Origin of the sequence: Citrobacter sp. TBCS-14, from assembly GCF_005280805.1 — a bacterium.
Classification (GTDB): Bacteria; Pseudomonadota; Gammaproteobacteria; order Enterobacterales; family Enterobacteriaceae; genus Citrobacter; species Citrobacter gillenii.
In genome coordinates this window covers 113,406-171,076 of record NZ_SZWM01000185.1, presented here as the reverse complement: position 1 = coordinate 171,076, position 57,671 = coordinate 113,406, and the positions used below count along the sequence as shown (strand labels likewise).

46 protein-coding genes (1 of these 46 only partly in view) are annotated in these 57,671 nt (G+C 52.6%); 29 read left to right on the top strand and 17 right to left on the bottom strand.

Features of this window, described 5'->3' with window-relative positions:
• The first annotated feature begins 94 nt into the window (after positions 1-94).
• The 10 genes from cmk (at position 95) to FDX22_RS09460 (ending at position 11,561) form a co-directional block, all read left to right on the top strand.
• Entirely contained in the window at positions 95-778 is a 684-nt protein-coding gene (gene cmk / locus FDX22_RS09505; RefSeq protein WP_045441261.1) for a (d)CMP kinase, read from the top strand.
• A gap of 113 nt (positions 779-891) precedes the next feature.
• Complete coding sequence (gene rpsA, locus FDX22_RS09500) at positions 892-2,565, top strand: 30S ribosomal protein S1 (RefSeq protein ID WP_096757679.1); 1,674 nt, start codon at positions 892-894, stop codon at positions 2,563-2,565.
• A gap of 159 nt (positions 2,566-2,724) precedes the next feature.
• Complete coding sequence (gene ihfB / locus FDX22_RS09495) at positions 2,725-3,009, top strand: integration host factor subunit beta (RefSeq protein WP_003035780.1); 285 nt, start codon at positions 2,725-2,727, stop codon at positions 3,007-3,009.
• Between the two features lie 206 nt (positions 3,010-3,215).
• The gene (locus FDX22_RS09490; protein WP_146717104.1) at positions 3,216-5,480 is read left to right on the top strand and encodes a ComEC family protein; all 2,265 of its coding nucleotides are present in this window, start codon (positions 3,216-3,218) and stop codon (positions 5,478-5,480) included.
• Positions 5,481-5,516: 36 nt separating this feature from the next.
• On the top strand, positions 5,517-7,265 hold the full coding sequence (msbA, locus tag FDX22_RS09485; protein WP_146717103.1) for a lipid A ABC transporter ATP-binding protein/permease MsbA: 1,749 nt from the start codon (positions 5,517-5,519) through the stop codon (positions 7,263-7,265).
• On the top strand, positions 7,262-8,239 hold the full coding sequence (lpxK, locus tag FDX22_RS09480) for a tetraacyldisaccharide 4'-kinase (RefSeq protein WP_146717102.1): 978 nt from the start codon (positions 7,262-7,264) through the stop codon (positions 8,237-8,239). The genes msbA and lpxK overlap by 4 nt, the downstream gene beginning before the upstream one ends.
• Before the next feature lie 41 nt (positions 8,240-8,280).
• A complete protein-coding gene (locus tag FDX22_RS09475; protein WP_146717101.1) occupies positions 8,281-9,513 on the top strand; it encodes a winged helix-turn-helix domain-containing protein in 1,233 nt (410 codons plus the stop codon).
• A 51-nt stretch (positions 9,514-9,564) separates the two neighbouring features.
• The gene (gene ycaR / locus FDX22_RS09470) at positions 9,565-9,747 is read left to right on the top strand and encodes a protein YcaR (protein ID WP_096757674.1); all 183 of its coding nucleotides are present in this window, start codon (positions 9,565-9,567) and stop codon (positions 9,745-9,747) included.
• On the top strand, positions 9,744-10,490 hold the full coding sequence (kdsB, locus tag FDX22_RS09465) for a 3-deoxy-manno-octulosonate cytidylyltransferase (protein WP_117341716.1): 747 nt from the start codon (positions 9,744-9,746) through the stop codon (positions 10,488-10,490). The genes ycaR and kdsB overlap by 4 nt, the downstream gene beginning before the upstream one ends.
• 177 nt (positions 10,491-10,667) lie before the next feature.
• Positions 10,668-11,561, top strand: coding sequence for a YcbJ family phosphotransferase (locus FDX22_RS09460; RefSeq protein ID WP_096757672.1), 894 nt, complete (start codon positions 10,668-10,670; stop codon positions 11,559-11,561).
• Here FDX22_RS09460 and elyC read toward each other — a convergent pair.
• The gene (gene elyC / locus FDX22_RS09455; protein ID WP_146717100.1) at positions 11,538-12,317 is read right to left on the bottom strand and encodes an envelope biogenesis factor ElyC; all 780 of its coding nucleotides are present in this window, start codon (positions 12,315-12,317) and stop codon (positions 11,538-11,540) included. The two genes, FDX22_RS09460 and elyC, sit on opposite strands and share 24 nt — an antisense overlap.
• Before the next feature lie 135 nt (positions 12,318-12,452).
• Here elyC and cmoM point away from each other — a divergent pair, with 135 nt between their 5' ends.
• The 7 genes from cmoM (at position 12,453) to FDX22_RS09420 (ending at position 23,115) form a co-directional block, all read left to right on the top strand.
• Complete coding sequence (gene cmoM, locus FDX22_RS09450) at positions 12,453-13,232, top strand: tRNA uridine 5-oxyacetic acid(34) methyltransferase CmoM (protein ID WP_146717099.1); 780 nt, start codon at positions 12,453-12,455, stop codon at positions 13,230-13,232.
• A 3-nt stretch (positions 13,233-13,235) separates the two neighbouring features.
• The gene (gene mukF / locus FDX22_RS09445) at positions 13,236-14,558 is read left to right on the top strand and encodes a chromosome partition protein MukF (protein WP_096757668.1); all 1,323 of its coding nucleotides are present in this window, start codon (positions 13,236-13,238) and stop codon (positions 14,556-14,558) included.
• Entirely contained in the window at positions 14,539-15,243 is a 705-nt protein-coding gene (gene mukE, locus FDX22_RS09440; RefSeq protein WP_096757667.1) for a chromosome partition protein MukE, read from the top strand. Before mukF ends, mukE begins: the two co-directional genes overlap by 20 nt.
• Positions 15,243-19,703, top strand: coding sequence for a chromosome partition protein MukB (gene mukB, locus FDX22_RS09435; protein ID WP_146717098.1), 4,461 nt, complete (start codon positions 15,243-15,245; stop codon positions 19,701-19,703). The genes mukE and mukB overlap by 1 nt, the downstream gene beginning before the upstream one ends.
• A 259-nt stretch (positions 19,704-19,962) precedes the next feature.
• Positions 19,963-21,714, top strand: a complete 1,752-nt coding sequence (gene ldtD / locus FDX22_RS09430) for a L,D-transpeptidase (RefSeq protein ID WP_137362380.1) — start codon at positions 19,963-19,965, stop codon at positions 21,712-21,714.
• A 177-nt stretch (positions 21,715-21,891) separates the two neighbouring features.
• Positions 21,892-22,440, top strand: coding sequence for a YcbK family protein (locus FDX22_RS09425; RefSeq protein WP_096757664.1), 549 nt, complete (start codon positions 21,892-21,894; stop codon positions 22,438-22,440).
• Positions 22,441-22,467: 27 nt separating this feature from the next.
• Positions 22,468-23,115 (top strand): MBL fold metallo-hydrolase, encoded by a 648-nt coding sequence (locus FDX22_RS09420; RefSeq protein ID WP_096757663.1) that lies wholly within the window; start codon positions 22,468-22,470, stop codon positions 23,113-23,115.
• A gap of 89 nt (positions 23,116-23,204) precedes the next feature.
• On the opposite strand, the gene aspC is transcribed toward FDX22_RS09420, so the two are convergent.
• The 4 genes from aspC to pncB form a co-directional block, all read right to left on the bottom strand.
• Positions 23,205-24,395 (bottom strand): aspartate transaminase, encoded by a 1,191-nt coding sequence (gene aspC / locus FDX22_RS09415; RefSeq protein WP_146717097.1) that lies wholly within the window; start codon positions 24,393-24,395, stop codon positions 23,205-23,207.
• A gap of 183 nt (positions 24,396-24,578) precedes the next feature.
• Positions 24,579-25,661, bottom strand: coding sequence for a porin OmpF (ompF, locus tag FDX22_RS09410; protein ID WP_115258933.1), 1,083 nt, complete (start codon positions 25,659-25,661; stop codon positions 24,579-24,581).
• 616 nt (positions 25,662-26,277) lie between these two features.
• The gene (gene asnS / locus FDX22_RS09405; protein WP_117341721.1) at positions 26,278-27,678 is read right to left on the bottom strand and encodes an asparagine--tRNA ligase; all 1,401 of its coding nucleotides are present in this window, start codon (positions 27,676-27,678) and stop codon (positions 26,278-26,280) included.
• Positions 27,679-27,845: 167 nt separating this feature from the next.
• Complete coding sequence (gene pncB / locus FDX22_RS09400; protein WP_146717096.1) at positions 27,846-29,048, bottom strand: nicotinate phosphoribosyltransferase; 1,203 nt, start codon at positions 29,046-29,048, stop codon at positions 27,846-27,848.
• Between the two features lie 265 nt (positions 29,049-29,313).
• Here pncB and pepN point away from each other — a divergent pair, with 265 nt between their 5' ends.
• Positions 29,314-31,926, top strand: a complete 2,613-nt coding sequence (gene pepN / locus FDX22_RS09395; protein WP_146717095.1) for an aminopeptidase N — start codon at positions 29,314-29,316, stop codon at positions 31,924-31,926.
• A 104-nt stretch (positions 31,927-32,030) separates the two neighbouring features.
• Here pepN and ssuB read toward each other — a convergent pair whose 3' ends face one another.
• Genes ssuB through ssuE form a run of 5 tightly spaced genes read right to left on the bottom strand, consistent with a single transcriptional unit; the run spans position 32,031 to position 36,282 of the window.
• On the bottom strand, positions 32,031-32,798 hold the full coding sequence (ssuB, locus tag FDX22_RS09390; protein WP_137362382.1) for an aliphatic sulfonates ABC transporter ATP-binding protein: 768 nt from the start codon (positions 32,796-32,798) through the stop codon (positions 32,031-32,033).
• On the bottom strand, positions 32,795-33,586 hold the full coding sequence (gene ssuC / locus FDX22_RS09385; RefSeq protein ID WP_137362383.1) for an aliphatic sulfonate ABC transporter permease SsuC: 792 nt from the start codon (positions 33,584-33,586) through the stop codon (positions 32,795-32,797). Before ssuC ends, ssuB begins: the two co-directional genes overlap by 4 nt.
• Before the next feature lie 11 nt (positions 33,587-33,597).
• Positions 33,598-34,743 (bottom strand): FMNH2-dependent alkanesulfonate monooxygenase, encoded by a 1,146-nt coding sequence (ssuD, locus tag FDX22_RS09380; protein WP_146717094.1) that lies wholly within the window; start codon positions 34,741-34,743, stop codon positions 33,598-33,600.
• Positions 34,740-35,714: a sulfonate ABC transporter substrate-binding protein gene (locus FDX22_RS09375; RefSeq protein WP_146717093.1), complete on the bottom strand. Its 975-nt coding sequence runs from the start codon at positions 35,712-35,714 to the stop codon at positions 34,740-34,742. Before FDX22_RS09375 ends, ssuD begins: the two co-directional genes overlap by 4 nt.
• Positions 35,707-36,282: an NADPH-dependent FMN reductase gene (gene ssuE / locus FDX22_RS09370; protein ID WP_146717092.1), complete on the bottom strand. Its 576-nt coding sequence runs from the start codon at positions 36,280-36,282 to the stop codon at positions 35,707-35,709. Before ssuE ends, FDX22_RS09375 begins: the two co-directional genes overlap by 8 nt.
• A gap of 243 nt (positions 36,283-36,525) precedes the next feature.
• On the opposite strand from ssuE, the gene pyrD reads away from it, so the two are divergent.
• Together pyrD and zapC are read left to right on the top strand one after the other, a co-directional pair.
• Complete coding sequence (gene pyrD / locus FDX22_RS09360; protein ID WP_146717091.1) at positions 36,526-37,536, top strand: quinone-dependent dihydroorotate dehydrogenase; 1,011 nt, start codon at positions 36,526-36,528, stop codon at positions 37,534-37,536.
• Positions 37,537-37,701: 165 nt separating this feature from the next.
• Positions 37,702-38,244: a cell division protein ZapC gene (gene zapC, locus FDX22_RS09355; RefSeq protein ID WP_117341729.1), complete on the top strand. Its 543-nt coding sequence runs from the start codon at positions 37,702-37,704 to the stop codon at positions 38,242-38,244.
• Here zapC and FDX22_RS09350 read toward each other — a convergent pair.
• On the bottom strand, positions 38,241-39,350 hold the full coding sequence (locus FDX22_RS09350; RefSeq protein ID WP_115258922.1) for a YcbX family protein: 1,110 nt from the start codon (positions 39,348-39,350) through the stop codon (positions 38,241-38,243). The two genes, zapC and FDX22_RS09350, sit on opposite strands and share 4 nt — an antisense overlap.
• 98 nt (positions 39,351-39,448) lie before the next feature.
• Here FDX22_RS09350 and rlmKL point away from each other — a divergent pair, with 98 nt between their 5' ends.
• The 6 genes from rlmKL (at position 39,449) to rmf (ending at position 47,374) form a co-directional block, all read left to right on the top strand.
• Positions 39,449-41,557 carry a bifunctional 23S rRNA (guanine(2069)-N(7))-methyltransferase RlmK/23S rRNA (guanine(2445)-N(2))-methyltransferase RlmL gene (rlmKL, locus tag FDX22_RS09345; RefSeq protein WP_146717090.1) on the top strand — a complete coding sequence of 703 codons (2,109 nt, stop codon included), beginning with the start codon at positions 39,449-39,451 and terminating at the stop codon, positions 41,555-41,557.
• A 12-nt stretch (positions 41,558-41,569) separates the two neighbouring features.
• Positions 41,570-43,477 (top strand): ABC transporter ATP-binding protein, encoded by a 1,908-nt coding sequence (locus FDX22_RS09340; protein ID WP_096757647.1) that lies wholly within the window; start codon positions 41,570-41,572, stop codon positions 43,475-43,477.
• Between the two features lie 14 nt (positions 43,478-43,491).
• Positions 43,492-44,745 (top strand): membrane integrity-associated transporter subunit PqiA, encoded by a 1,254-nt coding sequence (gene pqiA / locus FDX22_RS09335; RefSeq protein WP_096757646.1) that lies wholly within the window; start codon positions 43,492-43,494, stop codon positions 44,743-44,745.
• 4 nt (positions 44,746-44,749) lie between these two features.
• Positions 44,750-46,390, top strand: a complete 1,641-nt coding sequence (gene pqiB, locus FDX22_RS09330; RefSeq protein ID WP_117341732.1) for an intermembrane transport protein PqiB — start codon at positions 44,750-44,752, stop codon at positions 46,388-46,390.
• Positions 46,387-46,950 (top strand): membrane integrity-associated transporter subunit PqiC, encoded by a 564-nt coding sequence (gene pqiC, locus FDX22_RS09325; RefSeq protein ID WP_146717089.1) that lies wholly within the window; start codon positions 46,387-46,389, stop codon positions 46,948-46,950. The genes pqiB and pqiC overlap by 4 nt, the downstream gene beginning before the upstream one ends.
• A 256-nt stretch (positions 46,951-47,206) precedes the next feature.
• On the top strand, positions 47,207-47,374 hold the full coding sequence (gene rmf / locus FDX22_RS09320) for a ribosome modulation factor (protein ID WP_003035871.1): 168 nt from the start codon (positions 47,207-47,209) through the stop codon (positions 47,372-47,374).
• Between the two features lie 85 nt (positions 47,375-47,459).
• Here the strand turns inward: rmf and fabA are convergent, their stop codons facing one another.
• Positions 47,460-47,978, bottom strand: coding sequence for a bifunctional 3-hydroxydecanoyl-ACP dehydratase/trans-2-decenoyl-ACP isomerase (gene fabA / locus FDX22_RS09315; protein WP_003035875.1), 519 nt, complete (start codon positions 47,976-47,978; stop codon positions 47,460-47,462).
• Positions 47,979-48,046: 68 nt separating this feature from the next.
• Complete coding sequence (locus FDX22_RS09310; RefSeq protein ID WP_137362388.1) at positions 48,047-49,807, bottom strand: Lon protease family protein; 1,761 nt, start codon at positions 49,805-49,807, stop codon at positions 48,047-48,049.
• 185 nt (positions 49,808-49,992) lie between these two features.
• Here FDX22_RS09310 and matP point away from each other — a divergent pair, with 185 nt between their 5' ends.
• Positions 49,993-50,445 carry a macrodomain Ter protein MatP gene (gene matP / locus FDX22_RS09305; protein ID WP_096757641.1) on the top strand — a complete coding sequence of 151 codons (453 nt, stop codon included), beginning with the start codon at positions 49,993-49,995 and terminating at the stop codon, positions 50,443-50,445.
• Between the two features lie 98 nt (positions 50,446-50,543).
• Here matP and ompA read toward each other — a convergent pair whose 3' ends face one another.
• A complete protein-coding gene (ompA, locus tag FDX22_RS09300; RefSeq protein WP_115259970.1) occupies positions 50,544-51,602 on the bottom strand; it encodes a porin OmpA in 1,059 nt (352 codons plus the stop codon).
• Positions 51,603-51,957: 355 nt separating this feature from the next.
• Positions 51,958-52,467, bottom strand: a complete 510-nt coding sequence (gene sulA / locus FDX22_RS09295) for an SOS-induced cell division inhibitor SulA (RefSeq protein WP_096757640.1) — start codon at positions 52,465-52,467, stop codon at positions 51,958-51,960.
• Between the two features lie 216 nt (positions 52,468-52,683).
• On the opposite strand from sulA, the gene FDX22_RS09290 reads away from it, so the two are divergent.
• The gene (locus FDX22_RS09290) at positions 52,684-53,298 is read left to right on the top strand and encodes a TfoX/Sxy family DNA transformation protein (protein WP_115258917.1); all 615 of its coding nucleotides are present in this window, start codon (positions 52,684-52,686) and stop codon (positions 53,296-53,298) included.
• Here the strand turns inward: FDX22_RS09290 and yccS are convergent.
• Both yccS and FDX22_RS09280 read right to left on the bottom strand, forming a co-directional pair.
• Positions 53,276-55,429: a YccS family putative transporter gene (gene yccS, locus FDX22_RS09285; RefSeq protein WP_096759437.1), complete on the bottom strand. Its 2,154-nt coding sequence runs from the start codon at positions 55,427-55,429 to the stop codon at positions 53,276-53,278. The genes FDX22_RS09290 and yccS overlap by 23 nt on opposite strands.
• 18 nt (positions 55,430-55,447) lie before the next feature.
• Positions 55,448-55,894 (bottom strand): YccF domain-containing protein, encoded by a 447-nt coding sequence (locus FDX22_RS09280; RefSeq protein ID WP_096757638.1) that lies wholly within the window; start codon positions 55,892-55,894, stop codon positions 55,448-55,450.
• 125 nt (positions 55,895-56,019) lie between these two features.
• On the opposite strand from FDX22_RS09280, the gene helD reads away from it, so the two are divergent.
• A protein-coding gene (gene helD / locus FDX22_RS09275; RefSeq protein WP_146717088.1) for a DNA helicase IV crosses the window boundary here: on the top strand, positions 56,020-57,671 show its 5' portion. The gene runs 403 nt beyond the window's last position; only the first 1,652 of its 2,055 coding nucleotides appear in the window; its start codon is at positions 56,020-56,022; its stop codon lies off the right edge, out of view.

The window sequence follows — 57,671 nt, the reverse complement described above, 5'->3', positions numbered from 1 at the left end:
TTCTGTATTTTTCACACAAAGATAACGATCGTTGACGTTGGCGCGTATAATGCGCGGCGTTTACGTTAACGTATGCCTGTTTAAGGAGAAAAAGATGACGGCAATTGCCCCGGTTATTACCATTGATGGCCCAAGCGGTGCAGGTAAAGGCACCTTGTGCAAAGCAATGGCGGAAGCATTGCAGTGGCATCTGTTAGATTCTGGCGCGATTTATCGTGTACTGGCGCTTGCGGCGTTACATCACCATGTTGATGTCGCCTCTGAAGATGCGCTGGTCCCGCTGGCGTCACATCTGGATGTGCGTTTTATCTCAACAGACGGCAATCTGGAAGTTATCCTTGAAGGTGAAGATGTTAGCGGTGAAATCCGCACTCAGGAAGTGGCAAACGCCGCCTCTCAGGTTGCCGCGTTTCCCCGTGTGCGTGAAGCGCTGTTGCGTCGTCAACGCGCCTTCCGTGAAGCGCCGGGATTAATCGCTGACGGACGCGACATGGGGACCGTGGTATTCCCTGACGCGCCGGTGAAAATTTTTCTGGACGCTTCCTCGCAAGAACGTGCGCATCGACGTATGCTACAGTTGCAGGAGAAGGGCTTTAGTGTTAACTTTGAACGCCTTTTGGCCGAGATCGAAGAACGCGACGACCGCGATCGAAACCGTGCGGTAGCGCCGTTAGTTCCTGCTGCTGATGCCTTAGTTTTGGATTCAACCCGATTAAGCATTGAGCAAGTGATTGAAAAAGCGTTACAATACGCGCGCCAAAAACTGGCACTCGCTTAAGTGCGACCGAATTTGCAGTACCCCCGTAGCAATGGAGTGTTAGCGGGTATGTTAAACAACCCCATCCGGCATGGAGCCAGGTGGACGTTAAATATGAAACCTGAAGATTAAACATGACAGAATCTTTTGCTCAACTATTTGAAGAATCCTTAAAAACAATTGAAACCCGTCCGGGTTCCATCGTTCGTGGTGTTGTTGTTGCTATCGACAAAGATATCGTACTGGTTGACGCCGGTCTGAAATCTGAGTCTGCCATTCCGGCAGAGCAGTTCAAAAACGCCCAGGGCGAGCTGGAAATCCAGGTTGGTGACGAAGTTGACGTTGCTCTGGATGCAGTAGAAGACGGCTTCGGTGAAACTCTGCTGTCCCGTGAAAAAGCTAAACGTCACGAAGCTTGGATCACGCTGGAAAAAGCTTACGAAGAAGCTGCGACCGTTACTGGTGTTATCAATGGCAAAGTCAAGGGTGGCTTCACTGTTGAGCTGAATGGTATTCGCGCGTTCCTGCCGGGTTCCCTGGTAGACGTTCGTCCGGTCCGCGACACGCTGCACCTGGAAGGCAAAGAGCTTGAATTCAAAGTAATCAAGCTGGATCAGAAACGTAACAACGTCGTTGTTTCCCGTCGTGCCGTTATCGAATCCGAAAACAGCGCAGAACGCGATCAGCTGCTGGAAAACCTGCAGGAAGGCATGGAAGTTAAAGGTATCGTTAAGAACCTCACTGACTACGGTGCATTCGTTGATCTGGGTGGCGTTGACGGCCTGCTGCACATCACCGACATGGCATGGAAACGCGTTAAGCATCCGAGCGAAATCGTAAACGTTGGCGACGAAATCACTGTTAAAGTGCTGAAGTTCGACCGCGAGCGTACTCGTGTATCTCTGGGCCTGAAACAGCTGGGCGAAGATCCATGGGTAGCTATCGCTAAGCGTTATCCGGAAGGTACCAAACTGACTGGTCGCGTGACCAACCTGACCGACTACGGCTGCTTCGTTGAAATCGAAGAAGGCGTTGAAGGCCTGGTTCACGTTTCCGAAATGGATTGGACCAACAAAAACATCCACCCGTCCAAAGTTGTTAACGTTGGCGACGTAGTGGAAGTTATGGTTCTGGATATCGACGAAGAACGTCGTCGTATCTCCCTGGGTCTGAAGCAGTGCAAAAACAACCCATGGCAGCAGTTCGCGGAAACCCACAACAAGGGTGACCGTGTTGAAGGTAAAATCAAGTCTATCACTGACTTCGGTATCTTCATCGGCCTGGACGGCGGCATCGACGGCCTGGTTCACCTGTCTGACATCTCCTGGAACGTTGCAGGCGAAGAAGCAGTTCGTGAATACAAAAAAGGCGACGAAATCGCAGCAGTTGTTCTGCAGGTTGACGCAGAACGTGAGCGTATCTCTCTGGGCGTTAAACAGCTCGCAGAAGATCCGTTCAACAACTGGGTTGCACTGAACAAGAAAGGCGCAATCGTAAACGGTAAAGTGACTGCAGTTGACGCTAAAGGTGCAACCGTAGAACTGGCTGACGGCGTTGAAGGTTACCTGCGCGCTTCTGAAGCTTCACGTGACCGCGTTGAAGATGCAACTCTGGTTCTGAGCGTAGGCGACGACGTTGAAGCTAAATTCACCGGCGTTGATCGTAAGAACCGTGCAATCAGCCTGTCTGTTCGTGCTAAAGACGAAGCTGATGAGAAAGATGCAATCGCAACTGTTAACAAACAGGAAGATGCAAACTTCTCTAACAACGCAATGGCTGAAGCTTTCAAAGCAGCTAAAGGCGAGTAATATCGAGTGCTTTAAATCCTTTGTGCTATTAACAGCACAAAGGGTAACGAGTAGCTTGACAGATTACAGGATTCGTCCTGTAATCAATGACAAAGGGCGGCTACGGCCGCCCTTAATCAATGCAGCAGCTAATTTTGCCTTTAAGGAACCGGAGGAATCATGACCAAGTCAGAATTGATCGAAAGACTTGCAACCCAGCAGCCTCACATTCCCGCGAAAGCGGTTGAAGACGCGGTAAAAGAGATGCTGGAACATATGGCCTCGACTCTGGCGCAGGGCGAGCGTATTGAAATCCGCGGTTTCGGTAGTTTTTCTCTGCATTACCGCGCACCACGTACCGGACGTAATCCGAAGACTGGCGATAAAGTGGATCTGGAAGGAAAATATGTTCCGCACTTTAAACCGGGTAAAGAGCTGCGCGATCGCGCCAATATTTACGGCTAAGTTTTTCACAAAACTTAACGTCGAGAAAAGCACCTGTAGGGGTGCTTTTTTCATTTCTGCTTGCCCATATTGGAACCCGCCTCTCAGTTAAATTGCACATTACATCCTTCGCGTAATAACAGCAGAACACACGCCGGAAAACGAAAAATTGCTGCCAGACAACCGCTGCGTTGTCCTGCACACTTCCTGTAACAGGGAGGTGTTTTGTGAAAATAACAACGGTCAGTTCGTGTGCATTGTGCGGTATTCTCCCGCTTACGGTATTACCCTCACTGCCCGAAATGCTGTACGTCAGCGGCCTGTTTTGCCTGGCGTGTGTGCTCTGTCTTATTCCGCACAAGTATCTGCATTATGCCGGGTTAACGCTGTTGTTCTTTCTCTGGGGAATACTGGCGGCGAAAGACGCTACCTGGGCGGGCAATACGCTCCCTGCTAACACTCAACAGGCCATAGTACAAATAACCGGCACTGACCATATGACCACGCACTATGGACAGATTACCCACCTGCAGGGGAGACGAATATTTCCGGCGCAGGGGATCGTACTGTATGGACAATACTTGCCTGGTGAGGTTTGTGCGGGTCAGAAATGGGCAATGACGCTTAAGGTTCGCGCGGTACACGGCCAATTAAATGAAGGGGGATTTGATAGCCAGCGCTATGCGTTAGCACAGCATCAACCGCTGACGGGACGCTTCCTGCAGGCAAGTGTCATTTCGCCACAGTGTAGCCTGCGTGCCCGTTATCTCTCTTCGTTGAATACAACGTTATCCGCTTATCCCTGGCAGCAGGTGATACTGGGCCTGGGAATGGGGGAGCGACTCTCTGTTTCGCAAGAGGTGAAAACCATTATGCGCGACACCGGAACGGCGCATTTGATGGCTATTTCCGGGCTACATATTGCCTTTGCCGCGCTTTTAGCCGCCGGGCTAATTCGCGGTGGGCAATTTTTTATGCCAACCCGCTGGATCGCCTGGCAGGTTCCGCTGGTGGGCGGAATCGCCTGTGCGACGTTTTATGCATGGTTAACAGGGCTACAGCCTCCCGCATTACGCACCGTGGTTGCACTGATTGTCTGGGGTGCGCTTAAACTGAGCGGGCGGCAGTGGAGTGGGTGGGCTGTCTGGACATGCTGTCTGGCTGCAATTGTGATGGTTGATCCCGTTGCTGTTCTCTCACAAAGCCTGTGGTTGTCCGCGTTTGCCGTTGCGGCACTGATATTCTGGTATCAATGGTTTCCACTGCCCGAATGGTCACTCTCCCGTGTGGGACGCGTAGTTCTCGAGCTGGCGCATCTCCAGTTAGGTATCACGCTCCTGCTTCTGCCAGTGCAAATCGCCCTGTTTCACGGTATCAGCCTGACCTCATTTCTGGCCAATTTGTTTGCCGTACCGTTGGTCACGTTTGTTTCTGTCCCGCTGATACTCGCGGGTATGATTGTGCACTTAACCGGGCCGCTGGTTGTCGAGACCGGGTGCTGGTATCTGGCCGATCGTTCGCTGGCACTCTTATTCTGGGCGCTCAATAGTCTGCCAGAAGGTTGGATCAACATTGACCAACGCTGGCAATGGCTTTCGTTATCGCCCTGGGTGATGCTCGTTGCATGGCGACTGAATGCATGGCGTACCTTACCGGTGGTCTGCATTTCGGCAGTGCTTTTGTTGAGCTTGCCATTCTGGCGACCTGCGCGAACGCAAGTGTGGCAGGTGTATATGCTGGATGTTGGGCAAGGACTGGCAATGGTCATCGCCCGTAATGGTAAAGCAATCCTCTACGATACCGGGCTGGCATGGCCTGGGGGTGATAGCGCACAGCAGTTGATCATCCCCTGGTTACGCTGGCACAACCTGACACCTGAAGGGATCGTGTTGAGCCATGAACATCTGGACCATCGGGGGGGAATGGACTCGTTACTGAAAACCTGGCCAGCAATGTGGGTGAGAAGCCCGCTAGGATGGAAAGGCCATTTACCCTGTTTTCGCGGCGAGAGCTGGCAATGGCAGGGATTAACGTTCAGCGCTCACTGGCCGCTCCGTGGGACTAACGATCGGGGGAATAACCATTCCTGTGTGGTGAGAGTTGACGACGGCAAGCGCAGTTTTCTGCTGACCGGTGATATTGAATCTCCTGCAGAACAAAAAATGCTAAGTCATTACTGGCAGCATCTGCAGTCCACTTTTATTCAGGTACCGCATCATGGCAGCAATACTTCATCGTCATTAGCGTTTGTTCAGCGGGTTGCTGGGCAGGTGGCGGTAGCCTCAGCTTCACGCTATAACGCCTGGCGTCTGCCTTCCTGGAAAGTGAAGCAACGCTATCAGCAGCAGAGTTACCAACGGTTGGACACGCCTCATCAGGGGCAGGTTACACTAGACTTTTTCCCGGGAAATTGGCGGATACGCAGTTTGCGGGATCAGATTTTACCTCGTTGGTATCATCAGTGGTTTGGCGTGCCGGAGGATAACGGGTAGAATATACGGCTATTCTAACAAATGCTGGTTTTTTGAATGCATAACGATAAAGATCTCTCTACGTGGCAGACGTTTCGCCGACTATGGCCGACCATAGCGCCTTTTAAATCGGGTCTGATCGTGGCGGGTATAGCGTTAGTCCTGAACGCGGCCAGCGATACCTTCATGCTATCGCTCCTTAAACCATTACTGGATGATGGTTTTGGTAAAGCCGATCGCTCGGTGCTGATGTGGATGCCACTGGTGGTCATTGGACTGATGGTAGTACGTGGCTTAACCAGCTACGTCTCCAGCTACTGTATTTCCTGGGTGTCAGGCAAAGTGGTAATGACCATACGCCGCCGCCTGTTTGGTCATATGATGGGCATGCCCGTCGCTTTTTTTGATAAACAATCAACCGGTACGTTACTGTCTCGTATTACCTATGATTCAGAGCAAGTTGCGTCATCGTCTTCTGGCGCACTGATCACCGTAGTGCGTGAAGGGGCCTCGATTATTGGCCTGTTTATCATGATGTTTTATTACAGCTGGCAGCTGTCATTAATTCTGATCGTGCTGGCACCCATTGTGTCGATTGCGATCCGCGTGGTTTCCAAGCGTTTCCGTAGCATCAGTAAGAATATGCAAAACACTATGGGGCAAGTGACGACCAGTGCGGAGCAGATGCTGAAAGGCCACAAAGAAGTCTTGATTTTTGGTGGTCAGGAAGTCGAAACCAAACGTTTTGATAAAGTCAGTAACAAGATGCGTTTACAGGGCATGAAGATGGTTTCCGCGTCTTCTATCTCCGATCCAATCATTCAGTTGATTGCGTCGTTGGCGCTGGCTTTCGTATTGTATGCAGCCAGTTTCCCCAGCGTCATGGAAAACCTGACGGCAGGGACCATCACGGTGGTCTTCTCCTCAATGATCGCTCTGATGCGTCCACTGAAGTCTCTGACTAACGTCAACGCCCAGTTCCAACGTGGTATGGCGGCGTGCCAGACCTTGTTCACTATTCTGGATAGCGAACAGGAAAAAGACGAAGGTAAACGCGTTATCGAACGTGCGACCGGCGATTTAGAGTTCTGTAACGTCACCTTTACCTATCCGGGTCGTGAAGTGCCTGCACTGCGTAACATCAACCTACATATTCCGGCAGGAAAAACCGTTGCGCTGGTTGGGCGTTCAGGTTCAGGTAAATCCACCATCGCCAGTCTGATTACGCGCTTCTATGACATTGATGAAGGGCAAATTCTGATGGACGGACACGATCTGCGTGAATATACCCTGGCGTCCTTGCGCGATCAGGTTGCGCTGGTCTCGCAGAACGTGCACCTGTTTAACGACACGGTTGCCAATAACATCGCTTACGCACGTACGGATATCTACAGCCGCGAACAGATTGAAGAAGCGGCGCGTATGGCCTACGCCATGGACTTCATCAACAAGATGGATGATGGTCTGGATACGGTCATCGGCGAGAACGGCGTGCTGCTTTCCGGCGGTCAGCGCCAGCGTATTGCTATCGCCCGTGCCTTGCTACGCGACAGCCCGATCCTGATCCTGGATGAAGCGACGTCGGCGCTGGATACCGAATCCGAACGCGCTATCCAGGCGGCTCTTGATGAACTGCAGAAGAACCGCACCTCGCTGGTCATTGCGCACCGTCTTTCGACCATCGAACAGGCGGACGAGATTGTCGTTGTGGAAGATGGGCTGATTGTTGAGCGCGGCACCCATAGTGAACTGCTCGAACAGCGCGGTGTGTATGCGCAATTACACAAAATGCAATTTGGTCAATGATCGCGCGCATCTGGTCCGGTGAATCGCCGCTGTGGCGGTTGTTACTTCCGCTCTCCTGGCTATATGGTCTGGTGGGCGGGGTGATCCGCTTATGCTATACGCTTGGGCTTAAACGTGCATGGCGCGCACCGGTGCCGGTTGTAGTAGTTGGAAACCTTACAGCTGGCGGCAATGGTAAAACGCCAGTCGTTATTTGGTTGGTTGAACACCTGCAGCAACGCGGCATTCGTGTGGGCGTAGTTTCTCGCGGCTATGGCGGAAAAGCGCAGGCGTACCCGCTGTTGCTGACGGCGGACACCACGACGGCAGAAGCGGGCGATGAACCGGTACTGATCTTCCAGCGTACCGGCGTGCCGGTTGCTGTTTCTCCGGTAAGAGCCGATGCGGTAAAAGCCATTCTTGCTCATCATGACGTGCAGATTATCGTCACGGACGATGGTCTGCAGCATTATGCCCTGGCGCGCGATGTTGAAATCGTGGTGATTGACGGTGAACGTCGGTTTGGCAACGGCTGGTGGCTTCCCGCGGGGCCTATGCGGGAGCGAGCGGATCGGCTTAAATCGGTGGATGCGGCTATCGTCAACGGTGGTATTCCACAGGCGGGAGAAATTCCGATGCGCCTTGAGCCGGGGCTGGCCGTTAATTTACGCACCGGCGAGCGCCGCGACGTTGCGCTGTTACCCAATATTGTTGCTATGGCTGGGATTGGCCATCCCCCGCGTTTCTTTGCCACCCTGGCGGCATGCGGGGCTAACCCACAGAAATGTGTCCCATTGGCAGACCATCAGTCTCTGACCTACAGTGACGTCAGTGCATTATTAGTTGCCGGACAAACGCTGGTGATGACGGAAAAAGACGCGGTGAAATGTCGCGCCTTTGCCGAGGATAACTGGTGGTACCTCCCTGTTGATGCGCATCTGTCGGGTGACCAGCCTGACGTATTACTTGATAGATTAACCTCGCTGGCTCGTTAACGGTTTCACGCTGCGGCAGCGACTGATTGATGAGGTTATCCATGTCGTTGCCGCACCTTTCCCTGACGGATGCTCGTCATCTTCACCTGGCAGCACAGGGCCTGCTGAAAAAAACACGTCGTCGGGCGACCCCGGCAGATATTCTCGCGATCATTACGCGTATGTCTTTACTGCAAATAGACACCATTAATATTGTCGCGCGTAGCCCTTATCTGGTGCTGTTCAGTCGCCTGGGCGACTATTCCCCGCAGTGGCTGGATGACTCGCTACTACGTGGCGAGTTGATGGAATATTGGGCGCATGAGGCGTGCTTCTTACCGCGCAGCGACTTTATGCTGATTCGCCATCGTATGCTTGCCCCAGAGAATATGGGCTGGAAGTACAAAGCCGCCTGGATGCATGAGCATGTCCATGAGATTGAACAATTGCTTCATCACATTCAGCAAAATGGACCGGTGCGTTCAGCCGATTTTGAGCATCCGCGCAAGGGAACCAGCGGGTGGTGGGAATGGAAGCCGCAGAAACGTCATCTTGAAGGACTGTTCACCGCCGGTAGGGTGATGGTGGTGGAGCGGCGTAATTTCCAGCGGGTCTATGATGTAACGCATCGGGTTATGCCGTACTGGGATGATGAACGAGACTTGCTTTCGCAGACGCAAGCGGAAACGGCCATGCTGGACAACAGTGCGCGCAGCCTCGGTATTTTCCGCGAACCGTGGCTGGCGGACTACTATCGATTGAAGCGTCCAGAACTCAAAAACTGGCGTGATGTGCGCGCAGAGCAACGGAAAATCATCCCTGTCGATGTCGAAAGGTTGGGGCCTATGTGGCTCCATAGCGATCTTCTACCATTGCTTGAACAGGCAAAGGCGGGCAAATTAACAGCCACCCACAGTGCTGTGTTATCTCCCTTTGACCCGGTGGTCTGGGATCGTAAACGCGCGGAGCAGTTGTTTGATTTTAACTATCGGCTGGAGTGCTATACGCCAGCGCCGAAACGGCAGTACGGCTATTTTGTTTTGCCTTTGCTGCATCGTGGGCAACTGGTGGGGCGTATGGATGCTAAAATGCACCGTAAAACGGGCGTGCTGGAGATTATCTCACTATGGTTGCAGGATGGCGTCAAACCGGGAATTACCCTGCAAAGGGGCGTGTTCCAGGCCATCGATGATTTTGCGCGCTGGCAACAGGCGACACGCGTTACGCTGGGACGCTATCCTGACAGTTTATTTGTCGACTGCCGCGATGGCTGGGAAATAGCCCCAGCCCGCTAAACGAATATGTTAATATTTACGGATTCACAATCCGGTCCATCTGGAGGAACTATGGATCATCGTCTGCTTGAAATTATTGCCTGCCCGGTATGCAATGGAAAACTCTGGTACAACCAGGAAAAACAGGAACTTATTTGTAAGCCGGATAACCTGGCGTTCCCACTGCGAGACGGTATTCCCGTGTTGCTGGAAACGGAAGCTCGCGCCCTGACGGCGGATGAGAGTAAATCATGAGTTTTGTGGTCATTATTCCCGCGCGCTATGCGTCTACGCGCCTGCCCGGTAAGCCACTGCTGGATATCAACGGCAAACCGATGATCGTGCATGTTCTGGAGCGTGCGCGCGAGTCCGGTGCCGATCGCATTATTGTTGCTACCGATCATGAAGATGTTGCTCGCGCAGTCGAAGCGGTGGGTGGGGAAGTGTGCATGACGCGCGCCGATCACCAGTCCGGAACGGAGCGCCTGGCGGAAGTCGTCGAGAAATGTGGTTTTAGCGACGATACCGTTATTGTGAACGTGCAGGGTGATGAGCCGATGATCCCGGCGGTCATTATTCGGCAGGTAGCAGAGAACCTGGCGCAGCGGCAGGTCGGTATGGCAACGCTTGCCGCGCCGATCCACACCACGGAAGAAGCCTTTAATCCTAATGCGGTAAAAGTGGTACTGGATTCGGAAGGTTATGCGCTCTATTTCTCACGGGCAACTATTCCCTGGGATCGCGATCGTTTTGCCAAAAGTCTTGAAACCGTCGGTGATACTTTCCTGCGTCACCTGGGGATTTATGGCTATCGCGCCGGTTTTATCCGTCGCTATGTTAATTGGCAGCCGAGTCCGCTTGAGCATATTGAAATGCTGGAGCAGCTCCGCGTGCTGTGGTACGGCGAAAAAATTCACGTTGCTGTGGCGAAAGAAGTACCCGGCACAGGCGTTGATACCGCCGAAGATCTCGAGCGCGTTCGCGCCGAAATGCGTTAGTTTTTCTAATCACACTCCCCTCACTACAGATTGATATCTGACGAGTATTAGTGGGAGGAGTGTCGTATCTTGATTCTTTTCTTCCACTTTTCTGTTCATCAATTGATCTCATCCGGGTGACATCCGTCTGCACGACGCTCATTATGAAAGCAGTCGCATTTATGAGGGCCATCTGAAATGGAACAGTTGCGTGCCGAACTCAGTCATTTACTGGGTGAAAAACTCAGTCGTATAGAATGCGTGAATGAAAAAGCGGATACAGCGCTGTGGGCATTGTATGACAGCCAGGGAAACCCGATGCCGCTGATGGCGAGAAGTTTCACTACGCCGGGTATGGCACAGCAGCTGGCATGGAAAACGTCCATGCTGGCGCGCAGTGGTACGGTACGTATGCCGGTCATTTATGGTGTCCTGACGCACGAGGAACATCCTGGCCCGGACGTGCTGCTACTTGAGCGCTTACGCGGCGTGCCGGTGGAAGCACCTGCCAGAACGCCCGAGCGTTGGGAACATTTAAAAGATCAGATTGTAGAAGGCATGCTGTCATGGCATCGCCAGGACAGTCGCGGATGTGTTGGTGAGGTGGATAATACCCAGGAAAATTTCTGGCCATCCTGGTATCGTCAACGTGTGGAGGTGTTGTGGAGCACCCTCAACCAGTTCAGCAATACCGGGTTAACGATGCAGGACAAACGGATTTTGTTTCGTACCCGAGAGTGCCTGCCCAGCCTGTTCGAAGGTTTTAACGATAACTGCGTTCTGATCCACGGCAATTTCAGTTTGCGCAGTATGCTCAAAGATGCCCGTAGCGATCAGCTCCTGGCAATGGTCGGGCCGGGATTAATGCTCTGGGCGCCAAGAGAGTTTGAGCTGTTCCGGCTGATGGATAATGCGCTGGCGGAAAGCCTGTTGTGGCAATATCTGCAACGCGCGCCCGTGGCGGAGTCGTTCATCTGGCGACGCTGGCTGTATGTGTTGTGGGATGAAGTCGCCCAGTTGGTCAATACCGGGCGTTTCAGTCGGTCTAACTTTGATCTGGCAACCAAATCACTGTTGCCCTGGCTCGCCTGATGAGCCCTTCAACCACTGCCAGATCCTTCCCAGCGTTTCGTAGCCGACGCGATCGCTGTGCATCAGCCAGACGGGAGACGGAATGGCGCGCTCCCACGGGTTCAGCGGAGAGTCTATCGCCAGCTGGTTAGCGGGCGCTGGGAGCGGATGCAGTCCGGCCTGCTGGAAGAAGATCATCGCGCGCGGTAAATGTGATGCGGAGGTCACCAGCAGGAATGGTGCGTCACCGATTGTTTTTTTCACTGCGGCGGCTTCTTCTTCGGTATCTTTAGGTTCATCCAGGGTAATTATCTCACTGCGGGGAACCCCCAGCGACCGCGCCACGCGGGCACCAACTTCCGCAGCGCTGACGGTATTGGTTTTTGCCACGCCGCCGGTGAAGATCAGCTTCGATCCCGGATTAGCTCGCCACAGACGCAGACCTTCATTGAGGCGCGGAAGGCTATTATTGATTAGATTTGAACTCGGCGCCCATTGCGGGTTCCAGGTATAACCTCCGCCCAGTACCACAACGAACTCGACTTTCTGCGTATCCTGCCAGGTGGGATAGGTATCCTCAATCGGTTTTAGCAGACTATCGGCGACGGGCTGCAAGCTGAGCAGCAAAAGTGCCAGCCAGCTAAGGCTAATAAACACTTTCCCTGTTTTCTGAAAGCGACTAAACCACACTAGCGCCAGCCCTATCCCCATCACCAGCAGCATCAACGGAAGCGGCAGCATCATACCGCCAATCACTTTCTTCAGCGTAAAAAGCATCCTTTTTGGTTCCTTTTTTAACCATACAGCAGAAGATCAGCAGGGATATTACACCAGAAAGGTTCATTCTCGGCGTGGGTGTGACAAAATAGCGGTTTTACTTAGTCACCCTTAAGCCAGCATGTGGAGCGCGCGATGCGGGATCGCAATTTTGATGATATTGCCGAGAAGTTTTCCCGTAACATTTACGGTACCACCAAAGGTCAGCTTCGTCAGACGATTCTCTGGCAGGATCTGGACACGCTGCTTGCCGACTACGCGGGCCTAACGTTGCGTGTGCTTGATGCGGGTGGCGGAGAAGGGCAGACAGCCATTCTGATGGCGCAGCGGGGCCATCACGTCACCTTGTGCGATCTTTCTGCTGAAATGGTGGCGCGAGCGCAACGGGCGGCAGAAGAGCAAGGTGTGAGCGACAACATGCATTTTATACATTGTGCCGCTCAGGACATTCCGCAGCATTTGGATTCTCAGGTTGATCTGATATTGTTTCATGCTGTGCTGGAATGGGTGGCTGACCCGCAAGCTGTCTTAAAAACACTGTGGTCGATGTTACGCCCGGGCGGTGCTTTATCGCTGATGTTCTACAATGCAAACGGTCTGTTGATGCGTAATGTGTTGGTCGGTAATTTCGGCTATGTACAGCAGGGAATGTATAAAAAGAAACGGCGCACGTTGTCTCCCGATTTCCCGCGCGACCCTCAGCAAGTCTATGGCTGGCTGGAGGAGATCGGCTGGGAGATAACCGGTAAAACGGGCGTGAGGGTGTTTCATGATTATCTGCGTGATAAACAAAAACAGCATGACTGTTTTGACGCTTTAACAGAAATAGAAACGCGCTATTGTCGCCAGGAGCCGTTTATCAGCCTTGGGCGTTATATTCATGTCACCGCGCGCAAACCGCAGATGCAAGGATAACCTATGAGTGAATTTTCCCAGACAGTCCCCGAACTGGTTGCCTGGGCCAGAAAAAATGACTTTTCCATCTCTCTGCCGGTAGACAGACTTTCTTTTCTGCTGGCTGTGGCTACGCTGAACGGTGAGCGGCTTGACGGTGAGATGAGTGAAGGCGAACTGGTGGATGCATTCCGCCATGTCAGTGATGCGTTTGAGCAAACCAGCGAAACCATCGGCGTGCGCGCCAACAACGCGATCAACGATATGGTGCGTCAACGTCTGCTGAACCGCTTTACCAGCGAGCAGGCTGAAGGAAACGCCATTTATCGTCTGACGCCATTGGGGATTGGCATCACCGATTATTACATCCGCCAGCGTGAGTTCTCGACGCTGCGCCTTTCCATGCAGCTCTCAATTGTGGCTGGGGAACTGAAGCGCGCGGCAGATGCGGCCGAAGAAGGCGGCGATGAGTTCCACTGGCACCGCAATGTGTACGCACCGCTGAAATATTCGGTGGCGGAAATCTTCGACAGCATCGACCTGACGCAGCGCATTATGGATGAGCAGCAGCAGCAGGTGAAAGACGACATTGCCCAATTGCTGAATAAAGACTGGCGGGCGGCGATTTCCAGCTGCGAAATGCTGCTGTCTGAAACCTCCGGCACGCTGCGTGAACTTCAGGACACGCTGGAAGCAGCGGGGGATAAGCTACAGGCTAACCTGCTGCGTATTCAGGACTCCACCATGACCCATGACGATCTGCATTTCGTTGACCGTCTGGTGTTCGACTTACAGAGCAAGCTTGACCGTATTATAAGCTGGGGTCAGCAATCCATCGATCTGTGGATCGGCTACGATCGCCACGTGCATAAATTCATCCGTACCGCGATTGATATGGATAAAAACCGCGTCTTTGCTCAGCGTTTGCGCCAGTCTGTCCAGACTTACTTTGACGATCCGTGGGCGTTGACCTATGCCAATGCCGATCGTCTGCTGGACATGCGTGACGAAGAGATGGTGTTGCGTGATGAAGAGGTCACTGGGGAACTGCCGCCGGACCTTGAGTATGAAGAATTTAACGAGATCCGTGAACAGCTGGCAGCGATCATCGAAGAACAGTTGGCTATCTATAAATCCAGACAAACGCCACTGGATCTCGGTTTGGTAGTGCGCGAGTATCTGGCGCAATATCCGCGCGCGCGTCACTTCGACGTTGCGCGTATTGTTATCGATCAGGCGGTACGCCTTGGCGTAGCGCAAGCAGATTTCACCGGACTGCCAGCCAAATGGCAGCCGATTAATGATTACGGAGCCAAGGTACAGGCGCATGTCATTGACAAATATTGAAAAAGTGATGCCGGTTAAGCTGGCGCAGGCGCTGGCGAATCCGTTATTTCCGGCGCTGGACAGCGCATTACGTTCGGGCCGACATATCGGGCTGGATGAGCTGGATAATCATGCCTTCCTGATGGACTTTCAGGAATATTTTGAAGAATTTTACAGCCGCTATAACGTGGAGCTCATTCGCGCCCCGGAGGGTTTTTTCTACCTTCGTCCGCGCTCGACCACGCTTATTCCGCGCTCAGTATTGTCTGAACTGGACATGATGGTTGGTAAAATTCTTTGCTATCTCTATCTCAGCCCGGAACGTCTGGCCAATGAAGGGATTTTTACCCAGCAAGAACTGTACGACGAACTGCTGACGTTGGCGGACGAAGCTAAATTGCTCAGGCTGGTGAATAACCGCTCCACCGGCTCGGACGTTGACCGTCAGAAGCTGCAGGAAAAAGTACGTTCTTCATTAAACCGCCTGCGCCGCTTAGGCATGGTGTGGTTTATGGGCCATGACAGTAGCAAATTCCGCATTACGGAATCGGTGTTCCGCTTTGGCGCGGATGTGCGCAGCGGTGACGATCCACGCGAAGCGCAGCGTCGTTTAATTCGTGATGGTGAGGCGATGTCGGTTGAAAATAATCTGCAACTCAACGATGAGCCAGAAGAGAATCAGCCGGACAGTGGAGAGGAAGAATAATGATTGAACGCGGTAAATTTCGCTCACTAACGCTGATCAACTGGAATGGTTTTTTTGCCCGCACGTTTGACCTGGATGAACTGGTTACCACGTTGTCCGGCGGAAACGGTGCCGGTAAATCCACCACTATGGCGGCATTTGTTACAGCACTGATTCCGGACTTAACCTTACTGCATTTCCGTAATACCACCGAAGCCGGTGCGACCAGCGGATCGCGCGATAAAGGCCTGCACGGTAAGCTCAAAGCGGGTGTCTGTTACTCGATGCTCGACGTCCTGAATTCGCGTCATCAACGCGTAGTGGTTGGCGTGCGCTTGCAACAGGTCGCCGGGCGCGATCGTAAAGTGGATATCAAACCGTTCGCCATTCAGGGGCTGCCGATGTCGGTACAGCCAACCGAACTGGTCACAGAAACGTTGAACGAGCGTCAAGCGCGCGTCCTGTCTCTTGCAGAGCTGAAAGATAAGCTTGAGGAGATGGAAGGCGTCCAGTTTAAGCAATTCAACTCGATAACGGATTATCACTCGCTGATGTTCGATTTGGGCATCATCGCTCGTCGTCTGCGTTCCGCTTCCGATCGAAGCAAATTCTATCGTCTGATTGAAGCCTCGCTTTATGGCGGGATTTCCAGCGCCATCACTCGTTCGCTTCGTGACTACCTGCTGCCGGAAAACGGCGGGGTGCGTAAAGCGTTCCAGGATATGGAAGCCGCGCTGCGTGAAAACCGCATGACGCTGGAAGCCATACGCGTGACCCAGTCTGACCGCGACCTGTTTAAGCACCTGATCAGCGAAGCGACCAACTACGTGGCGGCGGACTATATGCGCCATGCCAACGAACGTCGTATTCACCTGGATAAAGCGCTGGAATATCGTCGTGAGCTGCACACGTCACGTAAACAACTGGCGGCAGAGCAGTATAAGCACGTGGATATGGCGCGTGAGTTGGGCGAGCATAATGGCGCCGAAGGCGACCTTGAAGCCGATTATCAGGCGGCCAGCGATCACCTGAATCTGGTGCAAACCGCGCTGCGTCAGCAGGAAAAAATTGAACGTTATGAAGCGGATCTCGAAGAGTTACAGATCCGTCTCGAAGAACAAAATGAAGTGGTGGCGGAAGCTGCCGATCGCCAGGAAGACAACGAAGCGCGGGCGGAAGCCGCCGAGCTGGAAGTGGATGAGCTGAAAAACCAGCTTGCCGATTATCAGCAGGCGCTTGACGTCCAGCAAACGCGTGCGATTCAGTATACTCAGGCGATTCAGGCACTGAGCCGGGCCAAAGAGATCTGTCATTTACCGGATCTGACGCCAGACTCCGCAGCGGAGTGGCTGGAAACCTTCCAGGCGAAAGAGCAGGAAGCCACGGAAAAACTACTGACGCTCGAACAAAAAATGAGCGTGGCGCAAACCGCGCACAGCCAGTTCGAACAAGCCTATCAGCTGGTGGCGGCGATTAACGGCCCGCTGGCGCGCGGCGAAGCCTGGAGCGTGGCGCGTGAGCTGCTGCGTGAAGGCGTTGAGCAACGGCATCTGGCGGAGCAGGTTCAACCGCTGCGCATGCGGCTGAGCGAGCTGGAACAGCGTCTGCGCGAACAGCAGGAGGCCGAGCGTTTGCTGGCTGAATTCTGTAAGCGTCAGGGTAAACACTTCGACATCGACGAGCTGGAAGCCCTGCACCAGGAGCTGGAAGCCCGCATCGCGTCCTTGTCTGATAGCGTGTCGTCTGCCAGCGAACAGCGTATGACTCTGCGTCAGGAGCAGGAACAGCTGCAATCCCGCATTCAGCATTTAATGCAGCGTGCCCCTGTCTGGCTGGCGGCGCAAAATAGCCTCAACCAGCTCAGCGAGCAGTGCGGTGAAGAGTTTACCTCCAGCCAGGAGGTCACCGAATATCTGCAACAACTGCTGGAGCGCGAACGCGAAGCCATTGTTGAGCGTGATGAAGTCGGTGCACGTAAAAACGCGGTAGATGAAGAGATAGAACGCTTAAGTCAGCCGGGGGGCGCAGAAGATCAGCGCCTCAACGCACTGGCCGAACGTTTTGGTGGCGTGCTGCTGTCAGAAATCTACGATGACGTCAGCCTTGAAGATGCCCCGTACTTCTCCGCGCTGTATGGCCCGTCGCGCCATGCCATCGTGGTCCCGGATCTGTCACTGGTCACCGAACAGCTGTCTGGACTGACGGATTGCCCGGAAGATCTCTATTTCATCGAAGGGGACCCGCAGTCGTTTGATGACAGCGTCTTCAGCGTGGATGAACTGGAAGGCGCAGTGGTGGTGAAAACCGCCGAGCGTCAGTGGCGTTATTCCCGCTTCCCGACGGTACCGATTTTTGGTCGCGCCGCGCGGGAAAGTCGCATAGAAACCCTGCATGCCGAACGTGAAGGGCTGTCCGAACGCTTCGCCACGCTCTCTTTTGACGTCCAGAAAACGCAACGTCTGCACCAGGCGTTTAGCCGCTTCATCGGCAGCCATCTATCGGTGGCGTTTGAATCCGATCCCGAGGCGGAAATTCGCCAACTGAACAGCCGCCGTGTTGAGCTGGAGCGTGCGCTGACCAATCATGAAAATGATAACCAGCAGCAACGCATGCAGTTTGAACAGGCGAAAGAGGGCGTCTCAGCCCTTAACCGCCTGTTGCCGCGTTTGAATCTGCTGGCCGACGACACCTTAGCTGACCGCGTAGACGAAATCCGCGAACGTCTGGATGAAGCCCAGGAGGCCGCGCGTTTCGTTCAGCAGCATGGTAATCAGCTTGCCAAACTGGAGCCGATGGTTTCGGTTCTGCAAAATGACCCCGAGCAGTTTGAACAGTTAAAAGAAGACTACGCATACTCGCAGCAAATGCAGCGTGACGCGCGTCAGCAGGCGTTTGCGCTGACTGAAGTCGTCCAGCGCCGCGCGCACTTTAGCTATTCCGACTCGGCAGATATGCTCAGCGGTAACAGCGATCTGAACGAGAAGCTACGTGAACGTCTGGAGCACGCAGAAGCTGAACGTACCCGTGCTCGTGAAGCCTTGCGCAGTCATGTTGCACAGCTAAGTCAGTACAGCCAGGTAATGGCGTCGCTGAAAAGTTCGTATGACACCAAAAAAGAGCTGCTCAACGATTTACAGCGCGAGTTGCAGGATATTGGCGTTCGCGCCGACAGCGGAGCGGAAGAACGAGCGCGTATCCGTCGTGATGAGCTGCACGCGCAGCTCAGCAACAACCGTGCGCGCCGTAACCAACTGGAAAAAGCACTGACTTTCTGCGAAGCGGAAATGGATAACCTGACCCGCAGGCTGCGTAAGCTGGAACGTGATTATTTTGAAATGCGTGAGCAGGTGGTCATGGCGAAAGCCGGATGGTGCGCCGTGATGCGCATGGTGAAAGACAATGGCGTTGAACGTCGTCTGCACCGTCGCGAGCTGGCTTATCTTTCCGGGGATGAATTACGTTCAATGTCGGATAAGGCGTTAGGTGCGCTACGTCTGGCGGTGGCGGATAACGAACACCTGCGTGACGTACTGCGCATGTCCGAAGATCCGAAGCGTCCGGAACGCAAAATCCAGTTCTTTGTGGCGGTCTACCAGCATCTGCGCGAACGTATTCGTCAAGATATTATCCGCACCGACGATCCGGTGGAAGCCATCGAGCAAATGGAAATTGAGCTTAGCCGCCTGACGGAAGAGTTAACCTCGCGTGAGCAGAAGCTGGCGATCAGCTCCCGCAGCGTGGCGAACATCATCCGTAAGACTATCCAGCGCGAGCAAAACCGTATTCGTATGCTGAACCAGGGTCTGCAAAACGTCTCCTTCGGTCAGGTTAACAGCGTTCGTCTGAACGTTAACGTGCGTGAAACCCACGCCACGTTGCTGGATGTCCTGTCCGAGCAGCACGAGCAGCACCAGGATCTGTTTAACAGTAACCGCCTGACCTTCTCGGAAGCGCTGGCGAAGCTGTATCAGCGTCTGAATCCGCAGATTGACATGGGGCAGCGCACGCCGCAAACCATTGGTGAAGAGCTACTGGACTACCGCAACTATCTGGAAATGGAAGTTGAAGTTAACCGTGGTTCAGACGGCTGGCTGCGTGCTGAGTCCGGTGCGCTGTCAACGGGTGAAGCGATCGGTACCGGGATGTCGATTCTGGTGATGGTGGTACAAAGCTGGGAAGATGAAGGACGTAGACTGCGTGGGAAAGATATTTCCCCGTGTCGTCTGCTGTTCCTTGATGAGGCCGCACGACTGGATGCACGCTCTATCGCGACCCTGTTTGAACTGTGCGAGCGTTTGCAGATGCAGCTTATTATCGCCGCGCCGGAGAACATCAGCCCGGAGAAAGGCACCACCTATAAACTGGTGCGTAAGGTCTTCCAGAATACTGAGCACGTTCATGTAGTGGGTCTGCGCGGGTTTGCACCGCAGCTTCCTGAACCGCTGCCCGGAACGGAAGATGCCTCATCGCAGGCAAGTTAAGTCAGGAAGGCGGCTAAAGGGCCGCCTTCTTCTTTTCTGAAAAGTACTCAATGCCAGGTGTAATTTCTTTATATTTCTTTACATTAGGTTAGGCAAAAACGATTTGATGTTTATATACTGAAGATAAGCCCGACGCGTCACCGGGCTTGCTCGTCATACTTCAGAGCGTATTGGCGTTTTACAGGCCCGCCCCGAGATAATCGGGAGAATACAGACGGCCTGGCTATTTAAGTATGATAAAGAAAACAGGGGGCAAGGGATGTTGCTTAATAAAATGTGTGGTCGTCGGCTGTCGGCAATCAGTTTGTGCCTGGCCGTAACATTCGCTCCGCTGTTCAATGCGCAGGCCGATGAGCCTGAAATGATCCCTGGCGACAGCTCAGCGACCGTCAGCGAGCAGCCAACCGCGTTATCGCAGCCGCAGGGACAATCTTTCGCCACAGCCGTGATGGCGGGTATTCAGGCGCTGCCGGATGGCGCGTCTGTGGATAATGCCCGCGCAGAATTACGTTCTCAACTTCCAGTAGGTTATACGCCGGTTTACATGAGCCAACTGGAGTTGCTGTACGCCGCCCGCGATATGAAACCGATGTGGGAAAATCGCGATGCGGTCAAAGCCTTTCAGCAACAGCTCGCCGAGGTGGCGATTGCCGGTTTTCAGCCGCAGTTCACTAATTGGGTGGCTTTATTGACCGACCCAGGCGTAACGGGCCTGGCGCGGGATGCCGTTCTTTCTGACGCGATGATGGGCTACCTTCACTTTATTGCCAATATCCCGGTCAAAGGTAATCGCTGGCTCTACAGCGACAAGCCTTACGCGCTGACTACGCCGCCCATTTCAGTGATTAATCAATGGCAGGTGGCATTGGATAACGGCCAGTTAACCCCCTTTATAGCCAGTCTGACGCCGCAGCACCCGCAGTACGCGGCGATGCATGAATCGTTGCTGAAGCTGGTGGGCGATTCACGTCCGTGGCCACAGTTAACCAGCACAGCCACGCTGCGCCCAGGTGAATGGAGTAATGATATTCCGGCCCTGCGCGAAATTTTGCAGCGTACCGGCATGCTGGATGCGACAGTCAGTACATCTGCCCGAGAAGGGCGTAGTGCTTACGACAGTGAACTGGTTGCGGCGGTAAAGCGTTTTCAGACATGGCAGGGATTGGGGGCCGATGGTGCAATTGGTCCGGCAACGCGTGACTGGCTGAACGTGACGCCCGCGCAGCGCGCGGGTGTGCTGGCACTGAATATCCAGCGTTTACGCCTGCTGCCGGGTGAGATGTCTACCGGGATTATGGTTAATATTCCGGCTTACTCGCTGGTCTATTATCAAAACGGTAATCAGGTGCTGGATTCACGGGTTATTGTGGGACGTCCTGACCGTAAAACGCCGATGATGAGCAGCGCGCTGAATAACGTCGTCGTAAACCCACCGTGGAACGTTCCGCCGACGCTGGCGCGCAAAGACATTTTGCCTAAGGTATGGAACGATCCGGGCTATCTCGAACGTCACGGGTATACCGTGATGCGTGGCTGGAACAGTAAAGAAACTATCGATCCGTGGCAGGTGGACTGGGCGACGATTACGCCGTCAAATCTGCCGTTCCGCTTCCAGCAAGCGCCGGGTGCGCGCAACTCGTTGGGACGTTATAAATTCAATATGCCGAGTTCAGACGCTATTTATCTGCACGATACGCCGAATCATAATTTGTTCCAGAAAGATACGCGGGCGCTTAGCTCTGGTTGTGTGCGCGTGAATAAGGCCTCGGAACTGGCGAATATGCTGCTACAGGATGCGGGCTGGAATGATTCGCGGATCTCGGATGCCCTGAAACAAGGGGATACGCGCTACGTGAATATTCGCCAAAATATTCCGGTTAATCTTTACTATCTGACCGCATTTGTTGGACCCGATGGGCGTACGCAATATCGTACAGATATTTACAATTACGATCTTACTGCGCGATCCAGTGCACAAATTGTGTCAAAAGTGGAACAATTAATCAGATAAATGAAGCAGTTCGAGGAAAATGATTGTCGTAAGTTATGTTGGAAACGGGGTGAAATGGCTACAGGCCCCGTATTTCCTGGGGTTGGGAGCCTTGACGCAGACTAGTTAGCCCGGTAAGGTTTCCCGCGTGCGCTAGAGCATACATACGATAACATTGACCTTGTAGACCTTAATACCATGGACAAATTTGACGCTAATCGCCGCAAACTGCTGGCGCTTGGTGGCGTTGCCCTCGGCGCCGCCATCCTGCCCACGCCTGCGTTTGCTACACTCTCCACCCCACGTCCGCGTATATTGACTCTGAATAACCTGCATACCGGTGAGTCAATTAAAGCTGAGTTTTTTGATGGCAGGGGCTATATTCAGGACGAATTAGCAAAACTTAACCACTTTTTCCGTGATTTTCGCGCGAATAAAGTCAAGTCCATCGATCCGGGATTGTTCGATCAACTCTTCCGTCTGCAAGGCCTCCTCGGCACGCGTAAACCCGTACAGCTGATCTCCGGCTATCGTTCTGTCGATACCAACAACGAATTACGCGCGCGCAGCCGCGGTGTGGCAAAGAAAAGTTACCATACCAAAGGGCAGGCCATGGATTTCCACATTGAAGGCGTTGCATTAAGTAATATTCGCAAAGCTGCGTTATCTATGCGCGCAGGTGGTGTAGGATACTACCCACGCAGTAACTTTGTGCATATTGACACCGGGCCTGCACGGCACTGGTGAGCCGTCGCTTAATGAAACAGGAGCTGTATGAACTATCGTATTATTCCGGTCACTGCATTCGCTCAGAACTGCTCGCTGATCTGGTGTGAACAAACGCGTCTTGCCGCGTTGGTCGATCCCGGCGGCGATGCCGAGAAAATCAAACAGGAAGTGGATGCCAGCGGTCTGACGCTTATGCAGATCCTGCTCACACATGGTCATCTTGACCACGTGGGCGCGGCGTCTGAACTGGCGCAACATTATGGTGTACCGGTTATCGGTCCGGAAAAAGAAGATGAGTTCTGGCTACAGGGACTGCCTTCGCAGAGCCGCATGTTTGGCTTGGGTGACTGCGAGCCGTTAACGCCCGATCGCTGGCTAAACGAAGGCGATCGCATCAGCGTTGGCAACGTGACGTTACAGGTGTTGCATTGTCCGGGCCACACGCCGGGGCACGTGGTCTTCTTTGATGAACAGTCAAAGCTGCTGATTTCAGGCGATGTGATTTTCAAAGGTGGAGTCGGACGCAGCGACTTCCCGCGCGGGGATCACAGCCAGCTGATCGACTCGATTAAACGCAAGTTATTACCCTTGGGCGATGACGTGACGTTTATTCCTGGTCACGGTCCGCTTTCAACGCTGGGGAATGAACGCCAGCACAATCCGTTCCTGCAGGATGAAATGCCGGTCTGGTAAATCCAGTCCGTCCGCCGGATAAGGCGCTAGCCGCTATCCGGCAAAAAAAAGCCCGCACGAATATGCGGGCTTTCTCTTTTCAGGTGAGCTTACAGCACGGCGACAATCGCTTCGCACAGCGGCGCCATGTTGTCAGGCGTCATACCCGCGACGTTCACGCGCCCGGAAGCGACAGCGTAAACGCCAAACTCCTCACGCAGACGCAGAACCTGTTCTTTCGTCAGACCGCTGAAGGAGAACATGCCGTTCTGTTTGATGATAAAGCTGAAGTCACGGTTTGCCCCTTTCTCCTGCAATGTATTCACAAACAGCAGACGCATACGCTGAATGCGCTGACGCATGTCGGTCAGTTCCTGCTCCCAGATAGCACGCAGGGCATCATTGCTCAGAATGGTGGCGACAACCGATGCACCGTGGGCCGGTGGGTTGGAATAGTTGGCACGAATGACGGACTTCATCTGGCTGAACGCACGGTCAACGGTGTCGGCATCGGCAGCAATCAGCGTACAGGCACCCACGCGCTCATTGTACAGGCCAAAGTTCTTGGAGTAAGAGCTGGCGACAACAAGCTCTTTGTGCAGCGCGGCGAATGCACGCAGGCCTTCGGCATCTTCTTCCAGACCACGAGCAAAGCCCTGATAAGCGAAGTCGAACAGTGGTAACCAGCCTTTTTCTACCGACAGCTGTGCCAGCGTTTGCCACTGCTCCAGCGTAGGGTCAATACCGGTAGGGTTATGGCAGCAACCGTGGAACAGTACCACGTCACCTGCCTGTGCTTCACTGAGGCTTGCCAGTAGCGCATCAAAGTCTAATGAATGGCTGGCCGCGTCGTAATAATTGTACTCACGAACTTCCAGACCGGCGGAGTTAAAGACGCTTTTATGGTTCGGCCAGCTTGGGTTACTTACCCATACGCGCTGCGTTGAGGTGTTTTTTGCCAGGAAATCTGCCGCCACACGCAATGCACCGGTACCACCAGGGGTTTGCGCGGTACGTGCGCGTTTGTCGTTAATCAGTGCGTGACCTTTACCAAACAGTAATTCCTGAGTGCAGCGACCAAATTCCGGAATACCGTCAATGCCAAGGTAGTTTTTGGTGGTTTCATTTTCCAGTATATATTGCTCGGCTTTTTTCACGCTGGTCAGCACCGGCGTTTTGCCTGTCTCATCTTTATATACACCGATCCCGAGGTTGATTTTCCCTGGGCGGTCATCGACACGAAACAAATCAGCCAGGCCCAAAATTGGGTCGGCGGGAGCGGCGGTAATGTTCTCAAACATGACGAGGTTCCATTGTGGTTACAGAAGGGAAGTCCGCTATCAGGTTAACGGTAGATTTACAAAATGCCAACCGTTAGTGACGAAAAGATAGAGTGTTTTTTGAAGACGCAAGAATCCGCTGATGGACATAAAAAAACAGGACCGAAGTCCTGTTTTTTAGGCATTTAGCAAAGAGGTCTGCTATTAGAACTGGTAAACGATACCGAGTGCCACGATGTCGTCAGAGTTCACGCCCAGTTTGTTGTCAGAATCGATCTGGTTGATCTTGTAGTCAACATAGGTGGACATGTTTTTGTTGAAGTAGTAGGTTGCGCCTACTTCGATGTAGTCCACCAGATCTTCGTTGCCGATACCTTCTACGTCTTTCGCTTTAGATTTGTTGTAGGAGATGGACGGACGCAGGCCGAAATCGAACTGGTACTGAGCGACAACAAAGAAGTCTTGAGTTTTGTTAGCAAAACCGCTCACGTTGTTGATGCCGTTGGTGAAACGGGTAGCGTTACGGGTTTCACCGTAGTTTGCTGCCAGATAGATGTTGTTGGCGTCATATTTCAGACCGGTCGCCCACTGCTCAGCTTTTTTACCGCCGTTAGCGTAGGCAGAGTTTTCCTGCGCGTTGGTGCGGTCAGCTGCGCCGTAAGCACCGACGATACCGAAGCCATCCATTTCGTAGCTTACAGAACCGCCCACACCGTCGCCGTTAGAGCGGCTGGTGTTACCGTCACGCTCGTTTTTGCCCAGATACTGAACACCAAAGTTCAGGCCGTCAACCAGACCGAAGAAGTTGGAGTTACGGTAGGTTGCAACGCCACCAACACGACCTACGAAGAAGTTGTCGCTGTATGCAGTATCACCACCAAACTCTGGCAGCATATCGGTGTAGCCCAGTGCATCGTAAACGATACCGTAGTTACGACCGTAATCGAAAGAACCTGCGTCGCCATATTTCAGACCCGCAAAGGCCAGACGGGTTTTGTTGCCGTTCTGAGCGTCACTGCCGCCTTCAGAATTGTTACCGGCAAAGTTGTATTCCCACTGACCGTAACCAGTCAGATCGGCATTAATCTGAGTTTCCCCTTTGAAACCAAGACGAGCATAAGTCTGATCGCCATCGTCACCAGCGTTGTCAGTAAAATAGTGCAGACCCACGGTTTTACCGTACAGATCCAGCTTGTTGCCATCTTTGTTATAAACTTCTGCAGCGTTAGCTGCCCCGGCTACCAGCAGAGCAGGGATAACCACTGCCAGAATATTGCGCTTCATCATTATTTATTACCCTCATCGGTTTTTATATGACACCTGCCACTGCCGCCAATAAATTCCGTCAATCAAAATTTACGGAACTATTGATGAGAGTTTGGTGTCTTTATGTGTCTGACAGGCATCTTTCCATTCAAACAACCGTTTCGCTACCGTCAAAGTGCTACAAAGATAAAGATTTAGTTTCAAAAAGAAAAAATGTGTAACTAAATGTTATTTTTATGCAACTTTGTGAACAACTTCAAACTTCAGTTGTCTCCGCGCTAAAAAACAGCACTTTCATTTCTATTTATATGATTTTCTTATATTTAATTATCATAACGGCGTTTTTCTGTGCGAATAATGTAAAGTTCGATTTTTACAGTTGACTATTTTTAGCCATCCAGAATGCCATGCAAGTGGTTAAAAAATGGTCTATTTAATCAGAAAATGCTAATCCACAATAAAAGGGCTGATTATTTTTTGTGCATATGTATTGCAGAGAAACATTACGTAACAGGACAAATGGAGTAAGAGGTTGTATTCAGGGAGAATGGCGAGTCTGTCTAAAGTGAAAAACGGTGTATGGGTGATGGATATAAAAAAGGCCAGCAATGCTGGCCTTTGGCAGAATCATTCAGGATCAGAAGCTGGCGTTACGCGGTGTACGCGGGAACGGAATAACATCACGCACGTTTTGTACGCCAGTAACGTAGGCTATCAGACGTTCAAAGCCCAGACCGAAACCGGAATGCGGAACGGTGCCGTAGCGGCGCAGATCGCGATACCACCAGTAATCTTCTTTGTTCAACCCCATCTCCAGCATACGGGCATCCAGCACGTCCAGACGTTCTTCACGCTGGGAACCACCGATGATCTCACCGATTCCTGGAGCAAGTACGTCCATTGCCGCGACGGTTTTACCGTCTTCGTTAAGGCGCATATAAAACGCTTTAATGTCTTTCGGGTAGTTTTTAACCACCACCGGCGCTTTAAAGTGCTCTTCCGCGAGGTAACGTTCATGCTCGGAAGACAGGTCCACGCCCCAGTAAACCGGGTTCTCGAACTTTTTACCGCAGTTTTCCAGAATGCTTACCGCGTCGGTGTAATCCACCTGCGCGAAATCAGCCTCGATGAAACGCTCCAGGCGTGAAATCGCGTCTTTGTCGACACGTTCAGCGAAGAATTTCATGTCATCTGCACGCTCATTCAGTACGGCTTTGAACGCGTACTTCAGCATGGCTTCAGCCAGGCCCGCAACATCGTTCAGATCGGCAAACGCAACTTCCGGCTCCAGCATCCAGAACTCAGCCAGGTGGCGGCTGGTATTGGAGTTTTCTGCACGGAAGGTCGGTCCAAAGGTATAGATTTTGGACAGGGCACAGGCGTAGGTTTCGCCGTTCAGCTGACCTGAAACGGTCAGGAACGCTTCTTTACCAAAGAAGTCTTTATCGAAATCGACTTTACCCTGATCGTTACGCGGCAGGTTTTCCAGATCCAGCGTTGAAACGCGGAACATTTCACCGGCGCCTTCGGTATCGGAGGCGGTGATCAGCGGAGTGGATACCCAGAAGAAACCCTGCTCGTGGAAGAAGCGATGCAGCGCTTGCGCCAGCGTATGACGAACGCGCGCGACTGCACCAATCATGTTGGTGCGCGGACGCATATGCGCCACTTCACGCAGGTACTCAATGCTGTGACGTTTAGCGGCCATTGGGTAGGTATCAGGATCGTCAACCCAGCCGGTCACTTCAACTTCGGTTGCCTGGATTTCAAAGCTCTGTCCCTGTCCTGGAGACGCAACGACTTTACCCGTTACGATAACCGAGCAGCCCGTCGTCAGACGTAATACGTCTTGATTGTAATTGGGCAGAGAATTATTGATGACGGCCTGTACAGGATCAAAGCAGGAACCGTCATAAACGGCGAGGAAGGAGATGCCAGCTTTTGAATCTCGGCGGGTACGCACCCATCCGCGCACGGTGACTTCGCTGTCAACGGCTACGCGGCCCTGGAGTACGTCGGCTACAGGCACTACGCTCATAATAGTCTCTCTGTTAATAGTCGGATATATAAACACATGTCCACCCGTAAATGGGGGGGATACCTATGTTACCTGGCATCTGCAATCAGACAAGCAGAATTCGTAGCTGGAGTGAAAGATTTCGGAAATAAACGCGAAAAGGGAGTCGAAACGACTCCCTGGAGAGATTAACTGGCTTTTTTGATATGCGGAAGATCGAAGGCTTTGCGCAGCGCGCGGACAAACGCTTTATCATGGCAAATGGTTTTACCCGGGCTGTCGGACAACTTCGCCACCGGTTTGCCGTTGCATTCGACCAGCTTGATAACGATATTCAGCGGCTTGACCTGAGGAATATTGCAGGTTAAGCGCGTGCCAATCCCAAAACTCAGCTGCACGCGAGAAGAGAAGTGGCAATACAGTTCGATTGCTTTCTTCAAATCGAGATTATCGGAGAACACCAGCGTTTTGCTCAGTGGATCGATACCCAATTTCTCGTAATGCGCGATGGCTTTTTCACCCCATTCCAGCGGATCGCCAGAGTCATGGCGCAGACCCTGATAGCGGGTCGCAAACTCAACGCCGAAATCGCGTAAAAAGGCGTCCATGGTGATGCAATCGGTCAGCGCAATGCCGAGTTGATTAGGGTACTCGTGCAACCAGGCGGCAAGTGCGACGCGCTGACTGGTGGCAAGTTCAGGGCTAATTTGTTGATGAGCCTGGAACCATTCGTGTGCCTGAGTCCCCATTGGAGTTAATGACAGGCGGCGGGCGAGATCGTAGTTACTGGTGCCCACAAACCATTGCTCTTGCTGGAGACGTTTAACAATCGCCTGCTGCACGTCACGCGAAAAACGACGGCGCGTACCAAAATCCATCAGATGGAAGCGGGACATATCGACATCTTTCGTTAAAGCAGAGAATTCGACTAGTTTGCCTTCCAGTTCATCCAGCGCTTGCGGCACACCGACTTCTGGCGAACGGTAGCGGTGCACCAGCTCGCTAATCACTGCCAGCAGCGGGACTTCCCACATGATAACTTCACGCCACGGGCCGGTTAAACGAATATTCAGCTTACCGTTATCGTTGGTGATGCATACCTGCTGCGGGTTATAGCGGAAATCGCGAAGCCAGCTGAGGTAATCAGCTTTAAAGAAAGGCAGGCCGGAGAGCCACTGGTACTCGTCCTCCTGCAGTTGCAGGTGCTGCATAGCATTCACCTGCTCGCGAATAGAATCGGCATAAATACCGAGCAGGTCATCGCCACGGCAACGAAATTCAGCCGCTACTTGTACATCATAGTAGTGGTGAAAAACGGCTTGCTGCATATGCAACTTATAAGCATCTGTATCCAGCAGCGAGTGCAGAACAGGAGAAGCGAATTGTGTCATAGGTGCGCAGTAGCATCCTCTCACGGGAGCGTTTAGTACAATAAACAACTAAGAAAACCGCTGGAGTATACCCTGTTTAGCGATTTATTGAACCCCGATCACACCATAAGCTGACTTTCTGGTCGAGGGCAATTCGTGCCTCGTGTTATATAAATGTAGCAAAAAGGGTGTTTGTGCCTGAAAAGATGAACATTCTGCGTAGCGCGATTTACGCAACAGGAATAGACTGAACCCGAGACTCTACCATAGATGCTAAAGGTTTTTTATGACACAACAGCCACAAGCCAAATACCGCCACGACTACCGTGCGCCGGATTACCAGATTACTGATATTGATTTGACCTTTGACCTGGATGCTGAAAAAACCGTGGTCACTGCCGTGAGCCAGGCTGTCCGTCATGGTGCGTCTGATGCCCCTCTGCGCCTGAATGGCGAGGATCTGACCCTGGTGTCAATCCACGTGAACGACGAACCGTGGACAGAGTATAAAGAAGAAGAGGGGGCGCTGGTCATCAGCCACCTGCCGGAACGTTTTACGCTGCGTATCGTGAATGAAATCAGTCCGGCGACGAATACCGCACTGGAAGGCCTGTATCAGTCCGGCGAAGCGCTGTGCACGCAGTGCGAAGCGGAAGGTTTCCGCCATATTACCTGGTATCTCGACCGTCCTGACGTGCTGGCACGGTTTACCACTAAAATTATCGCCGATAAAACCCGCTATCCGTTCCTGCTGTCTAACGGTAACCGCATTGCTCAGGGCGAGCTGGACAACGGTCGTCACTGGGTGCAGTGGCAGGATCCGTTCCCGAAACCATGCTACCTGTTTGCCCTGGTAGCCGGTGATTTCGATGTTCTGAGTGACACCTTTACCACCCGTTCCGGGCGAGAAGTGGCGTTAGAGCTGTACGTCGACCGCGGCAATCTGGATCGCGCACCGTGGGCGATGACCTCGCTGAAAAATTCCATGAAGTGGGATGAAGAGCGTTTTGGCCTTGAGTATGACCTCGATATCTACATGATTGTCGCGGTGGACTTCTTTAATATGGGCGCGATGGAGAATAAAGGTCTGAACATCTTTAACTCCAAATACGTGCTGGCGCGTACCGATACCGCCACCGACAAAGATTACCTCGATATTGAGCGCGTGATCGGCCACGAATACTTCCACAACTGGACCGGCAACCGTGTGACCTGCCGCGACTGGTTCCAGTTGAGCCTGAAAGAAGGCTTAACCGTGTTCCGCGACCAGGAGTTTAGCTCCGACCTTGGCTCTCGTGCCGTTAATCGGATCAGCAACGTGCGTACCATGCGCGGTCTGCAGTTTGCCGAAGATGCCAGCCCGATGGCGCATCCTATCCGCCCGGATAGTGTCATTGAGATGAACAACTTCTATACCCTGACCGTGTACGAAAAGGGCGCAGAAGTGATCCGGATGATCCACACCCTGCTGGGTGAAGCGAATTTCCAGAAGGGAATGCAGCTCTATTTTGAGCGCCATGATGGTAGCGCAGCGACCTGTGATGATTTCGTGCAGGCGATGGAAGATGCGTCTAACGTCGATCTCTCGCATTTCCGCCGTTGGTACAGTCAGTCCGGTACGCCGATTGTGACCGTACGTGATGACTATAACCCGGCCACCGAACAGTACACGCTGACGATAAGCCAACGTACGCCGGCTACACCGGATCAGGCAGAAAAACTGCCGCTGCATATTCCTTTTGCCATTGAGTTGTACGACAACGAAGGCAAAGTGATCCCGTTGCAAAAAGGCGGGCATCCGGTGAATTCTGTGCTCAACGTCACCCAGGCGGAACAAACCTTTGTCTTTGATAACGTCTACTTCCAGCCGGTTCCGGCGCTGCTGTGCGAATTCTCTGCACCGGTAAAACTGGAATATAAATGGAGCGATCAGCAGTTAACCTTCCTGATGCGTCACGCGCGTAACGATTTCTCTCGTTGGGATGCGGCGCAAAGCCTGTTGGCCACCTATATCAAGCTGAACGTTGCTCGCCATCAGCAAGGGCAACCGCTGTCGCTGCCGGTGCACGTGGCTGATGCGTTCCGTGCCATTTTGTTGGATGAGAAAATCGATCCGGCGCTGGCGGCAGAAATCCTGACGCTGCCTTCGGCGAATGAAATTGCCGAGCTGTTTGAGATTATCGATCCAGTGGCGATTACCGACGTGCGCGAGGCGTTAACCCGTACGCTGGCTGCCGAACTGGCAGATGAGTTCCTGGCCGTGTATAACGCCAACCATCTTGCAGAATACCGCGTTGAACATGGCGATATTGGCAAACGCACGCTGCGTAATGCTTGTCTGCGTTTCCTGGCTTTCGGCGAAACGCATCTGGCAGATACCCTGGTGAGCAAGCAGTACCGTGAAGCCAATAACATGACTGATGCGCTGGCGGCCCTGTCTGCGGCGGTAGCGGCGCAGTTGCCGTGTCGCGATGCGCTGATGCAGGCGTATGACGACAAGTGGCATCATGACGGTCTGGTGATGGATAAATGGTTTATCCTGCAATCCACCAGCCCGGCGGACAACGTGCTGGAAACGGTACGCGGCCTGTTGCAGCATCGTTCCTTTAGCATGAGCAACCCGAACCGTATTCGTTCTTTGATTGGCGCTTTCGCGGGCAGCAACCCGGCGGCGTTCCATGCGGAAGACGGTAGCGGTTATCAGTTCCTGGTCGACATGCTGACCGAGCTGAACAGCCGTAACCCGCAGGTGGCCTCACGTCTGATTGAGCCGCTGATCCGCTTGAAACGTTATGATGCCAAACGCCAGGCGAAGATGCGTGCGGCGCTTGAGCAACTGAAAGGTCTGGAGAATCTGTCCGGCGATCTGTTCGAGAAGATAACCAAAGCGTTAGCCTGAGACGTTGACCTGTCGTTTTGTAGGCCGGAGAAGGCGGTAAAGCCGCCATCCGGCAAAATGCCCGGTGGCTCAAACGCTTACCGGGCCTACAATGTCCTGAATGTTTATCCATGCAGTCGGATTGACTGTTGAGCCTCGCCACGCTGCATCACCCGATTCAACACTTCTGCTTCCAGTTCTGCCAGGCGCACTGAACCTGGTCGGCGTGGACGTGGAATATCTACCGTCAAATCCAGACCAATTTTTCCATCTTCAATCAGCAACACGCGATCGGCCATCGCCACCGCTTCGCTGACATCATGGGTGACCAGCAGTACGGTAAATCCCTGCTTTTGCCACAGCGAGACAATCAAATCTTGCATTTCCAGACGGGTTAACGCATCCAGCGCGCCCAGTGGTTCATCCAGCAACAGTAATCCGGGACGATGAATCAGTGCCCGTGCCAGCGCCACGCGCTGTTTTTGCCCACCGGAAAGGGCGGCAGGCCATTCCTGCGCCCGATTTTCCAGACCAACAGACGTCAGCGCATCCCGGGCTGCATCTTGCCAGTGGCCATTAAGGCCCAGTCCTACGTTATCAATGACCGATTTCCACGGCAGCAGGCGTGCGTCCTGAAACATCATTCGCGTATCATGCTGAATATCCGCCAGCGGCGCGGTGCCGGCGAACAATTCCCCTGAGGTGGGCGATTCCAGACCGGCCAGCAGACGCAGCAGGGTACTTTTCCCGCCGCCGCTGCGGCCCACCACGGCAACAAATTGCCCCGCTGGAACAGGCAAATCTAGCTGATTGAGCACTGTATTGGCGCCGTAGCGTTTTGTTACGCCGCTAAGCAGTAGCGGAATTCCCTGATTTAAACGGGTGGTATTCATACGGTGACCTCCTTCGCATGGTAAGCCGGGTTCCAGCGTAGCCAGCTACGTTCCAGTAATTGCGCGCTGATGTCGGCCAACTTGCCGAGCAGGGCGTAGAGAATGATGGCCACCACGACCACATCCGTTTGCAGAAATTCGCGGGCATTCATTGCCAGGTAGCCGATGCCAGCGTTAGCCGAAATGGTTTCCGCCACGATAAGCGTCAGCCACATCAGTCCGAGGGAAAAACGTACGCCGACCATGATCGAGGGCAGAGCGCCGGGCAGGATCACATGGATAAACAGTGAAATACCGGATAACCCATAGCTGCGAGCCATTTCCACCAGCCCGCGATCGATATTGCGGATCCCGTGCCAGGTATTGATGTAAATCGGGAACAAGGTACCCAGGGCAACGAGAAAGATCTTGGCGGATTCATCAATACCGAACCACAAAATGACCAGAGGGATCAGCGCCAGATGCGGTATGTTACGCAGCATCTGCACCGAGGTGTCCAGCAACCGTTCCCCCCAGCGTGACAGGCCGCTTATCAGCCCCAACGTCAGGCCAATCGATCCGCCAATAGAAAAGCCGATCGCTGCCCGCCAGGTGCTGATCGCCAGATGCTGCCAAAGCTCGCCGCTGACGGAAAGCGTCCAGAAAGCTTCTACTACACCTTCTGGAGAGGGCAGGATGCGGGTGGACAGCCAGCCCATGGATGATGCCAACTGCCAGAGCGCCACCAGACCAATCGGTAAAAACCACGGAGCAAAGCGAAGTAACCACTTATTTTGCGGCGTTGCCATCATCGGGCTCCTTAGCGTTGCGCGACGCTACGCGGAATAAATTCGTTCGCCACGGCTTCACCTTGTTGATGCAGGCGTTGCGGCTGCGGTATTTCTGGGATCGAGACATCCAGATGCGGGAACAGTAGCTCGCCGACCTTGTACGCCTCTTCCAGATGTGGATACCCGGACAACACAAAGCTGTCGATACCCAGCGCGGCATACTCATTAATCCGTGCCGCCACTGTTGGACCATCCCCCACCAGTGCGGTCCCGGCCCCGCCACGTACCAGTCCAACGCCCGCCCACAAGTTCGGGCTAATTTCCAGTTGGTCGCGCTTGCCGTTGTGCAGCGCTGCCATTCGGTGCTGGCCCACAGAGTCGGTTCTGGCGAAAGCGGCCTGGGCTTTGGCAATGGTGTCATCATCCAGATGGGCAATCAGGCGATCCGCTGCCTGCCATGCCTCTGCGGTGGTTTCGCGCACAATCACGTGCAGGCGAATACCAAAGCGGATCTTACGCCCAAGCGCCGCTGCTTTTGCCCGTACTTGCTCTATCTTCTCTTTCACCAAGTCGGGCGGCTCACCCCAGGTCAGATACAGATCAACCTGCTCTGCGGCCAGTTCCTGCGCGACGTCGGAAGACCCGCCGAAGTACAGTGGCGGATGGGGTTGTTGCACGGGCGGGAAAAAGAGTTTTGCCCCACGGACGTGAACGTGTTTACCGTTAAAATCCACGGTGTCGCCCTGTAGCAAGCGTCGCCATACCTGGGTAAATTCAGCGGAGGCTTCATAACGCTCAGTGTGATCGAGAAAAACACCATCACCTGCTAACTCTTGTGGATCGCTGCCGGTTACCAGATTAAATAGCGCCCGACCGTTGGACAGTCTGTCGAGCGTCGCCGCCTGGCGTGCCGCCACCGTAGGGGACGTCACGCTGGGGCGCAGCGCGACCAGAAATTTTAACCGCTGGGTGACCGGGATCATTGAGGCGGCAACCAACCAGGCATCTTCACAGGAGCGGCCTGTCGGGATCAGTACCCCGGTAAATCCCAGGCGGTCGGCCGTTTGCGCGATTTGTTGCAGATAACCATGATCGACCGGGCGTGCACCTTCTTCTGTTCCCAGATAATGGCCGTCACCGTGCGTGGGTAAAAACCAGAACATATTCAGACTCATAATTTTGCTCCTGTCTGCTGAGTGGGTTGCCAGATACGCTGGCGAATGTCGATTTTTTTCGGCACCAGCCGATTGTCATAAAACAGATCGGCAGTTTGTTGCTGCAATGCGGCAACAGAAGCACTGACGGGCGTAATGGAGGTTGGCGGACGATGGTCCAGATAGGACGCTATGACCGGCTCAGGTAGCCCCATCGTTTTCGCCAACAGGGTGATGCTCTGCTGGCGTTGGCTGAGCGTTAAGGCATCGGCCTGGCTGAAGGTGTCCAGCACGCCAGGAATAAATTCGCTGTTTTTCTCGGCATAAGGACGTGCAGCGAGATAAAACGATCCGGTCTGTTTAAGGTCGGTACCGTCTTTGAGTACGCGTACATCACCCTGCAGCAAGGCGGCGGAGTAGTAAGGGTCCCAAATTGCCCATGCATCCACATTCCCCTGTTGGAAAGCGGCACGCGCATCGGCGGGCGTCAGATAGGTGGCCTGGATATCGGTAAACTTCAACCCGGCCTGCTGCAAGGCCCTCAACAGCAGATTGTGCGCGCTGGAGCCTTTCTGGAAGGCGACCTTATGCCCTTTAAGCTCTGCGACGGTGTGGATGGGGCTGTCTTTCGGTACCAAAATCACTTCTGCATGCGGTTTTGGCGGTTCGACGCCGACATAGACCAGATCGGCCCCGGCGGCCTGAGCAAAAATCGGCGGGATATCACCAGTGCTGCCCAGATCGATGCTGCCGATATTGAGCGCCTCCAGCATTTGCGGGCCGGCTGGGAACTCTACCCAGGAGATTTTTGTTTGCGGGTAGCGTTTTTCCAGCAACTGATGGCTTTTAGCCAGCACCATGCTGACGCTGCCTTTCTGATAGCCAATGCGCAGGGCGTCTGGCGCGGTCTCTGCGGCGTGAACCAGCGTGGATAAAGACAGCAGTCCGGTCAGCGCCAGCCACGGCGTATGGCGTTTGAGTAAATTAAGCATGGGCGGTACCCCGCAGCGTGTTCACGTGCACAAATTGGACATCACGACGCTGCAACGCCTGCCAAAAGGTCTCGAGTGCACTGTCCAGGCGTAATTGCAGGTTCGGCGTAAACTGCGGCTTATGTTGATAATCAATAACCTGCGAATCATCGGCGAAAACGCCGTGCAGGATCTCCTGGGCCTTCAGTGCGCTGAGTACCGGTTTCAGGGCGTAATCGACGGCCAGTAAATGTGCTACGGTGCCGCCGGTGGCCAGTGGCAACACGACTTTGCCTTCCAGTGCACGTTCGGGGAGCAGGTCAAGCAAGGTTTTCAATGCGCCGGAATAGGCCGCTTTGTAGACCGGCGTGGCGACAATCAGTCCGTCTGCATCCTGCAACTGTTCGATAAACGTCTTCAGTGCCGGACTGTCGAAGCGCGCATAGATCAGATCCTCGGGCTCAAAATTGTGCAGATTCCAGTGATAGACCTCGACATCCTGTCCATGCAGTTTTTCTCGCGCATATTCCAGTAGGGCGCTGGAGCGAGAGGGGAAGCGTGGGCTACCCGCCAGAGTGATAACGCGCATATTTATATTCTCTCCTTATAACCAAATATTCGTTTTTATTTAACATTGATAACAATTTGTGCAGTCTGGCAGAGAGATTTTGTTTATCGAAATGATTTATGCGGGATAGAAAAGCTGAAAACTGCATAAAAGGAGGAGAAGAAAGAAAACGTTTGCGTTTTATTGCCGCAGGTCAATTCCCTTTTTGTTCACGATCGCACATAATACGCCCCCGGTTTGCACACCGGGAATCCAGGAGAGTTCATGTACTACCCCTTCGTTCGTAAAGCCCTTTTTCAGCTCGATCCAGAGCGCGCTCATGAATTGACATTCCAGCAATTACGTCGCATTACGGGCACGCCGCTCGAAGCGCTTGTCCGCCAGAAAGTACCGGCAAAACCGGTGACCTGCATGGGGCTGACGTTTAAGAATCCGCTCGGTCTTGCCGCCGGGCTGGATAAAGACGGGGAGTGCATTGATGCACTCGGTGCAATGGGGTTCGGCTCAATTGAGATAGGCACCGTGACGCCACGTCCTCAATCGGGTAATGATAAGCCACGTCTTTTCCGTCTGGTTGACGCAGAAGGTTTGATCAACCGCATGGGCTTCAATAACCTGGGCGTTGATAACCTGGTAGAGAACGTTAAGAAATCGCATTTTGACGGCATTCTGGGGATCAATATTGGTAAGAACAAAGATACCCCGGTAGAGAATGGCAAAGATGACTATCTGATTTGTATGGAAAAAGTCTATGCTTATGCTGGCTATATTGCGATTAATATTTCCTCACCTAATACGCCAGGGTTACGCACGCTGCAATACGGCGAAGCGCTGGATGATTTGCTGACGGCAATTAAAAATAAGCAAAACGATCTCCAGGCGATCCACCATAAATATGTTCCGGTGGCGGTAAAGATCGCCCCGGATCTTTCTGAAGAAGAACTGATCCAGGTGGCCGACAGTTTAGTTCGCCATAATATTGATGGCGTCATTGCCACCAACACCACGCTCGATCGCGCCCTGGTACAGGGAATGAAAAATTGCGATCAAATGGGTGGCCTGAGTGGTCGACCGTTACAATTAAAAAGCACCGAAATTATTCGCATGTTGTCCCGGGAATTAAAAGGGCAACTGCCGATTATCGGGGTTGGCGGTATCGACTCAGTCATCGCTGCGCGTGAGAAAATAGCCGCAGGGGCTTCCCTGGTTCAGATTTATTCAGGCTTTATTTTTAAAGGCCCGCCGTTGATTAAAGAAATCATCACCAATATCTGAATACTACCTTAATCACAAACCAGGGCTTTATTTCTGGCCCTGGTTGTTTTATATTCCTTTACTGTTGCTTATTTAAACATTCTGAGCTTTTATTATTAGGGCAATAAACGAAGCGGCAAAAGGATACTGTCGTAACGACGATGATTAAGGAATGGAGAGATACTGATGCGAATTAAACCCGACGATAACTGGCGCTGGTATTATGATGAAGAGCACGATCGTATGATGCTCGATTTAGCCAATGGCATGTTATTTCGTTCGCGTTTTGCGCGCAAAATGCTCACACCCGATGCATTCTCTCCGTCCGGTTTTTGCGTTGATGATGCCGCGCTTTATTTTTCTTTTGAAGAAAAATGCCGTGATCTGGATTTAGCCAAAGAGCAAAAAGCGGAGCTGGTACTCAATGCTCTGGTGGCTATTCGTTATCTAAAACCGCAAATGCCAAAAAGCTGGCACTTTGTGGCGCACACTGTGAGTTGGTCACCGAGGATAGGTGACGCTGCCTGCGTGTATTTAAGCGATACCGAGGAACAGGTCAATCTGTTAGTGGTTGAGCCGGGGGAAAATGCGGCCCTGTGTCTGTTGGCACAGCCGGGCGTGGTTATTGCCGGGCGCACCATGCAGCTTGGCGACGCCATTAAAATTATGAATGACAGACTGAAACCGCAACTCCCTGTCGACAGTTTCAGCCTTGAGCAGGCCGTTTAACTCTCCAGCCTGACCGCTGTTTTTGGCACACAACTGCAGCAAAGAATCGTCCCGTCATCACCAATCGCTGATTTTTTCAGCGGACTGACTTCGCCCTCTACCAGCCGAATCCGGCAGCATCCGCAGATCCCCGCCCTGCACGAATAAGGAACCCGGATCCCCTGGTTTTCCAGTTGTTCCAGTAACACCTGTTGATTGTTGCCACGAAAGGTGTGCCCCTGCCAGTCGATAAGCACGCTGGCATCAGGCTGCTGCTGTTGTGCAACAGTGTCATCGGAAGCCACCGCGCCGTAAGCTCGGGCGGGCCCGGTGGACAAAATTTCAACTTCATCGCCAACGCGGATCACGCCGCTGTTGCGGGCAATGAGATTCTGACCGAAATCGACATCGCCGTTATCCACCGCGCTGCGGAAGGTTTGCAGCGTTGCCAGCGGTTCACCGGATGGATGTTTCTGGCCTTTTTCAGGGCTGATAGTGGTGAAAATACAGCGGCTGCAGGGTTTTGCCACATCAAAGATGACCTCGCCAATGCGAATCACCTTCCAGGTGTCTTCCTCCCAGGCGCTAGCCCCTGAGACCACCAGGTTGGGGCGAAACTGTTCCATTCGGATACTGGCCGGGCAGCGTTGCTGCACATCGCGTAGTGAGGCTTCATTAGTCAGAAGGTAAGGAAAACCATCGGCGAACGAGAGCGGTACGCCGTCGTGGCGTTTGACCCGGCGGGTTAACTGTGGGCCAACCCAGCGTAACTGTACATCGCGCGAGAAAAAACCGCTGAGCCACTGATTGATAGCTGTTGGCGCGATACGTGCAGTAAAATGGTTTCCCCAGACTTCTGTTGGCGCATCCTGGGTGGCGAAGTCGGCAAAACGGACCAACGCACTGCTGCCGTCGGGTGCGGTTAAGTGCAACCCATCGTGTAAAGGGGAAGGGGTAAAACGGACCATCTGGGGGAACTGCCGGGCGGTGATGAACGTTCCGTCGGGTTCGGTAACCATAAAGATGCGGTCAAAGGCCAGACCGCTAACGTCTGCCAGGGCGTGCGTGAGCCCAATACCGCGCATTGATTTAACCGGATGAACAAAAAGTCGGGTTAACGTTACCACTGTACAGCCCCTCGAACGAAAATAAGCCTTCAACTTTATGACAAGGGCGCGAGATTAGCTATAATGCGCAGCAATTTTATTGGAGTAAAAGTGACATTATGAATTCTCTGTTTGCCAGTACGGCCCGTGGGCTGGAAGAGCTGTTAAAAACTGAACTGGAAAACCTCGGCGCCGCGGAGTGCCAGGTGGTTCAGGGTGGGGTCCATTTTAAGGGCGACACGCGGCTTGTTTACCAGAGCCTGATGTGGAGCCGCCTGGCCTCGCGCATTATCCTGCCGATGGGAGAGTGCAAGGTCTACAGCGATCTTGATCTGTACCTCGGTGTTCAGGCAATCGACTGGACAGAGATATTTAACCCAGGAGCGACGTTTGCTGTGCATTTTAGCGGCTTGAACGACACCATTCGTAACAGCCAGTACGGCGCATTAAAAGTAAAGGACGCGATTGTCGATTCCTTTACCCGTAAAAATATGGCCCGTCCGAATGTGGATCGCGAATCCCCGGATCTGCGTATTAACGTCTGGCTGAACAAAGATACCGCCAGCATTGCCCTCGATCTTAGCGGTGATGGTCTGCATCAGCGCGGCTATCGCGATCGTGCCGGTCAGGCGCCGATCAAAGAGACGCTGGCTGCGGCTATCGTGATGCGTTCTGGCTGGCAGCCGGGTACGCCGCTGCTCGATCCGATGTGTGGTTCCGGTACGCTGCTGATTGAAGCCGCGATGTGGGCAACCGATCGCGCACCCGGTCTGCACCGTGGCTACTGGGGCTTTAACGGTTGGGCGCAGCATGATGAAGCGGTCTGGCAAGAGGTGAAAGCGGAAGCACAGGTTCGCGCGCGTAAAGGGCTGGCGGACTATACGTCGCACTTCTATGGCTCTGATAGCGACGCCCGAGTGATTGAAAAAGCGCGCAGCAACGCCCGCCGCGCTGGGATTGCCGATCTGGTGACATTTGACGTCAAAGACGTAGCGAAACTGAGTAACCCGCTACCGCAAGGTCCGTATGGTACCGTTATCAGCAACCCGCCGTACGGTGAACGTCTGGATAGCGAACCGGCGCTGATCGCACTACACAGCCTGCTGGGCCGCACGATGAAAAACCAGTTTGGCGGCTGGAATCTGTCGCTGTTCAGCGCCTCACCGGATTTGTTCAGCAGTCTGCAATTACGCGCTGACAAGCAGTTTAAAGCCAAAAACGGCCCGCTGGATTGCGTACAGAAAAACTATCACGTCGCGGAAACCACTGCAGATAGTAAGCCTGCCACGGTGGCGGAAGACTACGCCAACCGTCTGCGTAAAAATATCAAAAAGCTGGAAAAATGGGCGCGTCAGGAAGGCATTGAATGCTATCGCCTGTACGATGCTGACCTGCCAGAATACAACGTCGCAGTCGACCGCTACGGTGACTGGGTTGTGGTTCAGGAATACGCGCCGCCGAAGACGGTTGATGCCCAGAAGGCTCGCCAGCGTCTGTTTGACATCATTGCCGCCACGCTGTCGGTACTGGAGATTGCGCCGAATAAACTGGTGCTGAAAACCCGTGAACGGCAGAAAGGGAAAAACCAGTATCAGAAGATGAATGAGAAGGGTGAATTCATTGAGGTGAGCGAGTACAACGCGCGCCTGTGGGTTAACCTGACCGACTATCTTGATACCGGTCTGTTCCTGGATCACCGTATAGCGCGCCGCATGCTGGGCCAGATGAGCAAGGGTAAAGATTTCCTCAATCTGTTCTCGTATACCGGCAGCGCCAGCGTACACGCCGGGCTTGGCGGTGCGCGCAGCACCACAACGGTCGATATGTCTCGTACTTATCTGGAGTGGGCGGAACGTAACCTGCGACTTAACGGGCTGAGCGGCCGCGCGCATCGTTTAATTCAGGCCGACTGCCTGGGCTGGCTGCGCGAAGCCAATGAACAGTTTGATCTGATCTTCATCGATCCACCGACCTTCTCTAACTCAAAACGTATGGAAGACTCGTTTGACGTGCAGCGCGATCATCTGGCGCTGATGAAAGATCTGAAGCGTCTGCTGCGTAAAGACGGCACGATCATGTTCTCTAACAACAAACGTGGATTCCGTATGGATCTCGACGGACTGGCCGAATTGGGATTGAAAGCACAAGAAATTACCCAAAAAACGCTTTCTCAGGACTTTGCCCGTAACCGTCAGATCCACAATTGCTGGCTGATTACCGCAGCCTGAAAGGAAAAATAAATGTCATTAATCAGTATGCATGGTGCATGGCTGTCGTTCAGCGATGCGCCGCTTCTTGATAATGCTGAACTGCATATCGAAGATAACGAGCGCGTTTGTCTGGTTGGCCGTAACGGCGCGGGCAAATCGACGCTGATGAAGATCCTCAACCGTGAACAGGGTCTTGACGACGGACGTATTATTTATGAACAGGATCTGGTTGTGGCACGTCTGCAGCAGGATCCGCCGCGTAACGTGCAGGGTACCGTCTACGATTTCGTTGCCGAAGGGATTGCAGAGCAGGCGGTGTATCTCAAGCGTTACCATGATATTTCGCATCTGGTGATCACCGATCCGAGTGATAAAAACCTGCAGGAACTGGCGAAGGTTCAGGAACAGCTGGATCACCACAATCTGTGGCAACTGGAAAACCGCATCAATGAAGTACTGGAACAGCTTGGGCTGGAGCCAGACATGGAACTGGCATCGCTTTCCGGCGGTTGGCTGCGTAAAGCCGCACTGGGCCGGGCGTTAGTCAGCAATCCACGCGTATTGTTGCTGGATGAACCGACCAACCATCTGGATATCGAAACCATCGACTGGCTGGAAGGGTTCCTGAAAACCTTCAATGGAACGATCATCTTCATTTCTCACGACCGTTCGTTTATTCGCAATATGGCAACGCGTATTGTCGATCTCGATCGCGGCAAGCTGGTGACCTATCCGGGTAATTACGATCAGTACCTGCTGGAGAAAGAAGAAGCGCTGCGTGTAGAAGAGCTACAGAATGCGGAGTTTGATCGCAAACTGGCGCAGGAAGAGGTCTGGATCCGTCAGGGCATTAAAGCGCGCCGTACACGTAACGAAGGCCGCGTGCGTGCGCTGAAGGCGATGCGTCGTGAGCGTGGCGAGCGTCGTGAAGTGATGGGTACCGCGAAGATGCAGGTCGAAGAGGCGAGCCGTTCGGGTAAAATCGTCTTTGAAATGGAGAATGTTGATTACCAGATTAACGGTAAACAACTGGTGAAAGACTTCTCGGCGCAGGTACAGCGTAGTGACAAAATTGCGTTAATTGGACCTAACGGTTGCGGTAAAACAACGCTAATCAAGCTGATGTTAGGTCAGTTACAGGCTGACAGCGGTCGTATCCATGTCGGTACCAAGCTGGAAGTGGCTTATTTTGACCAACACCGTGCGGAGCTGGATCCGGATAAAACCGTCATGGATAACCTGTCGGAAGGTAAGCAAGAGGTGATGGTCAACGGTAAACCACGTCACGTGCTGGGCTACCTGCAGGACTTCCTGTTCCACCCTAAGCGTGCGATGACACCAGTGCGTGCGCTCTCCGGTGGGGAACGAAACCGTCTGTTACTGGCGCGTCTTTTTCTGAAGCCCAGCAATCTTTTGATTCTCGATGAACCAACGAACGATCTCGACGTCGAAACGCTGGAACTTCTCGAAGAGTTGATTGACGGTTATCAGGGAACCGTATTGCTGGTTAGCCACGATCGTCAGTTTGTCGATAACACCGTTACCGAGTGCTGGATCTTCGAAGGCGGCGGCAAAATTGGTCGTTATGTAGGCGGTTACCATGACGCACGTGAGCAGCAGTCACAGTATGTGGCGTTTAAACAGCCTGTTGCCAAAAAAACAGAGGAAGTTGCTGCCCCTAAAGCAGAAATTGTAAAACGCGGCACCAGCAAACTAAGCTATAAACACCAGCGCGAACTGGAGCAGCTCCCTGCGCAGCTTGAAGAGCTGGAAGCTAAACTGGAAACGTTGCAGGCCCAGGTTGCTGATGCTTCTTTTTTCAGTCAGCCACATGAGCAAACGCAGCAGGTATTAGCTAATCTGAGCGAAGCGGAACAAGAACTTGAGCAAGCCTTTGAGCGCTGGGAGTATCTTGAGTCTTTGAAGAATGGCGCATAATTAAAGGAGCGCATATGTGCGAACATCACCATGCCGCGAAGCATATTTTGTGCTCGCAGTGTGACATGCTGGTGGCATTACCGAGCCTGACGCATGGTCAAAAAGCGGCATGTCCAAGATGTGGCACGACATTAACCGTTGCGTGGGACGCGCCAAGACAGCGTCCCACCGCGTATGTTATCGCAGCATTGTTCATGCTGCTTTTATCGAACCTTTTTCCCTTTGTGAACATGAATGTCGCAGGGGTGAGCAGCGAAGTCACGTTGCTGGAAATCCCCGGCGTTCTGTTTTCAGAAGACTACGCCAGTCTTGGCACCTTCTTTTTATTATTCGTGCAGTTGGTTCCTGCTTTTTGCCTGTTCACCATCTTATTGCTGGTGAACCGGGTTGAGATGCCCTGGCGGCTGAAAGCGTGGCTGGCGCGGATTCTGTTTCAGTTAAAAAGCTGGGGAATGGCAGAAATTTTCCTCGCAGGCGTGTTGGTGAGCTTTGTTAAGCTGATGGCCTATGGCGATATCGGCGTGGGGAGCAGCTTTATCCCGTGGTGCCTGTTTTGCGTTCTTCAGTTGCGCGCCTTTCAGTGTGTCGATCGTCGCTGGCTGTGGGATGATATCGCGCCAATGCCGGAGGTTAAGCAGGTCTTAAAACCCGGTGTACCCGGTATTCACCAGGGGTTGCGTTCCTGCTCCTGTTGTACCGCGATTCTTCCCGCTGACGAGCCGGTCTGCCCGCGCTGTCAGACAACGGGCTACGTGCGACGTAAAAACAGTCTGCAATGGACGCTGGCACTCCTGTTCACGTCGATCATGCTGTATCTGCCCGCCAATATTATGCCGATCATGATTACCGATTTGTTAGGGTCAAAACTGCCATCAACCATTATTGAAGGCGTTGTTTTAATCTGGAGCGAAGGTTCTTATCCGGTGGCAGCGGTCATCTTTATTGCCAGTATTCTGGTGCCGACGCTAAAAATGATCGCCATTGCCTGGCTGTGCTGGGATGCCAAAGGGCACGGCAAACGCGACAGTGAACGTATGCATTTCATTTATGAAGTTGTGGAATTTGTCGGTCGTTGGTCAATGATCGATGTTTTTGTTATTGCGGTACTCTCTGCGCTGGTGCGTATGGGAGGGTTGATGAACATTTATCCTGCAATGGGTGCATTGATGTTTGCTTTAGTCGTCATTATGACAATGTTTTCTGCGATGACGTTTGATCCACGTCTGTCGTGGGACCGTGAACCAGAACCAGGCCATGAGGAGTCCTGACAGCATGGAATCTAAAAGTGGGGAAGCCAAAGTGCAAAAGGTTAAAAACTGGTCGCCCGTGTGGATATTCCCAATCGTCACCGCACTCATCGGCGCGTGGGTCCTGTTTTATCACTACAGTCATCAGGGGCCGGTCGTCACGCTGATTACAACCAATGCTGAAGGTATTGAAGGTGGCAAAACCACGATCAAGAGCCGCAGCGTGGATGTCGGCGTCGTTGAGAGTGCCACGCTGACCGACGATTTGACGCATGTGGAAATTAAAGCACGCCTCAATTCTGGTATGGAAAAGCTGCTGCATAAAGACTCGGTCTTTTGGGTAGTGAAGCCGCAGGTGGGACGTGAAGGTATCAGTGGCTTAGGCACGCTGTTATCCGGGGCGTATATTGAACTGCAGCCGGGTAACAAAGGCAGCCAGCTCGCCAATTATCAGTTGCTGGACTCTCCACCGCTGGCACCGCCAGATGCGAAGGGGATCCGCGTGATTTTGGACAGCAAAAAAGCCGGTCAGCTTAGCCCGGGAGACCCGGTGTTGTTCCGCGGGTATCGCGTAGGGTCAGTTGAGACCAGCACCTTTGATGCGCAAAAACGCTCTATCAGCTATCAGCTTTTCATTAATGCGCCAAACGATCGCCTGGTCACCAGCAACGTACGTTTCTGGAAGGACAGCGGTATTGCCGTCGATCTCACCTCAGCGGGGATGCGTGTAGAAATGGGATCGCTAACCACGCTGTTTGGCGGTGGAGTCAGCTTTGATGTGCCGGAGGGGTTAGAACAAGGCCAGCCGGTTGCACAACAGGCCACGTTTAGCCTGTATGACGATCAAAAAAGTATTCAGGACTCGCTGTATACGGATCACATTGATTACCTGATGTTCTTTAAAGACTCGATTCGCGGGTTGCAGCCTGGTGCGCCGCTGGAGTTCCGTGGTATTCGCCTCGGTACGGTTAGCAAGGTGCCTTTCTTTGCCCCGAATATGCGTCAGGTGTTCAATGATGATTATCGTATTCCGGTGCTGGTGCGTATTGAACCAGAACGCCTTAAGGCGCAGTTGGGTGAAGATACTGATGTCGGTACCCATCTGGCCGAATTGCTCAAGCGTGGATTAAGAGGATCCCTGAAAACAGGGAATTTGGTCACCGGGGCGCTGTATGTCGATCTGGACTTCTATCCGAAGGATCCACCGATTACGGGCGTGCGCGAATTTAATGGTTACCAAATTATCCCGACCGTGAGCAGTGGTCTGGCGCAGATCCAGCAACGTTTGATGGAAGCATTGGATAAGATTAATAATCTGCCACTGAATCCGATGATTGTGCAGGCGACCACGACACTTTCAGAAAGCCAGCGCACGATGAAACATCTGCAAACGACGCTGGATAATATGAATAAGATCACCGGTAGCCAGTCGATGCAGCAGCTTCCTGCGGATATGCAGAATACACTGCGCGAACTGAATCGTAGCATGCAGGGCTTCCAGCCAGGTTCTGCGGCCTATAACAAGATGGTGGCAGATATGCAGCGTCTTGATCAGGTTCTGCGTGAGTTGCAGCCGGTATTGAAAACGTTGAACGATAAGAGTAACGCGCTGGTGTTTGAAGCGAAGGACAAAAAAGATCCAGAGCCGAAGAGGGCGAAACAATGAAAAAGTGGCTAGTGGTGATGATGGCGCTCTGGCTGACGTCATGCAGCTCCAGCGGAGAGAATAAAAGCTATTACCAGCTCCCTATCGCCCAAGGGGGCGTACAGAGTAGCGCTAACCAGGGGAACCGCCTGTTGTGGGTTGAGCAGGTGGCGGTACCGGATTACCTGGCAGGTAATGGCGTGGTGTACCAAACCAGTGATGTGAAGTACGTTATTGCCAACAGTAATCTGTGGGCCAGCCCGTTAGATCAGCAGTTGCGTAACACTCTCGTCGCCAACCTGAGCACGCAGTTGCCAGGGTGGGTGGTTGCCTCTCAACCGTTGGGCAGTACGCAGGACACGCTCAATGTGACGGTAACCGGCTTCCATGGCCGCTACGATGGTAAAGTGATCGTCAGTGGTGAATGGTTGCTGAATCACCAGGGACAACTGATTAAGCGCCCGTTCCACATCGAAGCCATGCAGACACAAGATGGCTATGATGAGATGGTGAAGGTACTGGCCAGCGCATGGAGCCAGGAGGCGACGGCTATCGCTCAAGAACTGAAACGCATTCCTTAAGCTTAAATAATTGTAAATTACACCGCCTTCGGCTCAGCGCCCTGGGCGGTTTTTTTTATTTTTTTCGCGACTGATATAACTGTTCTGACTCATGATTTTTGTATAGATGATTTACCGGGTAGCTCACAAATATGACACTGGCGTGAATTTTGCGCATTGACGAGTCTGATGTTTCGGGGTATTCGTTTAGTGTGATTGCACACTTAGTAATCACTGTTTTCTTTTCCACCAGACCCAAAGATGAGGGAAACGAGGCATGAAGAGACAAAAACGAGATCGCCTGGAACGGGCACATCAACGTGGATATCAGGCCGGCATCGCCGGACGCTCAAAAGAAATGTGTCCCTATCAGACGCTGAATCAAAGGTCATACTGGCTGGGAGGCTGGCGAGAAGCCATGGGGGATAGGGTGTTAATGGCCTGATTCTGTCTCTTTAGATAAAAGAAACCTCCGCATTGCGGAGGTTTCGCCTTTTGTAGCATCTTATCAGGCTAACAGATGTCCGCAATTAGAACGCAGACGTATCCTGGAAAAGGCCTACTTTCAGATCGTTCGCCGTGTAGATCAGACGACCATCAACCAGCACTTCACCATCTGCCAGGCCCATGATCAGGCGGCGGTTAACGATACGTTTGAAGTGAATGCGGTAAGTGACTTTCTTCGCGGTCGGCAGAACCTGACCGGTGAATTTCACTTCACCCACGCCCAGTGCACGGCCTTTACCTTCACCACCGAGCCAGCCGAGATAGAATCCAACCAGCTGCCACATGGCATCCAGACCCAGGCAGCCTGGCATCACCGGATCGCCAATAAAATGGCAACCGAAGAACCACAGGTCCGGGTTGATATCCAGTTCAGCTTCAACATAACCTTTGTCAAAGTTGCCACCGGTTTCGGTCATCTTGATGACACGGTCCATCATCAGCATGCTTGGTGCAGGCAGTTGTGGGCCTTTTGCGCCAAACAGCTCACCGCGACCAGAGGCAAGAAGGTCTTCTTTTGTATAGGATTCGCGTTTATCTACCATGTTCTCTGTAAGCCTTATCTTATTGAAGCACGCAGGATAGCTAACACGTGTACGCTGAACAAGTCCGATCAGTTCGGAATAATCCAGTTCAGCCAACGCAGCGGCCATGGAAAACGGTGACGACCTTCCTGTTGCGTTGCCGCAGCAATACGCTCCTGGATAGTTTGCATCAACGTTGTTTGGCCTTCGCCATCCCACACCAAATTTAACAACAGTGGCAACGCATCGGTCACGTCATCCACCGCCCAAATAGTGAACTTTTCTTCTTCAACGGCCTGTAACAGGGCTGGCGGTAGGCTCAGGTGCCTGACGTTGGCTGAAGGGATAATCACGCCCTGCGTACCGGTTAATTCACGCTGCTGGCAGATAGTGAAGAAACCTTCAATTTTCTCGTTCAGGCCACCGACAGGTTGCGCCCGGCCAAACTGATCGACAGAACCGGTAATCGCGATGCTTTGATTGACAGGAACATCGGCAAGGGCGCTAATTAATGCGCACAGTTCAGCCATGGATGCGCTGTCTCCATCTACTTCGCTGTAGGATTGCTCGAAGGTTAGCGAGGCAGAGAAGGGGATTTGCTGTTCGAGCTGCAGTTCCGACATCAGGAACGCCTGCATGATCATCATACCCTTGGCATGAATATTTCCGCCCAGTTCGGCTTTACGCTCAACATCGGTAAATTCGCCATCGCCAATATGCACAACGCAGCTGATACGAGAAGGTTCACCAAACGCGCGAGGATGCCCTGGAAACTCAATCACCGACAGCGCGTTTATTTGTCCAATTTGCTCGCCTTCCGTCTCGATAAGGATCTGCTCTTGCAGGATCTCATCCTGCATGCGTTCGGCCAGGAAACCTTCCCGCCATTCGCGTTGCGCCAGCATCAGACCCAGCTGTTCTGCGCTGCAGGTTTCGCCTTCACAAAGGGGGGCCACTTCCTTGAACTGGCGGATGATCCACAGCGGATTAAGCGGTAATGTCGCCTGATCGCCGGTATAACGAACGGCCTCACGCACCAGCGTTTGCCAGGCGTCAGGGGCGGGATAGGGAAGATTGTTGCGTATGGCGGTATGCGTGACCCACTGACACCACAGGGTCATGGTTTCAGCATCCACTATCTGCAGATTATCTTCAAACTCGCTGTAAATTGCCTGTTCAGCTAATTCTGGTTCCATTTCCTGGAAATCGGCCAGCGACTCACGCTCACCGACTAACACCACTTTCAGTTTCAGCGGCATAGACGGTACGGAGACAGGAAGTGGACGAGATTCGTCGAAAGCTACCCAGTCAAAGCGCTCGTGGCTGACAATGGCTTTCAGGCGCATCCACAGCAGGGGTTGAGCCAATAGGGTGCGTAATGAGATAACCAGCACGCCCCCGTTTGCCTGATGCACCAGTCCCGGTTGCAGCGTAATTTCACCATTGAACTGACGCAAACAGCCAAACAGTTGTTCGGCTTCAACCCAGTCAGCATTGACTACCTGAGTTAAGGTCGCAAAATTGTCTTCTGCGTGCTGTGCTGCACGGTAATGGATCTTGTGCCCAGAGATGTCGTAATGACCTCCGGTTAAGCTTCCGGCATCCGTATGTAATGAGCGCGCAGCCGTGGCGATAAGATTGAGATACTCAAGCTCTTCCGGCGCTTTCACCAGCATAAAGGAGGGCGTCGCCCATTGCTGAAGCAGTTGCTCAAGCGCAAATTGTAAGCGTGGTTGAGTATCACTGAGTAAGGTATCGGTTTCGTCAGTGACGTGCGGCTGTGCAAATATTTCCTGATAACTGTCAGTATCAGGAACCAGATCACGCCATGCAAGTTTCGTAATGGTCAAAGTTGATGTTTTTTAGTCTGTTGTAAAAAACGAGATTATACCGTAACCGTCAGCACTGCACACGTGGAATGCACCGCTAAACGGGGATGATGACGCGCGACAGTTCACAGGCTGGATATTCTTTTCTTCAGATGCCCAAAAAGCTGATATTCTGATAAGAGTTACACGGTAACATTGAGATCGCAATGAAATATCAACAACTTGAAAATCTTGAAAGCGGCTGGAAATGGAAGTATCTGGTGAAAAAGCATCGTGAAGGGGAGTTGATTACCCGTTACGTGGAAGCCAGCGCTGCCGAAGAAGCCGTTGATTTATTGCTAACCCTCGAAAATGAACCGGTTCGGGTGAATACCTGGATTGAAGAACACATGAATGCCGCGCTGCAAAATCGTATGAAGCAAACCATACGCGCGAGGCGTAAGCGGCACTTTAATGCAGAGCATCAGCATACGCGTAAGAAATCTATCGATCTGGAGTTCATGGTTTGGCAGCGCTTAGCAGGGCTTGCGCAGCGGCGTGGAAAAACGCTTTCTGAAACCATCGTGCAGCTGATTGAAGACGCTGAGCATAAAGAGAAGTACGCGAACAAAATGTCCACATTGAAGCAGGATTTACAAGCGCTGCTGGGAAAAGAATAGCCTGATGTCGGCTTCGGTGTGCTGAGCACCCACGTTTTTATGGTGAACCACAGGTGAAAAAAAACCCCGCATCGCGGGGTTTTTTATTAGACGAGAACTTAAGCCTGAGGCTGAGTTACAACGTCTTTGATGCCTTTAACTTCGATCTCAACACGACGATCCGGAGCCAGGCAGTCGATCAGTGCAGCGCGAGCTTTCACGTTGTCACAGGTGTTGCCAGTAACTGGGTTAGATTCGCCCATGCCACGTGCAGAGATTTTGTCAGAAGGAATACCTTTAGAGATCAGGTAATCAACAACGGACTGAGCACGTTTCTCAGACAGGCTCTGGTTGTAAGCGTCAGAACCGATACGGTCAGTGAAGCCCAGAACCACAACGGAACCGTCTTTCGGATCCAGGTTGCTCAGCTGGCTGTACATCTGATCCAGAGCCTGCTGGCCTTCTGGTTTCAGAGTCGCTTTGTTGAAGTTGAACAGAACGTCAGACTTCAGAGTGAAGTGCTTGGTCTGTACTTCTGGAGCCGGAGCCGGAGCTACAACTACTGGAGCTGCTTCTTCCTGCTGGCCGAAACGGTAAGAAACACCAACGCTCAACAGGCCGTTATCCGGACGACCACCAACGGTGTTCGCGTCACCGATGTTGTTGGTCCACTGGTATTCCAGACGGGTAGCGATTTCAGGAGTAATTGCATACTCTACGCCGCCAGCGAATACTGGGGATACGCCAGTGTCGTGGTCTTTAAAGCCTTCGTTGTTTTTAGCGTCAGCACGCCAAACCATACCACCCAGACGGGTATAAACGTCCAGATCGTCAGTGATTGGGTAACCCAGTTTAGCGGTCAGTTGAACGCCCTGAGCTTTGAAAGCGCCGTTTTGATGAGTGCCGTCGGTGTAGCCTTTGTACGGCATACGACCTAACCAGTCGTAACCCATTTCAAAACCAACGTACGGGTTAACCTGATAACCACCGAACGCACCAGCACCCAGTTGGCTTTCGTGGGTAGGACCGGCGTTGTTGATCTGGTTGTTGCCTACGTCATGGAACTGAGACCAGCCCATTTTAGCACCAGCATACCAGGTGTTATCTTTCGGAGCGGCCTGCGCCACGGTAGCGAAACCAGCCAGTGCCACTGCAATTGCGATAGCTGTCTTTTTCATTTTTTGCGCCTCGTTATCATCCAAAATTCGCCATGACTATCTCCAGAGAGATAACACGGTTAAATCCTTCACCCGGGGATCAGTTCAATAGTTACTCTACCGATATCTGCGGCTTAAGCCGAGCACCCCTGGCGATGTAAAGTCTACAACGTAGTTGAAAACTTACAAGTGTGAACTCTGTCAGGCATATGAAAAAAAAAGGCTTGTATACACAATATTTAACATTTATGGCTGATTAATTGAACTCAAAACTTCTCTAAAACCGCTTCTGACAGGCGTTCACACAAAATATGCGTTATATCTCAATGGCAGATTGAGGTATGAAAAAAAATTCCAGGATTAATCCTAATTTTACTTAATGATACAAATTCGAGTGAATTTTTAGCCCGGAATGCTGTCTCCCCGCAAGTGCCTGAGCGCGAACAGGACGCATAATAAATCCCATTGCGTTCCCTTCATCTGCAGCTTTCACCAGTTCTGCATGTTCATCTTCTGTTAATTCTTCAGTCAGCCAGCCAATAACCACGCTGTAATTGCCGGTGCGCAGCGCGCGAACCATCGATTCTAACGTGTGGCAGGGAGATAGTTGACTTATTTGCATAACTTTCGTTAATGGAAGCCCCGCTGATTGCACCCACTCACGGCTCAGCTTTTGTTGTGGCGTAAGCCAGAGCTGCCAACGTGATTGCTGCCCTAACTGCTGAAGCAGGGGTAATAGCAGTAATTGCGTCATCATGGGCTGGTCCTCGCGATAGACCACTTCACTGATAAGCCCGGCAGTCGCATTTTCTGAAGAAACGCGCGCACTATTGCTTGATGTTGAAGAGAACGACGAAGAACGATTTGCGTAGCCTGAAGTGTACATAATCAATCCAGCCCTGTGAGTTACTGTATGGATATACAGTAACCCTGCTATCACTAAAGATCAACCTTATTTTCGGAAACAGACTCGCAATTTTTAGCCGTCGTGGCGGGAAATATAAAATTCATCTTGCCCCTTGGGGCTAAGTTGCCTATCGTCGTCATTAACGGATCTGTTACTGGAAATCATTCCATTATCTTATGATTTAAAAGGACTTTTATGAAAAACCTCTCTTATGCCAGGATCTATAAATCACAAGAATATTTGGCCTCTTTAGGTACAATTAGCTACCGCTCTTTATTTGGCAGTTATAGCCTGACGGTGGGTGATACGGTCTTTGCAATGGTTGCCGACGGTGAGTTATACCTGCGGGCCTGTGAGCAAAGCGTACAGTACTGTGTCAAACATTCCCCGGTCTGGTTGACGTTTATGAAGCGGGGACGTCCCGTGATACTCAACTATTATCAAGTTAATGATGCGCTGTGGCGAAACCATCCGCAGTTGGTGTCTTTATCACGATATTCGCTGGATGCCGCAGTAAAAGAAAAACAGACGCGTGTTTCGCAACACCGGTTACGGGAACTGCCGAACATTTCCTTTCATCTGGAGACCCTACTGAGTGAAGCCGGGATTAACGATGAGGGTACATTACGCACCCTGGGTGCTCAAATGTGTTGGCTAAAGCTTTTGCAAATTAACCCATCGCTGACAGTGAAAATTCTTTATGCGCTTGAGGGCGCAATCAGTGGGATACATGAAGCAGCACTCCCGGCGGTTCGCCGCCGGGAGTTGGTTGAGTGGGTGAGTTCACTTAAGCCTGAACCGGGTTACTAATGGGTAATGCCGCGATTTGTTGCTGTAACCGACTGATTTCTGGTAACAGCGCAATCAATAATCCAACCTGTTGTACGACCAGCGGTTCTTTGGTGTCCTGGCTCGGTTCAAGATGTTGAATCCGTTGTTTAAGACTTTCCAGAGCCTGGTATACGCGCTGCTCGTCAGCGGGTTGATGATGAAGCGCATCATCAACATAGCAGACCGCGTCGTCCAGTAATGCCAGGACTTCCGGGTTAGTCAGCTGTTCCCGGTGAGCGCCGAGGGCGGAAATATAGCTTGTGAAGGTATGGTTGAGGCACAGCAAACGGAATGCCATTTCGCGCGTTTGGGCTGTAACATCTGGTTCACTCGACATGTTCGACACCACGGAAGCAAGCTCCGCATCACGGTTATGTGCATCACGGCGGGCAATTCGGTATGCCAGACGGTTATCACGGCCCTGATGATATTGCTCAAGGATAGCGTCCAGATAGCGGCAGTTAGCATCCGTTGCTCGTTCGATGACCCGCGGTAAATTACGAAAACGCCAGTCTGGCCAAATAAAACTGACGGCAGCCCAGGCAATCGCACAGCCGATCAGCGTATCGATGACTCGCGGCAGTGCGACCTCGAACCCTTCTCCCAGCAGGTTAAAGCATAATAATACCAGCAGGGTGATAAATATGGTCGCATGGGCATACTGTACGTTGCGAAAGGCGAAAAAGAGCACGCCGGTAATCACCAACAGGATGAGCTGCCCTTCCAGAGAGGGGACGAACCACAAAATGGGTAAACCAATCGCTATTCCGACTAAGGTACCAATAATTCTCAGGGCCAGGCGATGTCGGGTGGCGTTGTAGTTTGGCTGACAGACAAACAGACTGGTTAGCAGGATCCAGTATCCATGGTTCATACCGGTTATCTGGATGATGGCGTAACCGACACAGAGCACCAACGACATGCGGATAGCATGGCGAAATAGGGCTGACTCGGGGGTGAAGTTACGGCTCAGACGCAACCAGATATCGCTGAACCCATGTGGGCTGTCATCGGCAAGCTGATTTTCGGACTCATTGCGCGAAATGACCTGCGCCTGCTCGGACTCAATTGTTGCCAATTGTGCGTCGATAGCACGCAGGTTAGCGAGCAAAAATCCCAATGTTTTAAGCAAGTCTGCAGGCGCACCATTAACACGCATGCGCTCAAGTGCTGCATCGATATGGGTGAAAACGCGCTCAAAATGTGGGTCATGTTGGTAGGGTGTGCGCAATAAAATACAGCGTGACAGCTGCATACAGGCTTGCCCCTGCATAGACATCAGGCGCTGGAAGCGAAACATCACGTCGCTGTGACGGAAGTGATCGCGTAGCGTTTGGTATTGAATATGCGAAGAGCTTGCGCGTTCGTGTATATCCTGCGCCACAAAATAGTAGTGTAACGTGCGACGTGTTCCCCGTTGCCCACGGTCACCGCGCAGGCGGGTCAGCAACGACACTTTGGTTTGGTTTAGCGTCGCCATCAGTTGCCCGTTGGCCAGCGCTAAATCGTAGAGCGGTGCCTGGCTTTCATCTTCAATGTCGGGATCAAACAGACGGGATTTCAGCTCCAGATAGTGCGCTAACTGCTCATAGCTGCGCGCCAAATTATCCTGCAATGGACGGATTGGGAACAGGAGATGTCCGGTCAATGTCAGCAGGTTGTACCAGATAGCCCCGGCGAGCAGTAGTATCGGCTGCTGATACCACTGATCGTACAGTGACGTGCCCAGCATGGTGTAAATAGCGATAAGCAATGCGCCGAAGGCGATCGTCGCATAGCGCTGGCCTAATCCGCCAAGCAGAATAAAGCCGCTGGTTGAAAGCGTTAATCCAATGGCAAACAGCCACGGCCATGGGAAGAGAAGCTCGACGGACGCTGAGGCAATAAAAAAACAGATCAGCGTAATGATCAAATTGCGCAAGCGACCAGCTAGACGATCGTCGAGGTCGGTTAACGCGGCGGCCACCATGCCCAGCGTCAGCGGGATAGTCAGCTTGACGTCGCCCAGCCACCAGGGCAGCGCGGTGGTGCCACAAAGTGCAATAAAAATTCGCACGTAGTACAGCCAGGTGCTGTTCCAGGTATAGCGTTTGAGCAGAGGACTTAACATAAAGGCCATCAGTCCTGGTTATTCAAAGCGGCGACGCGCATTGGCTTCACGTGCTGCGCGGGCAGTTTCTACCGAGACCACGCGCCGACCGACGGGCCAGAGTGCAATTGCGGCAATCTTAAAGTTAGCAATCCCCACCGGAATACCAATAATCGTGATGCACTGGGCAATACCGGAGACAATATGCATCAGGCACAGCCACCAGCCGAAGAAAATCAGCCAAAAAATATTCAGTAATGTTCCGCCGGTGTTCAGAAGAACATTTTTACCTGCCGGGTTGAGTTCATCAACATGAATGGCTTCGTTGCCATAGGGAAACAGAGAAAGGCGCGTTATCTCCCAGCATGAGCGGGTTAATGGCAGGGTAAAAATAAGCACGATACTGACCAGCGTTGCCAGTAACCAGGCTAAGGTGGTGGCGAACCCCCCGAGCACAAAATTTAAAATATTCAGAACTGTACGCATAAACTCTCGGTTAACTCTGGTTTTTGGTGAATTCGGCAATTGTAACGTTTTTTTGGGCTGGAGCACGTTTTCTCTGGCGGTTACACTGATAAGTAAACCTCTTCGTGTGGATCCGCTTAAGCCTTATGGAACTGAAAGCTACTTCTATTGGAAAACGTCTGGCGCAACACCCGTACGATCGGGCCGTTATTCTTAATGCCGGGGTTAAAGTTTCCGGCGATCGTCACGAGTATCTTATTCCATTCAATCAATTACTGGCTATTCATTGCAAACGGGGTCTCGTATGGGGGGAACTCGAATTTGTGCTCCCGGGCGATAAGGTTGTGCGACTGCATGGGACGGAATGGGCAGAAACTCAGCGTTTTCATCGCCATCTCAACATGCTTTGGCAGCAGTGGAGCCAGGAAATGAGCGAGGTCGCCGCCACGGTTTTGCAGGAGCAGCTCGAGACGATTGCGGCCCGTACCCATGAAAATAAATGGCTGACACGCAACCAAACGGCAGGCCTGCAACAGCAAATCCGTCGCGCTTTCGCGGCGCTGCCGTTGCCGGTTGAAAGGCTGGAGGAGTTTGACAACTGTCGCGAGGCAATACGCCAGTGTCAGGCATGGTTGCAGGATATTGAAGCCTGCCGGTTGCAGCATAATCAAGCCTATACCGACGCAATGCTGACAGAGCACGCCGAGTTCTTCCAGCAGATTGAATCTTCGCCGCTGAATCCGGCTCAGGCCCGGGCGGTGGTTAACGGTGAGCAATCGTTACTCGTGCTTGCGGGCGCGGGAAGTGGCAAAACATCTGTGCTGGTGGCACGTGCAGGTTGGCTACTGGCAAAGGGAGACGCGGTGGCCGAACAAATTCTGCTTCTGGCGTTTGGTCGCAAAGCGGCCGAGGAAATGGATGAGCGGATTCGTGAGCGACTGCATACAGAAGACATCACCGCCCGGACGTTCCACTCGCTGGCGCTGCACATCATTCAGCAGGGCAGTAAAAAGGTCCCAACGGTAAGCAAGCTTGAAAACGATACCCCCGCGCGCCATAAACTTTTTATTACCGCCTGGCGTCAGCAGTGTAGTGAGAAAAAGGCGCAGGCCAAAGGCTGGCGGCAATGGTTAGAAGAAGAGATGCAGTGGTCAGTACCTGAAGGTAATTTTTGGGATGATGAAAAACAGCAGCGTCGCCTGGCCCCGAGGCTGGATCGTTGGGTTAGCCTGATGCGTATGCACGGGGGGGCGCAAGCGGAAATGATTGCCAATGCGCCGGAGGACATTCGCGATCTATTCAGTAAACGTATCAAGCTCATGGCGCCGTTGCTTAAGGCATGGAAGAGCGCCCTGAAAGAAGAAAACGCCGTTGATTTTTCCGGGCTAATTCATCAGGCCATCGTCATTCTGCAAAAGGGGCGTTTTATCAGCCCGTGGAAACATATTCTGGTTGATGAGTTTCAGGATATTTCCCCCCAGCGCGCAGCGTTGCTGGCTGCGTTGCGACAGCAAAATTCACAGACCACCTTGTTTGCTGTAGGAGACGATTGGCAGGCTATTTATCGCTTTAGTGGCGCACAGCTTTCGTTAACTACTGCCTTCCATCACACCTTTGGCGAGGGCGATCGCTGCGATTTGGATACCACTTACCGCTTCAATAGCCGTATTGGAGAGGTAGCCAACGGTTTTATTCAGCAAAATCCGCATCAGCTTGCAAAACCGCTTAACAGCCTGACGGTTGGTGACAAAAAAGCGGTGACGCTGTTGGATGAAAGCCAGCTGGATGCGCTGCTGGA

Bases quoted from the DNA above. Each gene is read 5' to 3' on its own strand.
- ssuE (WP_146717092.1), bottom strand. From the start codon at position 36,282: ATGCGCGTTATCACTCTGGCGGGTAGCCCACGCTTCCCCTCTCGCTCC.
- pncB (WP_146717096.1), bottom strand. From the start codon at position 29,048: ATGACACAATTCGCTTCTCCTGTTCTGCACTCGCTGCTGGATACAGAT.
- msbA (WP_146717103.1), top strand. From the start codon at position 5,517: ATGCATAACGATAAAGATCTCTCTACGTGGCAGACGTTTCGCCGACTA.
- yccS (WP_096759437.1), bottom strand. From the start codon at position 55,429: ATGTTAAGTCCTCTGCTCAAACGCTATACCTGGAACAGCACCTGGCTG.
- pqiB (WP_117341732.1), top strand. From the start codon at position 44,750: ATGGAATCTAAAAGTGGGGAAGCCAAAGTGCAAAAGGTTAAAAACTGG.
- elyC (WP_146717100.1), bottom strand. From the start codon at position 12,317: ATGCTTTTTACGCTGAAGAAAGTGATTGGCGGTATGATGCTGCCGCTT.
- ycaR (WP_096757674.1), top strand. From the start codon at position 9,565: ATGGATCATCGTCTGCTTGAAATTATTGCCTGCCCGGTATGCAATGGA.
- ssuB (WP_137362382.1), bottom strand. From the start codon at position 32,798: ATGAATACCACCCGTTTAAATCAGGGAATTCCGCTACTGCTTAGCGGC.
- sulA (WP_096757640.1), bottom strand. From the start codon at position 52,467: ATGTACACTTCAGGCTACGCAAATCGTTCTTCGTCGTTCTCTTCAACA.
- pyrD (WP_146717091.1), top strand. From the start codon at position 36,526: ATGTACTACCCCTTCGTTCGTAAAGCCCTTTTTCAGCTCGATCCAGAG.
- ompF (WP_115258933.1), bottom strand. From the start codon at position 25,661: ATGATGAAGCGCAATATTCTGGCAGTGGTTATCCCTGCTCTGCTGGTA.
- ompA (WP_115259970.1), bottom strand. From the start codon at position 51,602: ATGAAAAAGACAGCTATCGCAATTGCAGTGGCACTGGCTGGTTTCGCT.
- mukE (WP_096757667.1), top strand. From the start codon at position 14,539: ATGTCATTGACAAATATTGAAAAAGTGATGCCGGTTAAGCTGGCGCAG.
- ldtD (WP_137362380.1), top strand. From the start codon at position 19,963: ATGTTGCTTAATAAAATGTGTGGTCGTCGGCTGTCGGCAATCAGTTTG.
- cmoM (WP_146717099.1), top strand. From the start codon at position 12,453: ATGCGGGATCGCAATTTTGATGATATTGCCGAGAAGTTTTCCCGTAAC.
- FDX22_RS09375 (WP_146717093.1), bottom strand. From the start codon at position 35,714: ATGCTTAATTTACTCAAACGCCATACGCCGTGGCTGGCGCTGACCGGA.
- FDX22_RS09280 (WP_096757638.1), bottom strand. From the start codon at position 55,894: ATGCGTACAGTTCTGAATATTTTAAATTTTGTGCTCGGGGGGTTCGCC.
- rlmKL (WP_146717090.1), top strand. From the start codon at position 39,449: ATGAATTCTCTGTTTGCCAGTACGGCCCGTGGGCTGGAAGAGCTGTTA.
- FDX22_RS09425 (WP_096757664.1), top strand. From the start codon at position 21,892: ATGGACAAATTTGACGCTAATCGCCGCAAACTGCTGGCGCTTGGTGGC.
- rpsA (WP_096757679.1), top strand. From the start codon at position 892: ATGACAGAATCTTTTGCTCAACTATTTGAAGAATCCTTAAAAACAATT.
- FDX22_RS09460 (WP_096757672.1), top strand. From the start codon at position 10,668: ATGGAACAGTTGCGTGCCGAACTCAGTCATTTACTGGGTGAAAAACTC.
- ihfB (WP_003035780.1), top strand. From the start codon at position 2,725: ATGACCAAGTCAGAATTGATCGAAAGACTTGCAACCCAGCAGCCTCAC.
- kdsB (WP_117341716.1), top strand. From the start codon at position 9,744: ATGAGTTTTGTGGTCATTATTCCCGCGCGCTATGCGTCTACGCGCCTG.
- FDX22_RS09420 (WP_096757663.1), top strand. From the start codon at position 22,468: ATGAACTATCGTATTATTCCGGTCACTGCATTCGCTCAGAACTGCTCG.
- pepN (WP_146717095.1), top strand. From the start codon at position 29,314: ATGACACAACAGCCACAAGCCAAATACCGCCACGACTACCGTGCGCCG.
- FDX22_RS09290 (WP_115258917.1), top strand. From the start codon at position 52,684: ATGAAAAACCTCTCTTATGCCAGGATCTATAAATCACAAGAATATTTG.
- mukB (WP_146717098.1), top strand. From the start codon at position 15,243: ATGATTGAACGCGGTAAATTTCGCTCACTAACGCTGATCAACTGGAAT.
- FDX22_RS09340 (WP_096757647.1), top strand. From the start codon at position 41,570: ATGTCATTAATCAGTATGCATGGTGCATGGCTGTCGTTCAGCGATGCG.
- aspC (WP_146717097.1), bottom strand. From the start codon at position 24,395: ATGTTTGAGAACATTACCGCCGCTCCCGCCGACCCAATTTTGGGCCTG.
- pqiC (WP_146717089.1), top strand. From the start codon at position 46,387: ATGAAAAAGTGGCTAGTGGTGATGATGGCGCTCTGGCTGACGTCATGC.
- matP (WP_096757641.1), top strand. From the start codon at position 49,993: ATGAAATATCAACAACTTGAAAATCTTGAAAGCGGCTGGAAATGGAAG.
- FDX22_RS09475 (WP_146717101.1), top strand. From the start codon at position 8,281: ATGTCGTTGCCGCACCTTTCCCTGACGGATGCTCGTCATCTTCACCTG.
- fabA (WP_003035875.1), bottom strand. From the start codon at position 47,978: ATGGTAGATAAACGCGAATCCTATACAAAAGAAGACCTTCTTGCCTCT.
- mukF (WP_096757668.1), top strand. From the start codon at position 13,236: ATGAGTGAATTTTCCCAGACAGTCCCCGAACTGGTTGCCTGGGCCAGA.
- ssuC (WP_137362383.1), bottom strand. From the start codon at position 33,586: ATGGCAACGCCGCAAAATAAGTGGTTACTTCGCTTTGCTCCGTGGTTT.
- rmf (WP_003035871.1), top strand. From the start codon at position 47,207: ATGAAGAGACAAAAACGAGATCGCCTGGAACGGGCACATCAACGTGGA.
- cmk (WP_045441261.1), top strand. From the start codon at position 95: ATGACGGCAATTGCCCCGGTTATTACCATTGATGGCCCAAGCGGTGCA.
- pqiA (WP_096757646.1), top strand. From the start codon at position 43,492: ATGTGCGAACATCACCATGCCGCGAAGCATATTTTGTGCTCGCAGTGT.
- zapC (WP_117341729.1), top strand. From the start codon at position 37,702: ATGCGAATTAAACCCGACGATAACTGGCGCTGGTATTATGATGAAGAG.
- lpxK (WP_146717102.1), top strand. From the start codon at position 7,262: ATGATCGCGCGCATCTGGTCCGGTGAATCGCCGCTGTGGCGGTTGTTA.
- ssuD (WP_146717094.1), bottom strand. From the start codon at position 34,743: ATGAGTCTGAATATGTTCTGGTTTTTACCCACGCACGGTGACGGCCAT.
- asnS (WP_117341721.1), bottom strand. From the start codon at position 27,678: ATGAGCGTAGTGCCTGTAGCCGACGTACTCCAGGGCCGCGTAGCCGTT.